At 41.2% G+C, this 54740-nt stretch carries 53 protein-coding genes; 29 read left to right on the top strand and 24 right to left on the bottom strand.

Going from position 1 to position 54740, the window contains the following annotated elements; genetic code table 11:
- Positions 1 to 203: 203 nt before the first annotated feature.
- The gene (locus tag K9M07_03215; protein MCF7852233.1) at positions 204 to 614 is read left to right on the top strand and encodes an OsmC family protein; all 411 of its coding nucleotides are present in this window, start codon (positions 204 to 206) and stop codon (positions 612 to 614) included.
- Here the strand turns inward: K9M07_03215 and K9M07_03210 are convergent.
- Positions 601 to 1506: a DMT family transporter gene (locus K9M07_03210; protein ID MCF7852232.1), complete on the bottom strand. Its 906-nt coding sequence runs from the start codon at positions 1504 to 1506 to the stop codon at positions 601 to 603. The two genes, K9M07_03215 and K9M07_03210, sit on opposite strands and share 14 nt — an antisense overlap.
- A 204-nt stretch (positions 1507 to 1710) precedes the next feature.
- Between K9M07_03210 and K9M07_03205 the strand changes: the two genes are divergently transcribed.
- Positions 1711 to 2307, top strand: coding sequence for a hypothetical protein (locus K9M07_03205; protein MCF7852231.1), 597 nt, complete (start codon positions 1711 to 1713; stop codon positions 2305 to 2307).
- On the opposite strand, the gene K9M07_03200 is transcribed toward K9M07_03205, so the two are convergent.
- Positions 2297 to 2773 carry a hypothetical protein gene (locus tag K9M07_03200; protein MCF7852230.1) on the bottom strand — a complete coding sequence of 159 codons (477 nt, stop codon included), beginning with the start codon at positions 2771 to 2773 and terminating at the stop codon, positions 2297 to 2299. The two genes, K9M07_03205 and K9M07_03200, sit on opposite strands and share 11 nt — an antisense overlap.
- A 148-nt stretch (positions 2774 to 2921) precedes the next feature.
- Here K9M07_03200 and K9M07_03195 point away from each other — a divergent pair, with 148 nt between their 5' ends.
- The 3 genes from K9M07_03195 (at position 2922) to K9M07_03185 (ending at position 7350) form a co-directional block, all read left to right on the top strand.
- The gene (locus K9M07_03195; GenBank protein MCF7852229.1) at positions 2922 to 3860 is read left to right on the top strand and encodes a hypothetical protein; all 939 of its coding nucleotides are present in this window, start codon (positions 2922 to 2924) and stop codon (positions 3858 to 3860) included.
- A gap of 102 nt (positions 3861 to 3962) precedes the next feature.
- Positions 3963 to 4988 (top strand): hypothetical protein, encoded by a 1026-nt coding sequence (locus K9M07_03190; GenBank protein ID MCF7852228.1) that lies wholly within the window; start codon positions 3963 to 3965, stop codon positions 4986 to 4988.
- A gap of 121 nt (positions 4989 to 5109) precedes the next feature.
- Positions 5110 to 7350, top strand: a complete 2241-nt coding sequence (locus K9M07_03185; protein ID MCF7852227.1) for a hypothetical protein — start codon at positions 5110 to 5112, stop codon at positions 7348 to 7350.
- A gap of 87 nt (positions 7351 to 7437) precedes the next feature.
- Here K9M07_03185 and K9M07_03180 read toward each other — a convergent pair whose 3' ends face one another.
- The 6 genes from K9M07_03180 to K9M07_03155 all read right to left on the bottom strand — a co-directional run bounded on the left by K9M07_03180 (position 7438) and on the right by K9M07_03155 (position 13566).
- A complete protein-coding gene (locus K9M07_03180) occupies positions 7438 to 8847 on the bottom strand; it encodes a DEAD/DEAH box helicase (protein MCF7852226.1) in 1410 nt (469 codons plus the stop codon).
- 174 nt (positions 8848 to 9021) lie between these two features.
- Positions 9022 to 9897 (bottom strand): non-homologous end-joining DNA ligase, encoded by an 876-nt coding sequence (gene ligD / locus K9M07_03175; protein ID MCF7852225.1) that lies wholly within the window; start codon positions 9895 to 9897, stop codon positions 9022 to 9024.
- Between the two features lie 4 nt (positions 9898 to 9901).
- Positions 9902 to 10828 carry a non-homologous end-joining DNA ligase gene (gene ligD, locus K9M07_03170; protein MCF7852224.1) on the bottom strand — a complete coding sequence of 309 codons (927 nt, stop codon included), beginning with the start codon at positions 10826 to 10828 and terminating at the stop codon, positions 9902 to 9904.
- Positions 10821 to 11348, bottom strand: coding sequence for a hypothetical protein (locus tag K9M07_03165; GenBank protein ID MCF7852223.1), 528 nt, complete (start codon positions 11346 to 11348; stop codon positions 10821 to 10823). Before K9M07_03165 ends, ligD (K9M07_03170) begins: the two co-directional genes overlap by 8 nt.
- A 1070-nt stretch (positions 11349 to 12418) precedes the next feature.
- Positions 12419 to 13057 (bottom strand): hypothetical protein, encoded by a 639-nt coding sequence (locus tag K9M07_03160; GenBank protein ID MCF7852222.1) that lies wholly within the window; start codon positions 13055 to 13057, stop codon positions 12419 to 12421.
- Between the two features lie 128 nt (positions 13058 to 13185).
- A complete protein-coding gene (locus K9M07_03155; GenBank protein ID MCF7852221.1) occupies positions 13186 to 13566 on the bottom strand; it encodes an RNA-binding protein in 381 nt (126 codons plus the stop codon).
- Between the two features lie 828 nt (positions 13567 to 14394).
- Here K9M07_03155 and K9M07_03150 point away from each other — a divergent pair.
- From K9M07_03150 to K9M07_03135, 4 genes are all read left to right on the top strand, one after another.
- Complete coding sequence (locus K9M07_03150; protein MCF7852220.1) at positions 14395 to 15549, top strand: PDDEXK nuclease domain-containing protein; 1155 nt, start codon at positions 14395 to 14397, stop codon at positions 15547 to 15549.
- Between the two features lie 235 nt (positions 15550 to 15784).
- A complete protein-coding gene (locus tag K9M07_03145; GenBank protein ID MCF7852219.1) occupies positions 15785 to 18370 on the top strand; it encodes an AAA family ATPase in 2586 nt (861 codons plus the stop codon).
- A 492-nt stretch (positions 18371 to 18862) separates the two neighbouring features.
- Positions 18863 to 19357 carry a hypothetical protein gene (locus K9M07_03140; GenBank protein MCF7852218.1) on the top strand — a complete coding sequence of 165 codons (495 nt, stop codon included), beginning with the start codon at positions 18863 to 18865 and terminating at the stop codon, positions 19355 to 19357.
- The gene (locus K9M07_03135; protein ID MCF7852217.1) at positions 19358 to 19747 is read left to right on the top strand and encodes a Rid family detoxifying hydrolase; all 390 of its coding nucleotides are present in this window, start codon (positions 19358 to 19360) and stop codon (positions 19745 to 19747) included.
- On the opposite strand, the gene K9M07_03130 is transcribed toward K9M07_03135, so the two are convergent.
- Complete coding sequence (locus K9M07_03130; protein ID MCF7852216.1) at positions 19695 to 20228, bottom strand: hypothetical protein; 534 nt, start codon at positions 20226 to 20228, stop codon at positions 19695 to 19697. The genes K9M07_03135 and K9M07_03130 overlap by 53 nt on opposite strands.
- 35 nt (positions 20229 to 20263) lie before the next feature.
- Between K9M07_03130 and K9M07_03125 the strand changes: the two genes are divergently transcribed.
- The 5 genes from K9M07_03125 to K9M07_03105 all read left to right on the top strand — a co-directional run bounded on the left by K9M07_03125 (position 20264) and on the right by K9M07_03105 (position 26951).
- A complete protein-coding gene (locus K9M07_03125; protein ID MCF7852215.1) occupies positions 20264 to 22018 on the top strand; it encodes an ABC-F family ATP-binding cassette domain-containing protein in 1755 nt (584 codons plus the stop codon).
- Between the two features lie 137 nt (positions 22019 to 22155).
- Positions 22156 to 24063, top strand: a complete 1908-nt coding sequence (gene speA, locus K9M07_03120; GenBank protein ID MCF7852214.1) for a biosynthetic arginine decarboxylase — start codon at positions 22156 to 22158, stop codon at positions 24061 to 24063.
- Between the two features lie 2 nt (positions 24064 to 24065).
- Positions 24066 to 24947: an agmatinase gene (gene speB, locus K9M07_03115; protein MCF7852213.1), complete on the top strand. Its 882-nt coding sequence runs from the start codon at positions 24066 to 24068 to the stop codon at positions 24945 to 24947.
- 4 nt (positions 24948 to 24951) lie between these two features.
- Entirely contained in the window at positions 24952 to 25965 is a 1014-nt protein-coding gene (locus K9M07_03110; GenBank protein MCF7852212.1) for a deoxyhypusine synthase family protein, read from the top strand.
- A gap of 14 nt (positions 25966 to 25979) precedes the next feature.
- On the top strand, positions 25980 to 26951 hold the full coding sequence (locus K9M07_03105; protein ID MCF7852211.1) for a class I SAM-dependent methyltransferase: 972 nt from the start codon (positions 25980 to 25982) through the stop codon (positions 26949 to 26951).
- 24 nt (positions 26952 to 26975) lie between these two features.
- Here the strand turns inward: K9M07_03105 and rlmB are convergent, their stop codons facing one another.
- Positions 26976 to 27710, bottom strand: coding sequence for a 23S rRNA (guanosine(2251)-2'-O)-methyltransferase RlmB (gene rlmB, locus K9M07_03100; GenBank protein MCF7852210.1), 735 nt, complete (start codon positions 27708 to 27710; stop codon positions 26976 to 26978).
- Between the two features lie 113 nt (positions 27711 to 27823).
- Between rlmB and K9M07_03095 the strand changes: the two genes are divergently transcribed.
- Positions 27824 to 28159, top strand: coding sequence for a hypothetical protein (locus tag K9M07_03095; protein MCF7852209.1), 336 nt, complete (start codon positions 27824 to 27826; stop codon positions 28157 to 28159).
- On the opposite strand, the gene K9M07_03090 is transcribed toward K9M07_03095, so the two are convergent.
- The 3 genes from K9M07_03090 to K9M07_03080 are packed head-to-tail and all read right to left on the bottom strand — an operon-like array spanning position 28135 to position 32423.
- Positions 28135 to 29682, bottom strand: coding sequence for an MFS transporter (locus tag K9M07_03090; protein ID MCF7852208.1), 1548 nt, complete (start codon positions 29680 to 29682; stop codon positions 28135 to 28137). The two genes, K9M07_03095 and K9M07_03090, sit on opposite strands and share 25 nt — an antisense overlap.
- Positions 29675 to 30973, bottom strand: a complete 1299-nt coding sequence (locus tag K9M07_03085) for an HlyD family efflux transporter periplasmic adaptor subunit (protein MCF7852207.1) — start codon at positions 30971 to 30973, stop codon at positions 29675 to 29677. The genes K9M07_03090 and K9M07_03085 overlap by 8 nt, the downstream gene beginning before the upstream one ends.
- Positions 30966 to 32423 (bottom strand): efflux transporter outer membrane subunit, encoded by a 1458-nt coding sequence (locus K9M07_03080; GenBank protein ID MCF7852206.1) that lies wholly within the window; start codon positions 32421 to 32423, stop codon positions 30966 to 30968. The genes K9M07_03085 and K9M07_03080 overlap by 8 nt, the downstream gene beginning before the upstream one ends.
- A 350-nt stretch (positions 32424 to 32773) precedes the next feature.
- On the opposite strand from K9M07_03080, the gene can reads away from it, so the two are divergent.
- Positions 32774 to 33409 carry a carbonate dehydratase gene (can, locus tag K9M07_03075; GenBank protein MCF7852205.1) on the top strand — a complete coding sequence of 212 codons (636 nt, stop codon included), beginning with the start codon at positions 32774 to 32776 and terminating at the stop codon, positions 33407 to 33409.
- 10 nt (positions 33410 to 33419) lie between these two features.
- The gene (locus tag K9M07_03070) at positions 33420 to 33899 is read left to right on the top strand and encodes a nucleoside deaminase (GenBank protein ID MCF7852204.1); all 480 of its coding nucleotides are present in this window, start codon (positions 33420 to 33422) and stop codon (positions 33897 to 33899) included.
- Between the two features lie 161 nt (positions 33900 to 34060).
- On the opposite strand, the gene K9M07_03065 is transcribed toward K9M07_03070, so the two are convergent.
- Entirely contained in the window at positions 34061 to 35140 is a 1080-nt protein-coding gene (locus K9M07_03065) for a choloylglycine hydrolase family protein (protein ID MCF7852203.1), read from the bottom strand.
- Positions 35141 to 35388: 248 nt separating this feature from the next.
- Here K9M07_03065 and K9M07_03060 point away from each other — a divergent pair, with 248 nt between their 5' ends.
- Complete coding sequence (locus tag K9M07_03060) at positions 35389 to 35775, top strand: methylated-DNA--[protein]-cysteine S-methyltransferase (protein ID MCF7852202.1); 387 nt, start codon at positions 35389 to 35391, stop codon at positions 35773 to 35775.
- Positions 35776 to 35779: 4 nt separating this feature from the next.
- On the opposite strand, the gene K9M07_03055 is transcribed toward K9M07_03060, so the two are convergent.
- The 4 genes from K9M07_03055 to K9M07_03040 all read right to left on the bottom strand — a co-directional run bounded on the left by K9M07_03055 (position 35780) and on the right by K9M07_03040 (position 39767).
- Positions 35780 to 37087, bottom strand: a complete 1308-nt coding sequence (locus K9M07_03055; GenBank protein ID MCF7852201.1) for a ferric reductase-like transmembrane domain-containing protein — start codon at positions 37085 to 37087, stop codon at positions 35780 to 35782.
- 4 nt (positions 37088 to 37091) lie between these two features.
- On the bottom strand, positions 37092 to 38090 hold the full coding sequence (locus K9M07_03050; GenBank protein MCF7852200.1) for an aldo/keto reductase: 999 nt from the start codon (positions 38088 to 38090) through the stop codon (positions 37092 to 37094).
- Positions 38091 to 38168: 78 nt separating this feature from the next.
- The gene (locus K9M07_03045; GenBank protein ID MCF7852199.1) at positions 38169 to 39152 is read right to left on the bottom strand and encodes a CPBP family intramembrane metalloprotease; all 984 of its coding nucleotides are present in this window, start codon (positions 39150 to 39152) and stop codon (positions 38169 to 38171) included.
- 30 nt (positions 39153 to 39182) lie between these two features.
- On the bottom strand, positions 39183 to 39767 hold the full coding sequence (locus K9M07_03040; protein MCF7852198.1) for a hypothetical protein: 585 nt from the start codon (positions 39765 to 39767) through the stop codon (positions 39183 to 39185).
- Between the two features lie 202 nt (positions 39768 to 39969).
- On the opposite strand from K9M07_03040, the gene K9M07_03035 reads away from it, so the two are divergent.
- Complete coding sequence (locus K9M07_03035; GenBank protein MCF7852197.1) at positions 39970 to 40320, top strand: alkylphosphonate utilization protein; 351 nt, start codon at positions 39970 to 39972, stop codon at positions 40318 to 40320.
- 30 nt (positions 40321 to 40350) lie between these two features.
- The gene (locus K9M07_03030) at positions 40351 to 40950 is read left to right on the top strand and encodes a hypothetical protein (GenBank protein MCF7852196.1); all 600 of its coding nucleotides are present in this window, start codon (positions 40351 to 40353) and stop codon (positions 40948 to 40950) included.
- 99 nt (positions 40951 to 41049) lie between these two features.
- Here K9M07_03030 and K9M07_03025 read toward each other — a convergent pair whose 3' ends face one another.
- The 4 genes from K9M07_03025 to K9M07_03010 form a co-directional block, all read right to left on the bottom strand.
- Positions 41050 to 41463 (bottom strand): hypothetical protein, encoded by a 414-nt coding sequence (locus K9M07_03025; GenBank protein ID MCF7852195.1) that lies wholly within the window; start codon positions 41461 to 41463, stop codon positions 41050 to 41052.
- A 74-nt stretch (positions 41464 to 41537) separates the two neighbouring features.
- Complete coding sequence (locus K9M07_03020; protein MCF7852194.1) at positions 41538 to 41927, bottom strand: hypothetical protein; 390 nt, start codon at positions 41925 to 41927, stop codon at positions 41538 to 41540.
- Positions 41928 to 41954: 27 nt separating this feature from the next.
- Entirely contained in the window at positions 41955 to 42836 is an 882-nt protein-coding gene (locus K9M07_03015) for an alpha/beta hydrolase (GenBank protein ID MCF7852193.1), read from the bottom strand.
- Between the two features lie 341 nt (positions 42837 to 43177).
- Entirely contained in the window at positions 43178 to 44632 is a 1455-nt protein-coding gene (locus tag K9M07_03010) for an ATP-binding protein (GenBank protein ID MCF7852192.1), read from the bottom strand.
- A gap of 142 nt (positions 44633 to 44774) precedes the next feature.
- On the opposite strand from K9M07_03010, the gene K9M07_03005 reads away from it, so the two are divergent.
- Both K9M07_03005 and K9M07_03000 read left to right on the top strand, forming a co-directional pair.
- Positions 44775 to 45335: a DNA-3-methyladenine glycosylase I gene (locus tag K9M07_03005; protein MCF7852191.1), complete on the top strand. Its 561-nt coding sequence runs from the start codon at positions 44775 to 44777 to the stop codon at positions 45333 to 45335.
- A gap of 79 nt (positions 45336 to 45414) precedes the next feature.
- Positions 45415 to 45576, top strand: coding sequence for a DUF1328 domain-containing protein (locus K9M07_03000; protein MCF7852190.1), 162 nt, complete (start codon positions 45415 to 45417; stop codon positions 45574 to 45576).
- Between the two features lie 96 nt (positions 45577 to 45672).
- Here K9M07_03000 and K9M07_02995 read toward each other — a convergent pair whose 3' ends face one another.
- Positions 45673 to 46959, bottom strand: a complete 1287-nt coding sequence (locus K9M07_02995; protein ID MCF7852189.1) for a DEAD/DEAH box helicase — start codon at positions 46957 to 46959, stop codon at positions 45673 to 45675.
- A gap of 321 nt (positions 46960 to 47280) precedes the next feature.
- The gene (locus K9M07_02990) at positions 47281 to 47736 is read right to left on the bottom strand and encodes an NUDIX domain-containing protein (GenBank protein MCF7852188.1); all 456 of its coding nucleotides are present in this window, start codon (positions 47734 to 47736) and stop codon (positions 47281 to 47283) included.
- Between the two features lie 268 nt (positions 47737 to 48004).
- Between K9M07_02990 and K9M07_02985 the strand changes: the two genes are divergently transcribed.
- From K9M07_02985 to alsS, 7 genes are all read left to right on the top strand, one after another.
- The gene (locus tag K9M07_02985; GenBank protein MCF7852187.1) at positions 48005 to 48451 is read left to right on the top strand and encodes a hypothetical protein; all 447 of its coding nucleotides are present in this window, start codon (positions 48005 to 48007) and stop codon (positions 48449 to 48451) included.
- A gap of 168 nt (positions 48452 to 48619) precedes the next feature.
- Complete coding sequence (locus K9M07_02980; GenBank protein MCF7852186.1) at positions 48620 to 49354, top strand: FkbM family methyltransferase; 735 nt, start codon at positions 48620 to 48622, stop codon at positions 49352 to 49354.
- A gap of 9 nt (positions 49355 to 49363) precedes the next feature.
- The gene (locus K9M07_02975; protein MCF7852185.1) at positions 49364 to 50155 is read left to right on the top strand and encodes an alpha/beta hydrolase; all 792 of its coding nucleotides are present in this window, start codon (positions 49364 to 49366) and stop codon (positions 50153 to 50155) included.
- A gap of 192 nt (positions 50156 to 50347) precedes the next feature.
- Positions 50348 to 51349, top strand: a complete 1002-nt coding sequence (locus K9M07_02970; GenBank protein MCF7852184.1) for a C45 family peptidase — start codon at positions 50348 to 50350, stop codon at positions 51347 to 51349.
- Between the two features lie 132 nt (positions 51350 to 51481).
- Positions 51482 to 51916, top strand: coding sequence for a hypothetical protein (locus K9M07_02965; protein ID MCF7852183.1), 435 nt, complete (start codon positions 51482 to 51484; stop codon positions 51914 to 51916).
- A gap of 276 nt (positions 51917 to 52192) precedes the next feature.
- Complete coding sequence (locus K9M07_02960; GenBank protein MCF7852182.1) at positions 52193 to 52993, top strand: hypothetical protein; 801 nt, start codon at positions 52193 to 52195, stop codon at positions 52991 to 52993.
- Between the two features lie 18 nt (positions 52994 to 53011).
- On the top strand, positions 53012 to 54661 hold the full coding sequence (gene alsS, locus K9M07_02955) for an acetolactate synthase AlsS (GenBank protein ID MCF7852181.1): 1650 nt from the start codon (positions 53012 to 53014) through the stop codon (positions 54659 to 54661).
- The last annotated feature ends 79 nt before the right edge of the window (positions 54662 to 54740 follow it).

The raw sequence follows: 54740 nt of genomic DNA, 5'->3' as shown, positions 1-54740 counted from the left end.
CGAATCCTTTCTATTAATTGATCCTCTTCATCTTGACTCAGTTTCATAACATCCTCTTGTTAAACAGAAGAATAGAATGCCATCACTTGCTACATTCAGTCGAGAGCAAATTCGACAAGTACAATTTTTAGTTACACCCGGTATAAAAAAGATACTTGAATATCAATGCACTCTAGTATTTAATTGCAATTTTGATTGGTGGTATGAATATGTCTAAAATGACAATTGTATATGAGAATGAATTAAGAACGCATTGCTCACAAGAGAATGGAACGTTTCTTATTACAGATGGTCCTAAAGAATTAAAGGGGAAAGGGGAGTTTTTTTCTCCAACAGATCTATTTGCTCATTCTTTGGGAGCTTGTATTTTAACGATGATGGGATTAGCTGCTAATAAGCTGGGGTTAGATCTCACAGGAACGACGGCCGAAGTCGATAAGCAGATGGCAACAGCTCCTCATCGCCGTGTAGGTAAAATCAGCGTGCATATCAAATCGCCATTAAAACCCACTGATGAGCAAAAAGCAAAATTAGAGCAAATGGGACTCACATGTCCCGTACATTCATCACTGCATCCCGATATCGAACAAGATATTACATTCACTTGGGGATAAGTTTTTTCAAAGCTTTATGCCTTAAGTAGATTTTTGCAATTCCACCTGAAATAACAAGAAAAGTCCCAATGCTTGTCAATAGATTGGGGACCGTATGAAAGATCGCCCAATCATAAAAGGCTGCAAGCAAAACGCTCGAATAAAGAAAGGGAGAGAGTCTTGATGGCGTACTTGTTTTATATGCTTGCGCTCTAAAAAGTTGATTCACAACGGAAAATAGGCCAATGCCAAGTAATAAGAGGCTGAGGTTTCCCATTCTGACCTGCTCGGTATCGTGAAATGTCGCTTCGGAAAAGAGGTAAGGAATAAGGCTAAAGACGCTGCAGAGGAAAAATAAGTAGAGAATACCGATATCCGATTTTTCCGTTTGGGAGTTGATTCCAAAGACAACTTGGGATGCGCCTTGGCACAGTCCCGATGAAAGACCGACTAAACTCATGAGAGAAAAAATCTCGCGATTGGGCTGTAAAACTAGGATGACACCAATAAATGAAACGATCACACCGATCCAAGAAGAGCGCCCTACACGATTCTTTAAGATCAGTTTTTCAATCATGGGAATAAAAAGGGGGCCCGTATTGATCAAAACAAGAGCATTTAAGAGGGTATTGCTCTTTAAATAATAGAGAAATCCATATTGAGCCCCCAAGACAAAGAAAGCCCTTAAAAAGTGAAGTTTAAGGTTTCTGAAATGAATATCTCTTCTAAAGTGGCCAATCAGTGTCATCCAAGTCAGGCAGATCAAAAATCCGATGAAATAGCGCCAAAAAATCAGGCTCGGGACGTGAAGTGAGTCTTCTGCAAACTTGGCCATGAGAGCCGTCAATGAATACCCAATTCCCGAGGTCAGGGTCAAGAGAACGCCGAGTGAAAAGGAACCTTTTTTTTCCATTGAGTCTCTTTAAATGAGCTTTTTTTGCACCATATCTAAAAAGTGAATCAATTGCATTAATAAAAAATATAGCCATAAAACTCAAAATAATATCATATGTATATTATTTTTAAATAAAGCGGTTTAGAATCAAAACAATTTTTTTGTAGCATTTTAATCAAAAAATATTTAAAATTTTCTTGATTTTCATTTTGTGAGGACATCATGGGATTAGGAAATGTGCACCATCAAGGTCATTGGGTGATTCCACCGGCTTGGACAGCGTTATTTGTTTTTGAAATTCTCAGATTAAATTCTAGAGCGCGTGAATGGAGTATTGAACCCGGGGAAAGGGTCGTAGAAATCGATCCACCTTCTGCTATAGAGCGCAATTTTAGGATTGTTTATTCGATTATCTATTCGACAATTATTTATTCAAGTACAGCCAGTCAATCTATCATTTTTTCATTACAGCCCATCATTTCAAAATTTGATAGGCTCATTGTTGAAAAGGCGATGTTAATTTTGAAAATGAAAACACCTCCGGATTTGGATCGGAACGTGCAAAAAATCGCTTCTGAAATTTTCCGATTAGACAAAAAAATCACTTCTCTTGAGAACTCGAGAAAAATCTATGATTCTGTGATTATGTTTTCTTGTTCAGTCGGTATGGTGACTCATTTAATCGATGGAATAGTCTTTCAAAGAAAAAGAGTTATAGAGGTTATTAAAAATCCACGGATTTGGTTTTTGGCTGTGACTCTTTTTTTTATATATTGTAATCAAGGTCCACAAAATCCTACTCATTTTTCTAGTGTCTAATTACAAATTCACTACTCCATCTATCGCTTGGTAATAAAGGTAATATAGATCTTGATAAGTATAAAATATAGGAGTTTCCACTATGTTGGCCTGCTCTATATAAGTTATAGATTACGGTGTCTTTAAACAAATGAATGAGGGCAAGATTAGTTAGAAAAAGTGAGGAATAAGAAATAAACATGTTTGGATTATTGCTGCCGTTAATAATCAAAATAAAATGACATGTAAGTCCAATTGAAAGACCGAAGTTATCAGCAACACAAACATTCATAAATTTTCGAAAATCACGGCCAAAAATGCCGATGACACTTTCATAAACATCTCTAGTTCTAGTCAGAATAGTTCTTTGAAAATGATTTTGCGCAGTCGTTGGAAATAGACTCTGTAGTTGCCACATCGCAGTTTGTATACATATGCCAAGATCCCATAAGTCACTAGCATCAGGACCGGCTCTGGTCGTATCCATGAGATCACCTTATTTAAAGAATAGAATAAGATTATAGCGACCTTCAAGAAATAAGTCTAATAATTTGCTCCCGGTATAAAAAATATTGTAATGATTTACAAAATATTGTAATTTTTTTTATCAAAACTTAACAAAATGGCGGTGATTAATGGCGAGTTCTGTTGGGATTTCCTACTATATTGAATCGATGGGATGGCTTTCTGCAGGTATAGCTTCGTATAATGCGTATGACTCCGGAAGAGCATTATTAGAAAAGATTCATAGTACTGGGGCTTGGAATCCAAGAAAATATTCTGAAGTAGCTTTGTATGGGATAGATGCATTTGGAAATGCAATTGCAGCTTATTCAAGTGCAAGTTATGCGTATTGTGAACATCAAATTCGAACATTTAAATCTGGATTTTCAAAGGCCGATTCTGCTGAAGAATTAAAACAAACCATCAAAGATACATTAGAGGAGCAGGAAGAACATGCTAGAGTTGCAATCATAGGAGGAACTATTGCTGCCGGTGCTAAGTTATTTGATAAAATTGCTATTAGAGATACCTCAGTACTTCATGCCATTTCTTCTCCTGGTTTTTTAATTAGAGTAGGGCTCACCCTTTCTGCACTCGAATGTCGGTTATCAGTTCTAAGAGAGTTACAAAGAAGGACAGCCGGTGATATTGGACTCAGTGTCATAGCCAATTTAGGTGCATTGGCGAGTGCAAACTCCGGAGCAAGTAGATTAAATCGATTGGATGTGATTTCAGATCATAGTCGAGATACTGTCAGATTAAATCAATCAAATGGAGAGAGCCGGCTCTTTCCACTTGAATATGAAATGATCCCGGAAGAGCATGAATATAATCCTATATTTCAAGAATCAATTGGGGTTATTACTTTATGTTCTATTCGTTTCCCCGTATTCATCCGAGGAGAAAAAGATCTTGAAAGAAGATACGAATTAACTACCTTGGTTGTTTGGATTCTTTCTAGAGAAACAAATCCTTTTACTAGAGAGTTTGTAGGCTTAGATGATGTAGTGGTAGATATAGAGCAATTATGCCGTATCGAAAGTGAAATGGGGTGTTTAGGAATCATATAGAATACGGGCGTAAAAATGCGTCATAGACCGAAATGAGTCGAAGATGCCGGCGAAGATAAAAACCAATTCTTCAATTTGTTTCGGTATACAAGAGGATAAAAAATGGCTGGATCTTTAAGTACCCTTATAAGTGGTGTAAACTGGGTTTGGAGTAACGGGGATAGAATTGTTAACTATTTAGATTTTTTTTCTTCGAGCATAAATGCTTGTTGGTCATTTGGAAAGTTAATTTCAAGAGTGCGCGATAGTGAGGGGATCACTGCAAGAAAAGTGAGCGATATTGCAATGACTAGCCTGAATTGTTTTAATTCTGTTTTGTTAGCAAAAGGGGCAGCTTATTGTATTATGACTCAATATCAAATCGATATGTTATCACAGGATGTTAAGGCTTATAATATGGATTTGGGATTGGCACAAACAGTGGTTAATTTGAAAAAAAATAGAGAAAATTTGGCTCGACTTATTGAGAAACGCAATGCAGAAGAAGCATCAAGAGCTCGGGAATTTGAGCAAGGAAAAGGATTTAGAATTTTCAATTATATGTCATTGTTTGCTTCAAAAACTGCAGAATCTATTATAGAATATCAGAGCGGAAAAAAAGTAACTGATATCATTTTGAATTCATCTTTTTTAATTCCAATGGGAATCACAATTGGTCAATTAAGTCTAACCATCACGGATTTTAAACATGAGCGAATCATTTGTAACGCAAAAAAAAGTGTTGAGGCCGGTAGCAGAATATTATTTCTGATTAGGAGTCTGTTTGAATCAAGTACAATTAGAATAAAAACAACTAGAGGGGATGATATATCCTTTCCTCTTGAGTATCAAATACTTGATGATACTCCGGAGGTGTTTTCTCATCCGATATTGGGAGCAAGGCTGTGTGGCATTTCGGGGAAAGCCATAAGAATTCCTATTTTGATTGAGGGAGAAGATGGGGTCTACGAGCTCTCTATTTTAATTGCATGGATCGATTATCATAAAAGTAGCCCACTCACCGGCCTAAAAAAAAGTTTAGATGATATTATGTTAGATATTGATGCTTATGAAGAAATTGAATCAGTTCTCGAATCTACGAGAACTGACTGCAAGAGTCGCCTAGGTGCGTGTTGTACCGTGAGTTAAAAAAAAAGCAAAGTCGAGTTAAATTTTAATAAAAATGAATCATTTAATTATGACTTAATAAAACTGATTCAGTTTTATGGCGCAACATGATATAACTTCCGCCTTAATTAAGGAGACTAAGATGGCGGTATCAGCGATATCAACTACAGCGCACCCGGTTTTTAGCGGAACGGATGGGGAATGGGCGCATCGGCCATTTCTTTTCGAAAAAGATTCTTTTATCTGCGAAAACAATATATACGTCACCCGCGAAACCATTGATGCTCTTCCTACTTTTCTCAAAAATGACCTATTCAAAAAGGTGCATGAGCTCTCAGGCACTTCAAGCGCTTATAGTCTTAGTTGGGGAGAGAATCACTTCATGGATAACGAAAGGCTGTTGCGTCAGGCCTTTTATGAATTGATTATTGAACCTTTTCCTGAAATCTTTATCGGCCGACCATCCGAAGAATACCGACGGCTTTTTGATTCCGTGAAAGAAGGAGCTACTCTCATAAGAGATGATCCCGACTATGGGATGCACCACCTCTTTGACAGCTTTGAAAAACTTGCTCGGCTAACCTCTCTCTATATGGTTATCGAAGAAGAAACCGGCAAAGGAATGCTTCTTAATCCACACCAAATGCACAACTCTGAATACTTCAGGGTGCTATGTTCAACAGAGATGAGAGCCGGTGATCAAAGGATTGTGCTTCCTTTAGGGATTTCAATGGAAAACTTTCAGATCTATATTGAATTGAAAAAAATAAAGGGAGAAGATCTAGACTTGGAAATGGGCGCTCCGCGTGATATTATTCCTCTTTTTATCACTGCTCAATACTTTCAGGACAAATCGATTATCTTGAAGCTTCGTGTGATGATGATCATGCAGAGGCATAACGATATTGCAACAAGCTATACCGTAACAGAGGAAGATCTATTAGCGCTCTCGGTAAACAGCGGCTCTTTTGAAAAAGACTCATTATCGGTCCTCACTGAGTTCGTTGTCAATGCCTACCTCAAACAATACCCCGAAGATATCGAATCCCTTGAAGCACTTTGTCCGGAATGTAGAGAAGTTCCGTTCGAGCTTCATCTACCCGGTAAGCATTCTTTTTGGTCTACTGAACCGGCATATATATTTACTAATGAATCGCTTGAGCGTCTCTCAATAGTATTTCCTAATATTGATGCCCTTTACCTTCCTTATAATGCACGAGTGACCTCTATTCCGCCCCAATGGAATGCATCACTCAGAGTTCTTGACTCAATATCCCCCACTCTTCAGGACCTCAGTGCATTAAATGATGCGCCACGGTTAATGCATATCGGTATGACAGGTGCTCTTGTTGAAGTAGTCCCTACAGGGTGCACTGCTCTTCGAAGACTTGACGCTTTGAGAACAACTAAATTACGTGATATCAGCGGACTAAATGGTCTGCCGGATTTAGAAGAAATTCATATCACTAATGGGGTTAGCAATTTTATTGAAGCAGCTCCTAGGGGATGCACAGCTCTTAAAAAATTCACTTGCGAAGGCAGTAGGTTGCGCGATATCAGCGGACTAAACGGATTGCGCTATCTGAAGGAAATTAATGTTTCAGGTACTCTTGTTGAAGCAGCTCCCACGGGATGCATCGCTCTTCAAAAATTTACTGCCGATTATTCGAGATATCGTGATTCAAGCTTTCGCGATATCAGCGGGCTGAATGATCTTCTATATCTGGAAGAAATTAATATCACAGATACTTATGTTGAGGCAGCTCCTACGGGATGCATTGCTCTTCGAAAATTTATTGCCTATGGAGCAGGCTCTCTACGCGACATTAGCGGGTTGAATGATCTTCCATATCTGGAAGAAATTGATATCTCAAGAACTTTTATTGAATCAGCTCCTATTGGATGCACTGCTCTTCGAAGATTTGCAGCCTATGGGGCATATTATTTGCACAATATTAGCGGGCTGAATGGCTTACAGCATCTAAAAGCAATTGATATCACTTACACATTAGTTGAAGCAGCCCCTATAGGGTGCACAGCTCTTCAAGTCTTTATTGCTAATTCCGGGTACGATGCCAGATCTATCCATTCCACCGTAACACTAAATGATAGCGCGAATGAGCTGCCGATGAATCGATTTTTGACTGTTCGAAAATTGCGCGATATCAGCGGGCTGAATGGCTTGCAGCATCTGGAAAGAATTGATATAGATAGGACGTGGGTTGAAGCAGCCCCTACGGGGTGCACTGCTCTTCGAAGGTTTAGTGCTTATGGAGCAGAAAATTTACGCGACATCCGTGGATTAAAGCATCTGCGACATCTGGAAGAAATTGAAATTGGCCGGACTCCGGCCGGAACCTCTTCTTGTTGCGTTGTCTCTTAGAATTTATATACCGAAAAAGACTGAAGAATCGGGAAATAAGGTGGTTATTTACGATTTTTCAGTCATTTCGGTATAAAATGAGATAAGTTATCTCTTAGAGTTAGAGAAGCGGCGTCTTTTTGTGCGCTCATTTTTGAAGGAGCGGTTGTCTCTTCTTTTGTTGGGTTTTGCATCCTGAGAGGCGTATTTCGGGTCGATGAGCTCATCTTGGCCGGATAGGTCTTTGCCTTGAATATGTTTTGAAATCAGGCGTAGGGAGAGTTCTTCAAGAGGCATGAGATCATTAAGTGTATTAAAGAGGTTTTTAGCTTCATGGTGGATTTCAATCTCTTGGATTGTAGCTAAAATCTGATGTTGTTGTTTGGCTTTGATTTGATCGAGTTGGGGAAGTTGCGCGAATTCAAGGTGGCGATCTTGTGCGTTAACTGTTTTCTTGAGAAATCCGATTTCGCGGTTTGTAATCAGGGTAATGGCCATTCCTTTGTTGCCGGCGCGCCCTGTGCGGCCGATCCGGTGGGTATAGCTTTCACGAGAAAAAGGGAGCTCAAAATTGAAAACGTGTGTCACATCAGGGACGTTGATTCCTCTTCCGGCGACATCCGTTGCAATGAGACAGCCCTGAGGATTTTCTCGAAAGGCTTTGATAACGCTTTGGCGCTCTTTTTGTTGCATGTCTCCATGAAGGCGAAGTGTAGGCATCCCTAGATCGATAAGTTTTGCAGAAAGTTCATCCACTTGTTTCTTTGTATTGCAAAAAACAATGGATTTAGTGGGCATCAAAAATTGCATGATGCGGATGAGAGCAAGCGTGCGCTGTTCGGGTTTAATCAAATAGTATTCCTGCTCAATATCAGTATGTGTATTTTCTTTTGATTGATGATCAAATGAAAGAGGATCATTTAAGAGCTTTTTAGAAAGCTTTCTAATTTCAGGGGGCATTGTAGCAGAAAATAAAAGTGTTTGTCTCTCTTCGGGAATATAGGAAAAAATATCTTGGATATCTTCTAAAAAACCCATGTTGAGCATTTCATCCGCTTCGTCAAGAATGACAATCGACGGATTAAATGTCTTTAAGTGATTGGATCGATATAGATCGAGAAGTCGTCCCGGTGTTGCCACGATAACGCGGTTGTCTTGCTTGAGGCGTTTGAGTTGGTGCGTTAGAGATTCTCCTCCAAAGACAGCCGTTGGTAAAAGTCTGAGATTTTTAGCAAAGAAGGCGATTTCTTCCTTTACTTGAAGGGCAAGTTCTCTTGTTGGGGTGATCACTAGAATTTTCACATCCGGGTTTTCAATGAGTCGGTTTAAAGAGGGGAGGGCAAAAGCAGCCGTTTTTCCCGATCCGGTTTGGGATTTTGCAATGAGGTCTCGTCCATCGATGATGGGGCCCATCACATCTCTTTGAATTGGGGTGGGTGCAGTAAATCCGGCATCGGTAATCCGCTCTAAAATAGACGGGTGCAAGTTAAAACTTTCAAAAGAAGAGGGTGTATCCATGAATTTGCCTTTTAAATAAATGTTTTGAATTTCAAAGACAAACCACGTTTTTTATAGATGTGATACTGTCTAGGACAGGTTTTATGCGTCAAGTATATGCGATTGGGGCAAATAAAGCTATTCAAATCAGAGTTATACCGGAGTTGTACCGCTCGAGTTCAAGAGTAACTTTTTTCATAAAGACATTTTTTTAATCGCTCGGGTGATATTGCGATGGCTGGATTTAAAAGAGGCCCAAGGGTTAGAGCGTTGGCTTAGGTGACGTTTAATGTTCTTGAGATGGAAGCTTTGTGCGTGGACGTGGCCGAGTTCATTCCAGCTGACCGGCATAGCGATAGGGGCCCCATCGATAGGGCGAATGGAGTAGGGGGCTGCGGCATGTTGGGCGTAAGCGTTGCGCAAATAGTCAATAAATAGGCGTCCTCGACGCCGGTTTTTGCGGGGTTGGATTGTGAACTCTTTTGGATGCTCTTCGGCAATGTGGGCGGCAATGGCCTTGGCAAAGGCTCTCACCTCATCAAAAGGGTGAGTTGGCTTAATGGGGATGACGACGTGGAGTCCTCGCGAGCCTGTTGTCATGACAAAGGCTTTGAGTTTGAGGTTTTTTTCTAAAAAATCTTTTAATGCCCGAGCTGCCTTGATAGCCAGATCAAATTTTCCTTTAGGAGGGTCAAGATCAAAAATCATCCGATCGGGACAGTCTATTTTGGTAGATGAGCTCAGCCATAAATGGGGGGTGAGGCAAGCGAGGTTGGCAATATAGAGAAGCGTATTTTTATTCTGACAAAGAATGAGATGCCCTTGTCCTTTGGCTTCTCTTTTAACGCCGATAGAGGCAATCCATGAAGGGAAATAATCGGAGATATTTTTTTGATAAAATCCCGCATGTTTAATGCCGTCCGGAAAACGCTGCATTACAAGGGGGTGATCTTTCAAAAGAGGGAGCATCCATTGGCTCACGGCACGGTAATAATCGATGAGCATGTCTTTTGTGATATTATCTTTGGGAAAGAGGATTTTATCGGGATGTGAAATCTTAACTTGGGCCATGGGATTAACCTTTTTTGTAGGAGAGTCCGCTAAAGCGAGGGTGTCTTAATCTTTTATTATTCGTCCATTCCGTGAAGGTGATGTTGCATTTGATTTTCGGTTGAACAAAATGAACGCCTTTAAGGGCAATTTTTTGTTCTTTGAATGGCGCTGTGCGCCGCTCTATCGTCTGAAGGCGTTTTGACAAACTGGTTAAAAGTTTTGTGTCATATCCCGTTCCAACACGTCCGGCATAGTGGAGAATATTATTTTTATAATAGCCTATGAGTAGAGATCCAAAACCTATGCGCTTTCCCTGTGGAGCCGTATAGCCGCAAATGATGAATTCGCCCTGTTGAGTGCATTTGAATTTTAGCCAGTTGCGCGAGCGCTTGGAGAGATAGGGGCTATCTGCTTTTTTTGCAATAATGCCTTCCCAGCCATTCTTACATGCCTTTTTAGAACTCTCTATACCTTTTGTTTTGACATGCGTTGTGTAGCGGATGCGATGAGTAAAATGAAGGGCTTTTTTGAGTAGCGCTTTGCGTTGGATTTGGGGGAGTTGCCGCGTATCGCTTTCGTGATAATAGAGGATATCAAAGGCATAAAAATAGATGGGAACCGGGCTCTTTTGGTTTTTTAAATGAATGCGCGATTGCAATTTGGTAAAACTTATTTTTTTCCCTTCAAAAGTGACAATTTCACCATCAATGATCATATTCTTCATAGGTTGTTTAGCAAAAGCGATTACGAGTTCGGGGTAAATGGCATTGAGCTTTTTGTGATTGCGAGAATAGATGGAAATTTTTTTCCCCTTTTTGAAAATAAGGCAGCGTTCACCATCTAATTTTCTCTCAAAAATCCAATCCTTATCAGAGAAGGGTTCATTGACAAGAGTGGCGAGCATCGGTTTGATCCAATGTGGCTGAGGGCCTTTTTCGAGTTCAATCATTGGACTTGTCTTTCTTCTTTTTCATTTTGATCAGCAGCCAATTTTTTTCCTTAAAATGGATAAGAGCGTAGGGGCCATGTAGCTTTTCCCCATGTAAAAAAATCTCAATGTGTCCTTTGCGAAAACTGCCGCGCATCGTCTGATTCTTAAGATTTTCATACTGACCTTTATCCCAGATTTCGACTTTGCCGGCACCATATTGCCCCTCGGGAATGATCCCTTCAAACTTGGCATAAGAGAGGGGGTGATCTTCTGTTAAAATGGCGAGGCGTTTAATTTTAGTTGAGCGAGGTGGGATTTTAGGGACTGCCCACGATTTCAAAACACCGTTTACTTCCAGTCTAAAATCATAATGTAGATGCGAGGCGTGGTGTTTTTGAATGACAAAAATAGCTTTTTTGCTTTTTTGCTTTTTTTTAGCACTCCCGGCCGGTTCGGGAGTTTTCTTTAAATTGCGCTTTTTGCGGTAAGTCGTGAGCATGGTAATTGACAAAGTATGAGATGATGATATTTTTGCCATAACCGATTTTGAGATTTGAAAACAACCCCTCTATACCATAATGCACAGAGGCCAAGCTGCAATTTTCCCGCTTGGATCCAGGAAAATGAGAGCTTGGCCTCCGTTTCACAAGCGGTATAAATTGATCGTTGACTACAGCTCCTCGATTCTTAATTCGCTTTCGGGTCGGCGTGTACGAAATAGGTGGGCTGTAGGTTCCGGTGAAAGTCTCCTTGCAGCACGGTCTAGGTGGTCATCTCGCCGTAACTCATTCCCGTCTGAAGTGAAGGTGTGAGTCTGCGGTTCGCGAGTAAAGGTCTCACCGGTGCGTAATCTATCGTTGAAAAGAGCTTGGGCTTCACGATTTGTGGCTTCTGCCACCGCATATGCCCGTGTGCCCGGAACCAGAGTCGTTATTGAATCCCTTCCACGGTCCCCTGCTTGTCTCAAGGTTCCACCATAGATGACTGCCCCTCCAAGGACTTCTGTGGCTGTTCCTGTCTGAGTGGGTGATATTGCCATTTTTTACTCCTTATTATGTTTATAATATTAATTATATCAAAAAAAACTAATTAATAAATTAACTTTTATTGCTTTATTAGTATTTAATTGCTGTTTTTTTTCGTAATACACTTACAGCTTGATTCTTACTCTCAAGTCATTCATTTTAAATTTGTTATAACTTTACAACTCACCTTACGCAAAAATGAGGGCTAGAGGGGGCAAGCGAGACAAAGCCGGATCAAAACGAAGTGGTCCGAATGAGGAGAGCATAGCGAAAGTGTTATGTCCGACGAGGGAGGGTTGATATGGCAAGGCCGCAGCCGCTCTATAACCCTTCATTTTTGCGTAAAGTGAGTTTATAAGGTGTAAAAAGGTCGGTATATCTTGAGCGAGAAAGCTAGGTGAGCCATTGGTTTGACCGGTGGACTCCCAAGGGTTAGATTCAGTGAAAAAAGAGATGGTGTTGTAAATTCTTTGTTGGCTTGACGGCCCAAAAAGTTGCAAAGTCGAGCTTAAATAAAAAAGAGGGAATCGATTCCCTCTTAGACTATTGACGGACGTCCCTTCTTTAGGAATGAAAGATGGATTTAAAGCGTCTTAAAGCTTTCAAATGCGTCTAGTTCTTCTTTTGCACAAGAAAAACTTTCATGGCATTTTTTGCTTACGTTAAGAATAAATATGGGGTGGTTTTCGCTGGATCCAAGAGAAAGGCTGCGTCTCGATCCAAAAGTGACAATATCACCGACTTCCCATTTTTCTAATGCAATCACTTCGTCATCGTCTTTATGCATTGTCTTAAAGTGGAGTTTATCCCCTCGTGCATTTTCAACTTCGATGATATCGCGCTGTTGATTGATGACAGATAGTTTAAATGCCACTTGATCATTATTTTTTTGAATAGGAGGACTAACGAATACCCAGCGGTTAGTGCGTGGGTTATAAAACCAATAATATTTAAATAGGGAAAAAGAGCGATAAAGGACAAGTTGATCTTGGGGTGTCCATTGCTCTTTTGCAATCGCTGAACTCTGTCCGGATTCGACACTCCATTCCAGGCCATCTGTTGTAATGATATGGATGCGGTCAGACATCTCATTAAGATGAGCAATGACGTGAGTCGGCTCATCATAGAGTTTTTGAATATTAACATTTTTTTGCGGTTGTTCGCAAATGATAGGAACGAGTGCTGTTAAGAATAAGCTAGTAAAGATTAATTTAGATCTCATATAATATCTCCATTAATGTTGAAGAGATATGAACGTATCATTAATAACTATTTATTCATATAGCGAAATTTAAAAAAAAAGCACAACTCTGAATGAGTTGTGCTCTTATATTTAAGTTGGGAAAATTGTTAGAACTTTTTTCCGCCGCCATGGCCGCCGCGATGTCCGTTTCCACGACCACCACGAAATCCTCCGCGCTCTGCTCCACGAGGAGCTTGACTGCCGCGATCTGTTTGAGGACGTGCCTCATTAACAGTTAAAGCTCTGCCATTGATTTCAGTTCCGTTAAGGGCGTGAATCGCAGCATTTGCTTCTTCTGTTGAGCTCATTTCAACAAAGCCAAATCCTTTTGATCGACCTGTGTCTCTATCCATAACGATGCGAGCTGAAATTACAGTTCCGTGGGTTTGAAATAGATTTTGTAGGTCATCATTATTAAGATCGTAAGAGATGTTTCCCACATATAATTTGTTAGCCAAAGTAAATTCTCCTAAAAAAATATCAATCATTTTTATCGCGAACATAGGACTTTGCCCTTTGTTCCGATTTGTTTTCTTCATGGGACATTTAAGTCATTTTAAAGTGGCTATCAACTTATTAGAGGAACTGACTCAGTAAATTCAAACGAAATTTTTGAGACATCCTGTAACGGATCCAGAATAAAACATGAAGCACTAACCATTTTACCCAAAGTGAAAATTTGCAAGCAAGTGGCTTTTGACGATTCAGTCATTGATCAAGGCGGATATATGAGGAAATATTGCCTTAAGGCTCTGAAAATGATGGATGTATAATTATTTTGGCGTATAAAAAAAAGGCTGAAATTTTATGGTATAAAAATTTTTTTAAACCACTATTTTTAATATTAACTCGACTTTGTAACTTTTTGGACCCGAAGGCCTCAAGATATTTGTTCTCTAGGGAGTTAAAGCGATGTGCGAGTTTTCCTAACGGAAAACTCGCACATGATTAATGGCGGATAAGCTGCTCAAATTGTAAAGGCTCATTCTTTATGCTCAAGTTGAGTTTAATACTGGCCGTATGCACCGGTATTTTTCTCCAAAACCTGGAACATTGATGCCACAGATCTCGAGCCCTCACTTTTTCAATGTGCCCTCGAAAACTGTAATAACGTTCTTTTAAGGATTTTTTTTAACTCATCATCTATTAGACAAAAGACCGTTATGATAAAATCATCGATTGACATGCCTTACACTCCTGTTTCGGTTAAGCACAAAACAGTGTGCCGACAGGCATGTCATTTTTTCAATTATTTCATGTGCGGTTTTCCGTTAGGAAAACTGCACATCGCGTGAAACAAGTATTGAGAGCCTCTAATGCCTAAAGAAAAAAAGACAAAAAACCTCCCAAAGAAAGTGAAAGAAGGTGGGCTTTTCTCAAATAAAGATTACGGCTCAACTCTGACTGAACTAAAGCGGCAGATAAAGGAAAGCCAAGTCAGGGCTATAACAGCGGCCAATAAGGAGCTTATCCACCTCTATTGGAAGATAGGTAAAACTATTGTTGAAAAACAGGAAAAGAGCGGCTGGGGAACCAAAATCATAGAAAAGCTCGCTAAAGACATTCAAAACTCATTTCCCGGCATAGAAGGATTTTCTCGCACAAACATCTTCAGAATGAGAGCTTTTTATATAGCGTATCAAACTAATCCCCCAGCTGGGGGACAATTCCAAAATGATCCCCTTGAAATCCTCGCAAGTATCCCTTGGAGGCACAACTCTGTATTGGTAGAAAAACTTAAGAAACATGAAGAAAGAATGTGGTACGCACAGAAAACCATTGAACATGGGTGGAGTCGTAGTGTTTTGGAAATCATGATAGGGAACTCTCTCCACTCAAGGCAGGGGAAAGCCATCACTAACTTTAAAGCTGTTATGCCATCTCCGCAGTCTGACTTAGCACAACAAGCGACAAAAGACCCCTATCTTTTCGATTTCATTGCCTTAAGTGACGATGTCATGGAGAAAGACATAGAAAATCAGCTAACAGAGCACATTCAAAAGTTCTTGATGGAACTTGGACAGGGCTTTGCATTTGTTGGAAGGCAATACCCGATTAAGGCTGGGAAAAAAGACTTATACATCGACCTTCTTTTCTACCACCTCACTCTTCGCTGTTACATAATCGTGGAGCTGAAAGCAAAAGAATTCGATAGCCGGGATGCAGGGCAAATGAGTGTATACCTGTCCGCTGTGGATGATCTCTTGAGACATGAGGGCGATAACCCTAGCATTGGGATTATTCTATGCAGAACCAAGGACAATGTGTTTGTAGAGTATGCATTAAGAAACTTCAATCGCCCAATAGGTGTAGCGGAGTATGAAACGAAGCTTGTTGAAACACTACCTAAAGAACTAAAGTCAAGCCTGCCTACAGTAAAAGAGATCGAAGCTGAGCTAGAGCAAGACATACCCAATAATGAGAGCCCAGATAAAAAGAAAAAAGGCCGCAAGAAGAGTAAGGAGAAATAAATGAGCGCAACCGACTATCTGATTGTATTTGTCCTAAGCTCGACCGTAGGTCGAACGTCCGAGAGCAAAGACCAAGGCAGATGGGCCCAAAAAGTTGCAAAGTCGAGCTAAGGGAAAAGCTCTAAACCACTACGAGATAGCTTTAGCCAACTCGAAGGGTTTTACAATGGAATAGGGCACGCGTTCCCTACAAAAATCGAGTTAAAATGGTAAACTTGAAGGAAGTGAGATCAATATGCAAAACTTTTCAGATTCAATTGCCCATGCTTTGCAAGGGGCCATTCAAGTTGCAAAAGAGAGCAATCATACCGAAATGACCGAGAGTCATTTTTTAGCAGCGCTTCTAGATGAAAAAGAGGGGTATTTTAATACGATTCTTGAGGAGTTGGGGCTGGATTTGACGTCTCTATCTAGAGAGGTGAATCAAGTTCTTAATCGATGCCCAACTTTTGTTGAAAAAGCCGAACCGCAAATTTCCCGGGGGCTTCACTCTATTTTATTTGAAGCGGAGCGTTTTGCTAAAGAGTGGAAAGATACCTATATCAGTAGTGATCATATCCTTGCAGCGCTTTGGAAGGTGGGCTCATCCCCTTTTAAGGAGTGGAGAGAAAAGAGCAAAATATCATTAAATCAATTGATTGAAGCGATTCGAAAATTGAGAGGAGATCGTCATATGGATTCACCAACAGCCGAATCAAACTTGAAAACACTTGAGAAATTTTGTAAAAATCTTACGGCACTGGCGAGTGCGGGAAAAATCGATCCGGTCATTGGGCGCGATGATGAGATTCGCCGTGTGGTCCAAGTCTTACTGCGTCGGACCAAAAACAACCCGATGTTGATTGGAGAGCCCGGTGTGGGGAAAACGGCTATTGCAGAAGGGATTGCGCAGCGCATTGTACAGGGTGATATTCCCGATGCTCTGAAAAACAAGCAGCTAATGGTTCTCGACATGGGAAGCCTGATTGCAGGGACAAAGTTCCGGGGGGAATTTGAAGAGCGATTGAAGGGCATTTTGCAAGAAATTGAAAAGAGCGAAGGCAATGTCATTTTATTTATTGATGAAATCCATACGCTTGTTGGGGCCGGAGCAACAGAAGGATCGATGGATGCGGCCAATCTGTTAAAACCGGCACTGGCTCGAGGAACACTGCATTGTATTGGCGCGACAACCTTAGCTGAATTCCAAAAATATATTGAAAAAGATGCGGCTCTTGAGCGCCGTTTTCAACCCGTTTTTGTGGCTGAGCCGACACAAGAAGATACGATGGCAATTTTGCGCGGGCTGCGCGAGCGCTATGAAATTTATCATGGCGTGCGCATTAAAGAAGATGCAATCCATGCTGCCGTTCTTTTATCGAGCCGATATATTACCGATCGGTTTTTGCCCGATAAGGCGATTGATTTAATTGATGAAGCGGCAAGTTTAATTCGCATGCAGCTCGGAAGTCGGCCTTTGCCTATCGATATTAAGGAGCGCGAACTCTCATCTCTCATTGTTGAATATGAGGGATTAAAACGAGAAAAAACGCCTAGTGCTAAACAGGGGATGGCTCGCTTAGAAAAAGAAATTGCAGGGCAAAAAGAAGAGCTCTCTAAACTCAGCGCGCGTTGGGAAAATGAGAAAAAGATTTTACAATCTGTTAAAGAGAAAAAAGATCTTTTAGAAAAGTTGCGTTTTCAAGAAGAAGAGGCAGAGCGGATAGCCGACTTTAAGGAGGTCGCCGAATTGCGCTACAGCCGGATACCAAAGCTCTTAGAGGAGCTCAATGAAGAGCAAAAAGCCCTTAGTAGCAAAGAAAACCGGCTGCTCCAAGAAGAAGTCGATGAAAATCTCATTGCACAAATTGTTTCGAAATGGACGGGCATTCCCGTACAAAAGATGGTGCAATCCGACGCGGTGAAACTGCTCCATTTAGAAAAAGAGATCGAAAAGCGCGTGGTAGGGCAGCCACTTGCCGTAAGCGCTGTTTGTGATGCCATTCGCGCATCAAGAGCAGGTCTCAATGATCCAATGCGTCCCATTGGAGTCTTTCTGTTTTTGGGGCCTACGGGGGTGGGTAAAACAGAGCTTGCAAAAGCTCTAGCCGAGCAACTCTTTGATCAAGAAGATGCAATGCTGCGCTTTGATATGTCGGAGTATATGGAAAAGCATGCCGTTTCAAAATTGATTGGATCTCCACCGGGATATGTCGGTTATGAAGAGGGGGGACAAATAACAGAGGCCCTTCGACGACGGCCTTACGCGGTGGTGCTTCTCGATGAAATTGAAAAGGCGCATCACGATGTTTTTAATATCCTTCTTCAAATTTTTGACGAAGGGCGTTTAACAGATAGCAAAGGGCGCAAAGTTAATTGCAAAAATGCCATCTTTATTATGACATCGAATTTAGGTTCTCAGCAGCTTCAGCAACTGATGCATGAGAAACGCGACCAACTCACTAAAGAGATGGTATTGACGACGATCGATCCCATTTTAAAACAGCATTTTCGTCCGGAGTTTCTCAATCGCCTCGATGAAATTCTCCCATTCTTGCCGCTGCAAGAGGAGATGATTGTCCATATTGTAGAAATCCAGCTCAAACTGCTTGCAAAGCGGTTATTACAAAGACAAATAAAGCTCTCATGGTCTGATCAAGTGATGCAATGGCTCTCTAAGGAGGGGTATGATCCCTTGTTTGGAGCGCGGCCATTAAAAAGACTGATCCAACAATCGGTTGTGACGATGCTCTCAAGGGAGATTCTCAGCGGAACAATCCCGGGGTCTTGTGGTGTGGAATTATTTGTAGAGGGGAATGAAATTCGCTATAAAATTTTGTAACAACCTGGTTTACAGTGGTTTAAAAATGAGAAAAAATAGTGAATAAGCTTTGCATTTGATGCCGGATATGCTATGAATAAGGTATAGCCTAATGAAGTATATTGGGGAAAAAATTAACCACTTTTGGCCGGCCTTTCTCTTTTCCAAATGGGGACGAGGATCGCCGGCTTTTTTTCTAACTCTATAAATTCTATTTTATTAGAATACACATTTATTTTTTTTGGTTCCAAATAGAGTTGTTGCATAATTTATTTTTATCTAACATGCTCATTATTAGTTTTTACCACAGAGAGCACAGAGCTCACGGAGGCACCGGAATGTGCATTTTCTTGACTTTTCTCTGTGCTTGTTAAAGTCCTTATGGTCAATGGCTTGATAGTTTATTAAATTATGCAACAAGATAGTTCCAAATAGGCAGAATTACAGTAAGTTGGCAATTGTCTTTAATGTGTTTTTTTGTTATAATTTTCTCAAATTTATTATGGAGAATATATGGCAGCTGTTACTACTACTGTGCCTTTTATTGAGGTTTTCAGAGAGGTAATCATTAACCCAAATGAAAAAGCCGAGAGAGTTCGAGAGAACGAAAGAATATTTCTTCCATTAGCTGCGCTTATTAATCGTATTATAAGTGTGGTTATCCCGATATGGGCTTTTCAGTCCCTCATCTCTGATGAGAGGCTTTATCGTTCAGGGTTTTTTATGGGAGTAGGAGCGATAGTAGTTACGGGAGTCGCCTGTATGCCTGGATCAATTCTCGGCTGGGAAATAGCTATGGTTTGTGATCGTCTTTATCAACTTATTCAAATGGATCCGGTTAGAACCCTCAAAGATCCTCGAGGGGAAAAGTTAGTTGAGGAAATGACTCCAAGAACGTTGGTTTCACATCTTTTTAGGAATACTATCATACTTTCTAGGTGTTTTTCATCATTCGCTACTAGCTTACTCGAATTAAAAATTGAAATGCCAATGAATTTTAGAGAGTAGATGAGACAAAAAATAGAAACAGAGAAGGCTCCAAAAGCCATTGGTCCGTATTCTCAGGCAATTTTAGCTGAGGCTCATTCATTTCTTTTTGTTTCAGGGCAATTGCCAATTGATCCGGTCACAGGAGAGTTGATTGCCGATATTCAAAAAGCCACAGCACGGGTTTTTGATAACATTGAGGCAATTTTATCCGAGGTTCAACTCGGTTTAGATGCTATTATTCGTTTAGAAATCTTCATGACCGATCTCAAAGATTTTGCCGTTGTGAATGCAGAGTGCGAAAAACGCTTTTTTGCAGCATATCCGGCGCGTCAGACCATTGAGGTTTCGGCTCTTCCTAAAGGGGCATTGATTGAAATTTCATGTATTGCACAAGTTCCTCTAAAATAACCGGGGGGCTTTGGTCTTTAATATCCAAAGTCATATGAGCCATTTGTTCATAGATAGGGGCTCTTTTTAAGAACATCTGTTCAAAAGAAGCATCAAAATCAAGTGGATTGAGAAAAGAGGGAACCCCTCTTTTATGAAGTCGTTCTTTAAGCTGTTGTTTGGCGCATTTGAGATAGATCAGTGTGCCTAATTTTGAGAGATAAATTCGGTTTTCATATTGCAGAATGCCGCCGCCACCAAGAGAGATAATAGAGGGGGGGTATGTGTGAAGTGAAAAGAGAATGTCTTGTTCTGCCTTGCGGAAAAGTGTTTCTCCAAATGTTTGATGGAGGGCTCGCGCAGGGAGATGATGTCTTTTTTCGAGGAGATGATCGGTGTCAATCCAAGGCATTTTAAGCGCTTTTGCGAGCAATTGGCCGAGTGTGCTTTTTCCACAAGTAGGGAAACCAAAAAGAATCCAATGAGAAGTTGAAGTTTTCACTCTGAAAAAACGCTCTAAATAGATATCATCATTCTATGACTTTATTTCTAAATTGCCAATCGATTTCAAAAGCGTATGGCTCTCAAATTTTATTTGAAGGGTTATCGCTCAGTATTTTTTCTAAAGACCGTATCGGTTTAATCGGACCCAATGGAGCCGGAAAATCAACGCTCATGAAAATCCTTGCGGGGATTGAGACACCTGATGAAGGGGTTGTTTCAGTTAAAAAGGAATTAAGGATTGGCTATGTTCCCCAGATGAGTCACTTCAAAGATGAGTCACCGGTGAATGTTCTTCTTGAGGCTTTGCGAAGTAGCTCTCATTTATCGGAACATGAAAAGCTCATTAAGGTTGAGACGTGGCTGACAAAAGTGGGGTTTACGGGGCATGAAACATCGGCAGAGAAGCTTTCCGGTGGGTGGAAAAAGAGATTATCTATTGCCCAAGCTATGCTGCAGGATCCCGATGTTTTGATGCTTGACGAGCCGACGAACCACCTCGATCTCGATTCGATTTGTTGGCTTGAGGGCTTTGTGCAAAGAGAAGTGTCGACGTTTATTTTAGTCAGTCATGATCGGACGTTTTTAAAGAATATCACCAATCGCATGGTGGAAATTAATCCGCTGTATCCTCAGGGGCTGTTTTCCGTTGAGGGCTCATATGATTTTTTCTTAGAAAAAAAAGACATGTTCATTGAGGGGCAAATCCAGCAGGAAAGATCGATTGCAACTAAGGTGAGACGCGAGACGGATTGGCTTCGCCAATCACCAAAAGCAAGAACAACGAAATCAAATGCGAGGATTGATCAGGCGCATGAAATTTTTAGCGCGTACGATGCGTTAAAAAAACGCAATCGCGAAAGAAATACGCAAATTGGTTTCGAAGGAAGTGAGAGGCAAACGCAAAAACTCCTCGTATGCAATAACCTGAAAAAGGAGATGGATCAGCGCATCCTTTTTCAAAACCTCGATATTACATTAACGGCAGGGATGAAGCTTGGTCTTATGGGATCAAACGGCTCGGGGAAAACGACGTTGATGCGCATTTTTGCAGGAGAATTAAAACCCGATCAAGGGACGATGAAACCCGCAGATGATTTGAAAATCGTCTATTTTGATCAGCATCGAGCACAACTTCCTTCTCATATGACTCTAAAAGAAGCGCTCTCTCCCGGTGGGGATTTTGTCTATTTTCAAGGGAAAAGTGTTCATGTGAATGGCTGGTGCAAGCGCTTCTTATTCCGTCCGGAAGACTTGGAAATGCCCATTGAGCTATTATCGGGGGGGGAACGGGCAAGGCTTTCCATTGCAAGGCTGATGCTGACACCTGCGGATATTTTACTCCTTGATGAACCGACAAATGATCTCGATATTCCAACGCTTGAAACGCTTGAAGAAAATTTAATGCAATTCCCCGGGGCCGTTGTTTTAATTAGCCATGATCGATCGATGCTAGATCACATCTGTAACCTCTTTTTATCTCTTGGCGATCCGGGGGGAAGTGCCTTTTATGCGGAGTATACTCAATGGGAAGCCGCTTTGCAAAGAAGTGAAGTGAAAAAAGAGGCCCCAATAAAGAAACCCCACAATGATCGAGAAGAGCGCAAAGAGAAAGGGCGCATCGAAAAATTAATTGAAAAAAAGGAAAAAGAACTCGTCATTCTCGAGTCTCAACTATCCGAAGAGGATCCGGTTAAATTGCAAGAGTTCTGTGAAAAAATTGCTCATCTGAAAAATGAAATTAATCAGCTTTTTGAGCGCTGGGCTGAGCTGGAAACCAAGCTGTACTAGAACCGGAATATAAGCCGATTGTTTTAAATTCTTCTTATTCCCTATACTAATCTCACGCTTGTACAGGTGGATTCAGGTTTAATGATTGGTGTAAAAAAAGAGGTTGATTGATGGCTGATTTATGTGATGCGCCCGTGATGGAAACGGGATCGGCACAATGGGATCTAAATGAGAATAAGAGCCTCTATTGGTTTGATAAGTGGGGCGAAGGATATTTCGGCGTCAATGAAAAGGGAAATGTCGAGGTCAGCCCGAATAAAGATAATACAAGTATCGATCTCTATCATATTGTCCGCACCTTGGTTGAAAGGGGAATCGAAGCACCTATTTTAATCCGTTTTGATGGGATCATTCGCAATCGCATTAACCGCATTTCCAACGCATTTGAGCAGGCTATTGAGCAGTATGGCTATCAAAAAAATTACCGGCTTGTTTATCCCATTAAAGTAAATCAACAGAAACACGTTATTGATTCGATTCGCGATACGAGGGGTAATAATCAACCCGGCCTTGAAGTGGGAAGTAAGCCTGAACTTCTGGCTATTCTGGCCATGCCGAATACAAAAGACTCCATTTATCTTTGCAATGGCTACAAAGACAAAGAATATATCGAGCTCGCACTTCTTTCTCGCAAACTCGGGAAAAGGACAATCATTATTATTGAGCAGATTTATGAGTGCCAAATGATTCTCGAAGTGGCTCAGGGACTCGGAATTGAGGCCGAAGTGGGGCTTCGCATGAAACCATCCGGGCAAGGAAGTGGTAAATGGGCCTCGTCAGGGGGAGATTTCGCCAAATTCGGTTTAAACACACATGAACTTCTCGCCGCTATTGAAGAGTTTACAAAGGCCGGCAAAGCGCATTGGCTTAAACTGCTTCACTTCCATATTGGAAGCCAAGTGACATCTATTCTTCCCTTTAAAAAAGCGCTTTTAGAGGCGGCTCATTTTTATACGGAGCTTGCTAAAGTGTGTCCTTCCATCGAATTTTTTGATATTGGAGGGGGCCTTGCCGTCGATTATGACGGGTCTAAAACGGCGAATGACTCTTCAATGAATTATACGGTTGAGGAATATGCGCGCGATGTTGTTTATGCGATCGGCAATACGTGCCGAGAAAAAAGTATTCCGGAACCGACAATTATTAGTGAATCGGGCCGGGCGCTTGTTGCTCATCACTCGGTTCTCATCACAGAAGTGATTGATGTCTCTCAGTATGCTGCTCCCGTCGATTCTCTAGGGAAGCCCCCGACAAAAAATCGTGTTTTGAAACAGCTCTATGATATTTATAATAGTGTCATCCCCTCGAATTGCTTAGAAGCAATGCACGATGCTCATTTTATTAAGCAGCAGATTTTAGAGACATTCATTCAGGGAGGAATGACCCTGCAAGAGAGGGCCTATGGAGAACTTATTTATCGCCACTTGATGACAAAAATCCAAGAACTATCTGATCAAAATATCCATATGTCTGAAGATTCCCACAGGCTATCTGAGACGCTGGTCGACACGTATTTTTGCAATTTTTCCGTCTTTCAATCTCTTCCCGATTCTTGGGCAATTCAACAACTCTTTCCCGTCATGCCGATTCATAGACTCGATACAAAACCGACGAAGAAGGCAAAAGTTGCCGATTTGAGTTGTGATAGTGATGGGGTGATCGATCGGTTTATTTATCCCAAGGGGTCTAAACCATATCTCATGCTCCATGAATTTAATATGAAAACCCCTTACTATCTCGGTATTTTTTTAGTCGGCGCCTATCAAGAGGCCCTAGGTGGGCTTCATAACTTATTTGGAGATACGAATGCGATTCATGTCGATTTACATGAAGATGGGACATGGCGCTTTAAGAATCTCATTGAAGGGGATATGGTGAGTGAGGTCCTTCAGTATATGCAATATGATGCGCAGCAACTCAATGATCAACTCCACGACTCGATTGAGAATGCCCTTAGACAAGGGAGCATTTCCAATGAAGAAGCTCTCAATATTAAAAAGAAATACAAAGAATCATTAAAAAATTATACCTACTTGGTGATCTAATTATGCAAGGACATGGAGAAGAGGGGCATTTTTTAGGAATTAAATGCCCACTAGATGAAGCAAAAATTGTGATTCTTCCGGTTGCTTTTGATAAGACAACGACATATGGCCATGGATCTGATCAGGGGCCTGCTGCCATGATCGAAGCATCGCGCAATCTCGAGACATATGATATTGAAACTGATAGTGAAGTGTATCGAGAGGGGATTTATACGGCTGAGACTGTTGCCTTTGATACAAGTGAAGAGATGATTGCATCGACGTATTGCGCTGTTTCAGACTATATTTCGGATGGCAAATTTGTCATTACACTCGGTGGAGAGCACGCGATCTCTCAAGCACCCATTCGCGCTAATGCACAAAAATACGGATCGATCTCAGTGCTTCAAATCGATGCGCATGCAGATCTTGCTTTTGCCTATGAGGGGAATCCACTCAGCCATGCTTCCGTTATGGCCAGAGTGAAAGAAATTCCCGAGGTAAGCAGTGTCGTCTCTGTAGGGATACGGAGCATGTCAATTGAAGAATCGACTCAAGTTGTACCTGAAAAAATGTTTTTTTCTCATCAACTCTTTGAAAATGACGAGTGGATGGATCGCGTTGTTGAGCAATTGAGCGATCAAGTCTATATCACTTTTGATCTCGATGCGTTTGATGCCTCGATTATGCCTTCGACGGGCACGCCGGAACCGGGGGGAATGACATGGCACATGGCGACACAACTTCTCAAAAAAGTGGCTGAGAAACGGCAAATTATCGGCTTTGATGTGGTCGAGCTCGCCCCAATTGCGATGCTTCCGGCTCCCAACTTTTTAGCAGCCAAGCTCATCTATAAGATGTTGAGTTATACGTTTGCAATAAATACAGTCAATATAGCGAGGTAATCAGATGCATATTTCTCAATTTATGAAGCGCCACTATAAACATTTCAATGCAGCAGTTTGCGTCGATGCTGCTGAAGAATGGATCCGGCTTTCCGAGAGAAAAGGAAAGATGTTTCTCACATTAGCCGGTGCAATGAGCACAGCTGAGCTTGGGATTTCACTTGCAGAACTCATTCGCCAAGATAAAGTGCATGCGATTTCATGCACAGGGGCTAATCTTGAGGAAGATATCTTCAATCTCGTTGCGCATACTCACTATGCCCGTATCCCTCATTATCGTTCTTTGACCAAAGCTGATGAGCAGGAGCTTTATGATGCCGGGATGAATCGAGTCACCGATACATGTATTCCCGAAGAAGAGGCTATTCGCCGCATTGAACAGCAGCTTTTATTTCTTTGGCAAAAAGCCGAAAAGGAAAATAAGCGCTATTTCCCCCATGAATTCATCTATCAACTTTTTGAGCATCGTCTTTTAGAAGAGTTTTATGAAATCGATCTTAAAAACTCTTGGCTTTATGCTGCTTATGAAAAACGGCTCCCCATTTTTGTGCCGGGTTGGGAAGATTCGACAACGGCTAATATTTTTGTTTCTAATGTGATCAAAAAGAATGTCTCTCGCTTTGATACGGTGAAAGCAGGGACAGAACAAATGGCATCGCTCATCGATTGGTATATGCAGGTCTCTGAGAAATACGAGATTGGTTTTTTCCAAATTGGCGGAGGGATCGCAGGGGACTTTCCCATTTGTGTTGTTCCCCTCATTCGTCAAGATATGGAGAAAAAAGATTGTCCTCTCTGGAGTTATTTCTGCCAAATTAGCGATAGCACCACATCTTACGGTTCCTATAGTGGCGCCACACCGAGCGAAAAAATCACATGGGGAAAACTCTCAGAATCGACGCCATCCTTTATCATTGAATCAGATGCAACGATTGTGGCCCCCCTCATTTTTCAATATGTACTTGAAAAAACAAGTGCTCATATTGAGGCGCAAGACTTCGTTGAGGCAACTGTTTGAGTGATATTGAGTTAATGCTCCCAACGATATCAGATGGGGAAGATAAAACTTCCCCATTCAAGAATCGTCTCCGCAAAAACTATCGCCATTTGCGCAAATGGGCCAAGCGTACCCGGTCGGATTGTTTTCGACTTTATGACCGGGATATTAAAGAATATCCCCTTGCCATTGACCTTTACGCCAATCGCTTTGCCATTCACTATTTTGCTTCTGCACAGGATGAAGGTGAGGTGCCTAGCGAGATGCTCGATGAAGTCAATGAGGCGCTCATTTCAATTTTCAATGTGGATAAATCGCTCATTTTTTGGCGAACTCGTCTCCGCCGAGCTAAAATGCAGCAATATGAGAAAAAAGCTGAGCAAAAAGATTTTTTCATTGTCTACGAATATGGCGTTAAGTTTTTAATCAATCTCGTCGATTATCTCGATACGGGGCTTTTTCTCGATCATAAAGAGACGCGCCAACGGTGTGCAAAAGCATCGTATCAGAAAAGACTTCTCAACCTCTTTGCTTATACCTGTTCGTTTAGTGTGCATGCAGCCGTTCATGGGGCGGCATCGACGACAAGCGTTGATCTTTCCAATACCTATACGGAATGGGGAAAGCAAAACTTTCAAATCAATCACCTCTCTCTCAAAACTAACGAGATCATCAAGGCGGATTGTCTCACTTATTTAGATGAAGAGATCAAAACATCAAACCAATACGATGTGATCATCATCGATCCGCCCACGATTTCGCGCTCCAAGATGATGGAGCAGTTCTTTGATATTCAAATCGATTATATCCCTCTTTTGAAAAAGGCGCTGCAGCTCCTCTCTCCTCAAGGAGAGATCTACTTTAGCACCAACTCGCGCCGCTTCAAATTCGATGAATCTCAATTTCCAAAGTGCACAATCAGGGAAATTTCAGAAAAAACGCGTCCTATCGATTTTCGCGATCCCAAGATCCACCGCTGCTGGAAACTCCAAAAATTGACAAAATAAACAACTCCTCTTTTGAGGAGTTGTTTATTTTGTTGGTTGGCGATAGCTGTTGAGAAGGATAGCTGTGGCTTGAGAGACATTGAGTGAGTCGATTTGTCCCAGCATCGGAATCATGAGATGGAAGTCGCATTTTTTACTTAAGAGCGGTTGGACCCCTTCGCCTTCAGATCCGACGATGATGATCGCTTTTTCAGGGAATTCAAAATGGTAAAGGGATTCTGTTTTTTCACTAATTTCTGCAGCGACAGCCCAATAGCCCGCTTTTTGCAGAGCTTGCATTGTTTCAACTAGATTAGAGACTCTAGCGAGGGGAACGAGTTCGCTTGCGCCGGCACTTGTTTTGGAGACAACGGGAGTGATATCGGTGCCCCGATTTTTAGAATAGATGACAAGATCGGCTCCGAAGCATTCACACGACCTTAGAATGGCACCGACATTTTGAGGATCAAAAATCGAATCAAGCATGACAACAAGGCTCTTTTGTTCATCGCGCTTTGAGTTGATAAAGTCCTTGATATGGATCAAAGGGCGCTCTTTGACTGCGGCAACATAAGACTGGTGTGAGTCGGAATTGACAAGTTGAGAGAGTCGCGCTTTGGGCGTATCGATGATTCTAATCCCATTTTTTTGCAGCTCTTGATACAGGGGGTCATTTCCGGGTTTTTGCGATGTATAGACTTGTAAGATGCGCTCGGGAGTCGCCTTAAGCACCTCCATAATACAGTTGCGTCCCATAACGAGTTGTTGATGACGGGTCATAAATGCTTCCTATTTGAGGATAAATATCATACATGATTGCGTGTTTCTGCTCGATTTATTTATGATGGATGAAGTATATAAAATTTACTTTAAAGAATGCATATAGGAAGACCATGGATTTAAAAAAAATTATTGGAATCATTCTCGCCGTTTTGGGAATTAGTTTGATCTTTATTTCAGGCTATATTCGAGGGCGTGTAGAAGAAGGTAAGCAAGAAATCTCAAGTGGGCAACAAACAGTGGATCAGACAAATAAGCTCTTTTCGATAACAGGGCCAACAAAAGTGGTTGGAGATGAGCTGACCGGTTCTGCTCAGCAAGAAATTGATGAAGGGCGCAGTCAAGTTGCACATTATGAAAGAATGGCAAGCCAGCTCCAAATTGGGGGAATTATTCTGATCATAGCCGGAGCCGGCCTTTTTGTTTACGGTTTCATGAAACGGCGTTGAACGACAATTTTCTCGATAACAAAAGTGAGAATGAGAAGAATCAAAAGAGCCATTAAGAGATAGCCCATGAATCCGAAGACATCATTGAGGGCTAGTGAAGTGGCATGTTTTGTTAAAAGGTTATTCAGTTCTTCATTGGATTGATCTTTTGATAGAGAGAAGATTTGTTTCGCTCTTTGAAAATAATTCAGAGTCAATTGCGAGTTAATCGTGAGTCCTTCACCTAAGCGTTCATGAAAAAAGACTTGGCGCCTTTGCCATAAAATCACGTAAAGACCGGCACCTAAACTACTAAATGTAGAGCGAGTGGTTTGAAAGAGCTTAAAAATTTCTGAGCTTTGTTCAGGGCCATAGCTTGCCATGGACATGCGAAAAACCGGAAATAAAAAAAGAATCAATCCAAATCCCGCAAGAGCTCTTGCGACTGAGAGATGGAAAAAATCGACATCAACATCAAAGAACGTCGAGTAATAACACGATGTAGCAAAAAACAGAATCGAAAGGGCCAGCGTAAAACGAGGATCAAACTTTTCTAAAAATGTTTTCATAATAAAAAAGGCAAATAATCCTGCTAAGGCCATCGTTCCAATAAGCACTGAGACCCATAGGGGGGTATAATTGGCGTAGATGTTGAGCCAGAGGGCAATTAAAATGATCATGCCAAAGTAAGAGGCAAAGAGAACTCCTAAGTTGAGGAGAGAATAAGATAGAAGAGGGCTCTTCAATAGCCTCAAGTTTAAAAGAGGCTCGGGATGAATTAGCTCCCATAAAATGAAAAAGAGGAGCGAAGGGACTCCAATCACGACGAGCACGTTAAAAAGCGTTGATCGGGTCCAATCCAGTTCTTGGGATAGAGTTGCGGCCATAATCAAAGATCCCAATCCGATAAAGAAAAAGAAATAGCCTATGCGATCAAACGGTTTCAAAGCTGACTCTTTGGTATCCGTTTTGCGATAAACAATCCAGAAATAGCCTGCTAGAAAAAGTGCTATGGGTTCATTTGTATGGAAAATCCATCGCCAGTGGTTTTCATAGCCAAGCCAAGCCCCAAAACAAGCGCCAAACACGGGAACAATAGCAAATAGAAGAACCATCACAAAAGCATAAGCCGGATGTTGCTTTTCAGGCGTAAATCGAAGGATAAGCTCTCGAACAAGAATATAAAAAGGACCCGAAGTCAGTCCAAGCATGAAGCGAAAAAGGTTAAATAGAGGGAAAGTCGGTGCCATTGCACAGAGAATCGAAGAGAGTGTGTAGAGTAGCAGGCAATAAACGAGGGTGTGAATCGGACCCCATCGCTGAGAAAGGCTCGGGGAGAGGGGAATAGCGAGGGCGTTGCCGAGTCCAAAAAAGACCATGGGATAGACGGAAATTTCATTACTGCCTCCCATTTCCGACACAATATAGACGCCGGCCATATTTGTGACGGTATTATAAAAAATAGCTAAGAAAAGGGTGACTAATAGGCAGAAACGAAAAAAAAAGGAGCTTTGAGATGGTTCATTCGAAAGGAGTCTATTCATAGATCAAGCCAATGTCTTCAAAACAAGAAGGGAGATCATGATCGATTTGTTGATCGATTTTATTGTGGATCGCATTGTCTTCACTGATAGCTTCTTCAAGGAGAGGCGGTAAGCTCAGGATGAGGGAGGGAAGCTCAAGAGGTGCTTTGGCATATTCAGATAAAAGAGGATCAAGGTTGGATGCAATGATCTGATCAATGAACTCCCGATCACCCACTTCTTCTCGATTAAATATGGAGGTTTCATAAAGTGGAGATCCCTTTGTTGAATCGGGAACCATGCGTCCCGATTGATTGCGCACATCAACGCGAGCAGAGCATGTGAGCCCCAGTCTTAAAGGGTGCGACTGAAATTCTTGAGGATCGAGAGCGACGCGTACCGGAAGCCTTTGAACAATTTTAATCCAATTCCCCGATAAATTTTGTGGGGGTAAGAGGGAAAAGGCATTGCCTGCGCCTCCGGGTAGACCGACAATGGTTCCGCGGTATACTTGCTCCCCACCCCAAAAATCAGTTGTGATATCAACCCTTTGTCCGATACGCATCTTTTTGATTTGGGTTTCTTTATAGTTGGCGTTGATCCAAATTTGATTGAGGGGGATCACACTCATTAAGGGCTGTCCTTCAGGGACCCACATTCCCACTTGAATTGTTCTCTGGGCAACAAGACCTTCTACGGGAGAGTAAATTTTACAGCGGTAAAGGCGAACCCAGCTATCGCGTACACGATCCGATGCTGCAATGACTAAGGGATGGGTATAAATGGAAGTGTTTTGGATCATCGATCGCGTTCTGTGATAAGCCGCAACAGACATATTTAGCGAAGCATATTGAGAGCGAAGCGCTGCAATTGAGTGTTCATAATCTTCGATAGAAACGCCTTGCACGCGATAGATGCGGTAGCGATGCAAAAAGTCTTGCGCATTTTGAATGAGAGTCGCTCGCTTGAGATCGATTTCTGCTCGATAGACGAAGACTTGGTGAAAAAGTTCACAGACTTCTCGGACCACTTGAGCTAAATTTTCTTTGGCTTGTTCAAGGGCAATTTTTGCATCCGTTTCATCGAGAGTTACCAGCAATTCCCCTTTTTTAACGAGGAAGGAATCATCGGTATGAATTGAAGTGACAAACCCATCGTGAAGCGGTGTAATATAAACTTGATTGCCTTGTACATAGGCATCATCAGTATATTTGATAAATCGATAGTGAAAAAGCCAGGCGGTGAGTCCGGCAAGGAATAGAAGAGAGCAGATGCCCCAAAATGATAGGATGAGTCTATGTTGTCTATTCATCGACATACCCCCCACCTAGGGATTTTGTCAGTTGAATGCTCACAAGATATTGTTGGTAGAGGAGATGTGTGTTAGCGAGTTTTTTCTGAAGCCACTCCTCTAAGATGCGATACGTCGTCAGCGCGTTATCAATGCCGCAATTGAGGCGATCATACGTCAACGTATAGCGCTGATTTGCATTTGATAGGATCTCTTCTTGTTTTTTCTTTTCAAGATAAACGGCCTGTCCCATCGCGAGAAGATCGCTGACTTGTTGAAAGCTTTTTAAAATAAGATCGTTATATTCATAAACGGCCTCATAAAAAAGAGCCTTTTTAGCATCGATATTGGCTCCGATGGCTCCGGAGGTATAAAGCGGGAGACTCAGAGCGGGGAGAGCGCTGATTGTTCGGCTCATCCAATCAAAAAGGTTTGACCATGAACCACTTTGAAAACCGGCCAGTGCAATGAGATTGATATTGGGCCAAAAATCAGCGCGTGCAGCGCCGACTTCATGACTGAGTGCATCAACACGCCAAATTTGCGCCTTCAAATCGGGGCGCCTTGAAAGGAGCTCGGCTGAGATGTGATCGGGAACGATCAATTGAGGTGAACAAGCCATGAGAGGCTCATCGAGCTTAAGTGGGGTATCGGGGCCATGGCCCGCTAATATATTGACGAGATGGCTATTTTGAGCAATTTCTTGCTGAATCTGATCTAACCATTGTGCTGCTTCCAAGAGCGACTCTTCTGAGAGTAGAGGGGTAAGAGCGGAGTCAAGAGAGTTATCCAGTCGATCGATTTGAAGAACATAGATGTTTTGTCTGGCTCGGTAGATTTCTTCATAGATTTCTTTAAGCATGAGATTGGTTCTCAATGCGAAGTAAGCTTGACAAAGAGCTGCGGATATAACGAGTTTGATTTGCTCCGTTTCCGCTAGGCTTGCCCTTTCTCGACCTAAAGCAGCGCGATATAAATTCCGATACTTTCCCCAAAAATCAAATTCATAGGAAAAGGATAAACTAAAATCGATCTGTTGATTATTAATTTTAATATTGGGATTGAGGGCGCGATAAAGTCCGTTATGGCTTAAATACTCCCACTGATCGCTCGCATTAAAAAAAAGGAGGGGAAAGAGCTTAGATCGGGCGATAACCGCTTCGCCTTTAGCGTAATCGATTTTTTCTTTAATGGCCTGAAGAGAGGGGTTGTTACATAAGGCACTCTCAACGAGAAAATTAAGTTCGTTGATTTGATATTGTTCCCACCAGTTTGATGAGGGCCAGCGGTGTTTTTCGATATCGAGATGTTCATTGATGGATACAAGGCTTGAATCGAGATTGGGAGGAGAAATAATCTTTTGTAGCTTTTCCTCTTTGGACATGGAAAGGGAACAAGACGTTAACAGCAGGGAAGCAAATCCCATTGCTATTAATACATAAGATCTTAATTTTAAAAAAGATAGACGCATTGGTGATTGATCCCAACCCTTAAAAAATCAAATTTTTCTTTTAATCTTAGCCCCTCTCAACTCTTTAATGAAAAAAGGATTAACTAATCAAGTCTCTCATTTTCCTTGGTTTCACCTTCAGTTTTAAGGTATAATCTCGACTTTGCAGCTTTTTGAACCCGCCTGCCTCGGTCTTTGCTCTCGGACGTTCGACCTATGGTCGAACTGGGAGATTATTAAAACCGGGAAGGGGTAAAAAACCCCTTCCCGGTTTTAATAACTCCCCCGAAAACAAATATCTTGAGGCCTTCGGGTCCAAAAAGTTACAAAGTCGAGATAATCTCAACTTTCTTATATATAAGGTGATCATCATGAGAGAGCTCCAACATCTTTTTAAAAATAATCGCCTCTGGGCTGAAAATATGCAGAAAAAGGATGATAAGGCATTTCAAAGACTTTCTGAGAAGCAAACGCCCAAATACTTATGGATAGGGTGTTCGGATAGCCGCATTCCCGCCAATGAAATTTTAGGCCTAGAGCCTGGAGAGTTGTTTGTCCATCGCAATGTAGCTAATTTATTTCCCCATACCGATTTTAATTGCCTATCTGTCCTTCAATATGGGATCGATTATCTCAATATTGAACACGTCATTGTTTGTGGTCATTATCAATGTGGCGGAGTGGCTGCTGCCATGGAAAATGAACAATTTGGCCTTGTTGATAATTGGCTTCGCAATATTCGCGATGTTTATGCGCGTGAGAAAGAGCTCCTCGATGCGATTACCGACAAGACTCAGAAATATGATCGCCTTGTTGAACTCAACGTTCTCAATCAGGTAATGAATGTGTGCCATACGACGATTGTCCAAAATGCTTGGGCGCAAAAGAAAAGACTTTTCGTGCATGGTTGGGTCTACGATTTATCGACAGGTTTACTTAAAGACCTCGATTGCTGTATTTCATCACTCGATCAAATTGACGGTCTATATATGACTTTAAAACCATAGGTTGCATTGGATGGAACAACATGAAAAATTTATGCAAAGAGCGATCGAGCTGAGCTATAGGGCCGGTATCGAATTAAAAACGGGAGGCGTCTTTGGCGCTGTTGTTGTCAAAGATAATGAAATCATTGGTGAGGGCTATAATAAAGTCATGCTCACAAATGATCCCACATGCCATGCCGAAATCGATGCGATTCGCAATGCAGGCAAAGCGCTAGGAACACCCCATTTGGAAGGGTGTATTTTGTATACGAGCGCTTTTTGTTGTCCAATGTGTCTTTGTGCCGCCTACTGGGCACATATTACAGAGATCTATTATGCTGCAACTGTTGATGATGCGGCTAAATACGGCAACTTTAAAGATGTCGATTACTATGAGGAAATCCAAAAGGAAATCCACCAACGCCAAATTAAATGCACAAATATTATGCGCGAAGAAGCCGTCAAAGTTTGGGAAGAATTCGCCCTGATGCCCGATCGAGCTTATTACTAGTGTTTAATTGCAAAAGTCCCCGAGCTTATTTTGATCAGATTTTTCTGTCTGATGGTCTGTAAAAGTTCAGGGTAGACTTGAGTGAGTCACTCTGAATTTTTACAGACCATCAGGCGGAAAAAGATGATCAAAATAAGCCGGCGGATTTTTGCAATTAGACACTAGTGCAACATAGCTGAAACGTCTATTGCTATTTCTTGCCCTACAGTTCCCATTTTCTTAATCTGCCGCGCATTCATATCTTGTGGCTTGAGCTCGACGTAGCGAATAAGCTGATCGGTATAAGATTTAAAATAATAACGCATGGACTGAGGGTCTTTAACGGATGTGAGCATGGTATAATCGGTATGGATCATATCACCGCTTTTTTGTCTTGCAATGCCTACGGGGATATCGAATTGATTGAGAAGATGGAATGTTTGATTGACGGTATCGGATGCATTGGTCGAGGGAATAGCCGTTGAAGAAAAGATGGCAGCACGGACAAAACGTGATGGAGGGGTAAAATCACCCGGGAGGCCAACCATTCCGGAGCCTTGTCCAAAGGGAAAGAGTTCGACCCCACGCATCTCAACCGGTTTGACATTGAAAGGTGTTAGGTTAATAAAGTTGCGCAAATTGGTTATTTGCCAATCAAATGAGGGGGAATTCGTAATGGTTCCAATCGGATTGTCGTAGACGATGAGTTGTCCTTCAATGGGTTCAATGACGATGCTATTGCCATGTTTGTCATAGACAATGTAGTGAAAGGGAGGGGCTTCATTTCCCCAGTGATTTAAGACAGTGGGAGCAATGATGATGGAAGGCAGAGCTCTTTTGACTTCATCGATGCTTGCAAATTGCGTTAAGAGCCATTGAGTAAAATCAATGGGAGAGAGGGCGAGCGATTGATTGGACTTTGTCACTTCAGTATAGCTTGCATATCCGGGAAAATAAAAAGCGGCGGCAACGAGGCCCATTTCATTCATTCCATCCATTAAAATTGGCGCATCAAAACAATAGATTCCAACAGCAGCATATTTTGATTTGTAAATCAGTCCTTTTCCAAGAGGTGTGTCTCCTGTAAAAGTGAGATTACGGGGAATAATAGCTGCAGACATATCGAGTTGTGTTCCAAATTCGACTGTGCGGCCCGTAATGACAGAGCCGTCAGTAGCAGTCAAACGAAGTCCCGTGCATGCCATTAACTCGCTTGAAAGGCAGAGTGTGGCAATCAGTGTTTTGAAAATATTTTTTTTCATTTGAACGCCCTATTAATTAGAAGTCCAGCTTATGTCTATATATAAATTATTTGATCATTAATGTCTTGATGTCTATGGACACAATTTAAACATCGCGTTATGATATTTAAATGAAAATATTAAAACGCAATCAAATTGAGACACCGCTGGGACCGATGCTTGCCATCGGCGATGAGCGCGCTCTTTATTTACTTGAATTCACCGATCGAAAAGATCTGACTAAAGAGCTATATCGCTTTCAATTGAAGATGGACATCTCATTAGAAACGGGATGGTCGGATTCTTTAAGGTCTATTGAGCAAGAACTCAATCAATATTTTCAAGGAACACTCTCGCACTTTAAAACACCGCTCATCTTCTGTGGAACCCGATTTCAAGAGTGCGTGTGGAAGGCTCTACAAGAGATTCCCATTGGAACAACGCGCTCTTATTTAGAAATGGCAAAAGCCATTGAACATCCTAAAGCTGCCAGAGCCGTTGCACGCGCTAATAGTACAAACCAACTTGCGATTATTGTGCCATGTCATCGCGTGATTCAATCTAACGGCGATCCGGGAGGTTATGCCGCTAATCCAAAACGCAAGAAGTGGCTTCTCGATCATGAACGGGCCCAAAAAGTTGCAAAATCGAGTTAATCGTTTACAGAAACTCAAAATCTTCAAACTCGATTTGATTTCGATTGATACCAACCTTTGCGAATTGCGCGGTGAAATCACGTGTTAGGCGCTTGGGTCCACACATGATAATGCTACTCTTTTTTAAATGAGGAGATTGGGCTTCAATTTTTTTGATACTCAGCCGATTGTGTTGATCCGTACAGAAAAGAAAAAATTTAAATTGAGGACAATGTTTGGCAATGCGATTGAACTCGTCTAAGAAAAGAGCGTCTTCTTCTTTATGGACGCAATAAAACAATTGAATTGATTTCAATGGAACCGTCTTTTTCAATGCAAATAAATGCCGAGCCCAAACCAGAAATAAAACAATCCCGATCCCACCTGCAATCCAAATTTGAAAAGGTTTTGCTTTAAGATAATTCAACTGACCAAATGGCCCTTCAACCGTAACTTGGTTTCCTATTTTAAGATCCGTATATAATTTGCGCGTGAAATCACCTCTGGCTTTGACAATAAGTGAGAGTTCAGACCCATTCGGATGACCACATAAAGTAAACGGGTGAGATTCTTTTGAAAGAGATGCACTATGAAAACTAAAAAATGCATATTGACCGGGAAAAAAAGGAGTGCCTTTTGAAAGGGACTTTAAAAAAATTTCAATGGTTTGATGATCGAGATAATTCAATTGTACGACTTGATATAGAGGAAATCGAATAAAATAGGCATAAATGATCTGTTTATATGCGATACTGATTAATCCAATAATGAGAGGGATAGCCAGTAATGGTTTAGAGGAACTAAAGAGGTCTCGTGCAAAAAAGATATGCATCGATGCTAAAATAAAAACAACCCCCATCAATTTATGAATCATTTTCCATTGGTGATAGGGGAGAATCTTAAAAAAAGTGATCGCAAGAATGATGACCATCAGCCAGAAAGCATAAGATCCCAAATTAATTGTCACGTTCTGATGGAAGGGTAAAAAAGTATAGAAAAAATGGCCGATTCGATTAGGCAACCATTTAAGGGCGAAAAAGACCGGATGAAAGAGTATCAAGTAAAAGCCCCAAGTCCCGATGTATCGGTGCGTGTCATAGATGCAATCAAGTCCGCCAAATATCCCCTCTAACCATTTAAATCGAGATGAAAGAAGTAGAGAGAGTGACAGTAAAAAATAGCCGCCGATTCCAAAGATTGATCCAATGCCTTTGAGCCGATGAGCAACACCAATATGAGACCACTCCTTAAGTGAAGAAAAAAAACAAATGCCTACAAAGAGAAAAGTGATGCTTAGACAAAGATAGAGGTTTATTTTATGCCGATGGAACATGATTTTATTTTAAAACTTTATCGCTACTCGGCGGATTCATAAATTCCGGTCCGATAGGTGAGGGAATTGTTTCTTGCAAGATTTCATCGATTTCAATGAAATCGTTCTCAGTGAGTTCCCATCCCCAGATGCTATCCAATGTATTGAGTTGATCCGGATGGCGTGCACCCCAAAGAGCAACGCTAATGCCCATATCCAGTGCCCAACGAATGGCAAGGGCAAGAAGAGGTTTATCGTATTTATTTTTTGCCCATTCTTTGAGTTTATGGGTAGCTTTCAAATAGGATGCAAAGCGGGGAAGTTGAAATTTGGGATCGATTTTACGCAAGTCATCGCCTTCAAAATGATGGTTTTGATCCATTGAGCCGCTTAAAAGTCCGCGGCATAAAGATCCATAACCGAGTGTTGCAATCCCCGATTGAATACAATAGGCGAGTTCTTCATGCTCAATCTTCCTCTCAAAGAGGTTGAAAGGCGATTGCAGGGAATGTAGAGGAGCGTATTTTTGAAATTCTTCCATTTGATGCGTTGAGAAATTGCTCACACCAATAGCGCGAATTTTCCCTTGATCGAGAAGTTTTTTTAAAGCTTCTGCCGTTTCAGAAATGGGCACTAGAGGATCAGGCCAATGGAGTTGGTAAAGATCGATATAATCGCTACCAAGTCGTTTGAGTGAGTCTTCAAGTTCTTTAATGATGATTTCTTTACGGGCATCGCGATAAATTTTTCGATCCTTCCAGCTCAAACCGACTTTAGTAGCTAAAATGATCCTGTCGCGCTGACCATAACTTTTAAGCGCTTTACCAATAACTTCTTCTGCTATGCCAAAGCCATATACGGGAGCTGTGTCAATAAGATTAAGACCGAGATCAAGTGCATGACAAATCGTTGCAATGGATTCTTTTTCTTCGGCGCCGCCCCACATCCAGCCACCAATAGCCCATGTTCCTAAACCAATGCGCGATACGTTATGCTTTAAGTGAGGGATTTCAATATATTCCATTATTATACCGTGGTTTACACCAAAAACAACCTCATAAGATGAAATGCGATTTTAGGTAAACTGCAAAGTCGAGATGATTTAAAATGGAATTGTAATAGCAAAGCGAGCAGGTGGAGTATTAATGTTTGCCTGAGATGCTAAGTAGCTTCCCAAAAAAAGCCAAAAGTCGTACCAGACGTGGACGGCAACGCTTTCTTTAAGTGAGTTATTTTTGTAAGCAAGCCAACCAAAATAAGATCCGAAAAGAGAAATAAAAGGGACTGAAAAGGCGTGATAGCGCCAACGATATTCCTTCGGAAGGGCTTTAGCATTGTCCCAGTGGGCTAAGCCAAATAAGATTGAAGAAGAGGCAATCCCCATCGCCGGATTGGAATGCTCAATCAAAGCGGATTGCACATAGCCTCTAAAAAAGGCTTCTTCTCCGATTCCAACGGGAAATGCTGATAAGGGATATGTTGCGCTGAGACTACAACTAACATGTGCGTCATCGGGATAAGCAAGCTTGTGCAGGAGAATTCCGGCAGCAAGAGCACCCAAAACACCACCCCATACTTCAGGTTTATTTAAAATAACCGGACTAAGTGGGGCAAAACACAAATCGGTAAAGCTATCTGTTGGCATCTGATAGCGGTAGTTTTTTTCTCCATTATAGAGGTGTGTATCGCGATAGGAGGCATAGATTCCATAGAACCACGTGTCCATCGCAACAGTTATATCTAGACTCTGATCTCCCAAATGGCTGAGATTGAGTCCTAATCCCAGACTAAATGTTCCTGCAAGCCCCGCTGCTGTTTTATAATCATCTAAATAGACATGTCCAAGGCCGGGGAAAAGCGAAAGACCAACGGCTATATAAGCATTCTTCTCCTTTTTTCCTAAAGAAGAATAGTCAGAGGGTTGATTAAGGGGGTTTTGATATTGTTCTGAAAATAAAACAGGATCTTGGATTGAAAGAGTGTCTTTTAAGTTGCCGGGAACCATAGAAGGGGGTTCATCTGCAAAAAATGGCACTAAATTCGAGAACAATAATGCAAAAAAAACGAGTATGGATTTTATCTTCATTCTGATTTCCGATTATTTAAGCTAAGCAGTTTAGAATGCAACGGTATATGTTACAAAGGCTGCCGTTGCAATTAAGCCGCCGCCTAAATAGTACAAAGGATTATTTGAGTAATGTGAGTGATGCCCTTCATCGAAAAGCAATATAATTGGAGTAGCAATAAGGGGAAGCAGGTTTAGTTCAAATTGTCCGTATTTCACCTTTTCGTATTCTTTCCCCCAAATCAATTGAATGTTAGGAATATAAAAACTCAGTGCTTCTATTCCAAGTCCAAAATATCTAGATTCATGTTCAGTAGAATGATAAAATAATCGGGTGTATTTAAAAGAGGGGATAATGTTTGACAATAGAGGAAACTGAATATTGAGTGAATAATCATTCCCGCGTAATGACTCAATATCTCTTTGCCGATAGCCGACTCCTATCGTTGGAGAAATAGCTGAAGTGCCTCCTTTAAAATATCCGTAAGAGTTTTCCGGTAAGACGAGAGATTTAGAGGGGGCAGAGTTAATTACTACAGAGGGGAGGGGCTTTTCCGGAGCACATGAAAAATCTTCAGCAAAGAATTGAAGCGATACGCCCATTAAAAGAAAAGTTAGCAGGCATTTAATATTCATTTAATTTCCATACACCAATGAATTGAATCTAATTATTTTCAATTTAATGTGTGTTTTTGTCAATTGATTATTCTTGTGCTGAAGTAGTATGCCGGGATATTCTTACGCTTTTAAATGCATTTCCGTATATGATCTCGACTTTGCAACTTATTTCGGGATAAGTTGCAAGACCGAGTTTAAAAGCTTAAGTGAATGGAGTCTTATGAAAGGTATTCCCCCCTGTATCAAGTGTGGATCTGATTTTACGTATGAAGATGGTAATCTATATATCTGTCCTGAATGCGGATATGAATGGATTCCCGATTCTGAAATTGAGAAGACAAGCGATGAGAAAGTCGTTAAGGATGCTGTCGGGAATATTCTCCAAGATGGGGATAGCGTGACTATTATCAAAGATATCAAAGTCAAAGGATCCTCTTCTGTAATCAAAGTTGGAGTTAAAGTGAAAAGCATCCGTATTGTGGATGAAGTGGATGGGCACAATATTGAAGCTAAAGTTCCCGGATTCGGTCCAATGATGCTAAAATCAGAAGTTGTTAAAAAATCCGGTTAAAAGATTCTCTACAACCGTTAGGGATGAGAAATGAATTTACTACAAAAAATGATTTGCGGGTTGTTTTTATCAAATTCATTTTGTTTTCAGTGTTTTACGAGTGGTTCAACTGATATTTTTTGTCAGTTTCCTAATCAGTATTTTATTGAAACCGGGACTTACTGTGGTGAGGGTATCAGGCAAGCTTTAAGTACGGGAAAATTTGAATATGTCTACTCTATTGAGATTAATAAGCGACGATATTATGCAGCAAAAAAAGCATTTAACCGCTTTTCAAAAGTAAGGTTGTTTTTAGGGGATTCGGCATCACAGCTATCTGTCATCTTAGATGAGGTAGATGCTCCGGCAACGTTTTGGTTAGATGCTCATAGTGCGGAATTAGTGAATAGAAAAACCCAAGACCAGTTTGCTCCCATATTAAGGGAAATCAGGGAAATCGGGAAGCATCATATCAAAAACCATTCTATTTTGATCGATGATGTAAGACAATTTAATGCCGGCGCCTATAGTCACATCTCGATCGAGAATCTCAAGAGCGCGCTTCTTGAGATTAATCCAAATTATGAATTCAGATTTATAGATTCTCCTTTTGCTCCCAAAGATATTTTAGTGGCAATTGTAAAACGATGATTCTTTCATCTTTCAAGAGATAAATCATTCATAAATATAAAATTTTTTATATTCAATTGCGTTTTAAACACGCCTCTTTTCATTAATGTCAAAATCAAATTAGCTTTTGACATCTACGGATAAGGCAGCCCCAAATCTTGCATAGCCGGTCCCAAAGGCTATGAATGCACATAATTCTGCAATTTCCTTTTCAGAGAAAGAGTTCTTTAGCTTTTCTATATCTTCTTCAGAAATAGGTAGAGTGGTTTGGGCCATTTTTCTTGCAAAATCAACTGCAACTCTTGTCTTAGGATCTTGGATGTTCTGCGTAGGACAGCCAAATGACATACATTGGGCGCACTCGATCTGATATGCAATAGTGCGCCTTACTTCTTCTTGAAGTTGAGGATCAAAGCTAGAAAATTGATAAAATGTATCTAATAGTAGATCCCATTTATTTAGGATTTCTAGATTATGGCCTAAAAGCCTTTGAAGTGGGCTATTTCCATTTTCAGAATATTCAATACGGGCCATAAATAGTTCTCCTTTAATGATTATTTAATCTTTGAAACTGATGTTTTTTGTCAGTTTCCTAATTTGTCACCATATTAAGGGAAATCAGAGGAATCACAGTATTGGCGAATGCAAGCATCAAGCCGAATGATAGGTACGCATAGAATCGCTATGATTACGAGGGTTGATTCAACGAGACCCGCATATCTTGCAGCAACATCATACCATTCTAAGGGTCGAGAACTTAAGTTAGTGTAGTTTACAACCTTCCAATTGCCTTGGTTGTATTTGACTTGAAGATCGATAGCACTTATGGCTAGCGAGGTTAGAAGAAATCCTGCTATTACTGTGGCAGCTATAGAGATAACCGTAAGTATAATGACATCGGATAGGGATGGTCGAGTACACCGTTGTTTAGGCTTGGGAAGGGGGATTTGATCATTAAATGTGTAATAAGGGGGAGGAGGGAAAGATACAGTGTGCATAAGCACCTATTGGATAATAAGGTTGATCTATTTTGAACAATTGCCTCTATTTATGGAAGGGGATTTTTTTAATGTTTTGCGGATTTGCGCTACTGCAACATTCAATGATTCACGTGCGTAACCGAAAGCCTTCGCTCCATGGCCTGCCAAATGATTGACTCCTTGTTGGCAATAAACATAGGTGGGTATACCTGCTGCTTGCAATCGATCTGCATATTTTTGGCCGGCGTCTCGGAGAGCGTCTTGTTCTGCTAAGATGATGACAGCCGGCGGTAGGTTGCTTAAATCGCTTGCTATTAAAGGGGATGCATAGGGGTTATTTGCATCATTTGGGTCTGATAAATATTGAGTGGCTTGCCATCGGAGCATATCCAATGAGTCCTTTTGTCTTAGGATTGTTCCATGACAAGTTAAATCGGGAGCCGGATTAATGAGTACTTGTAAGTCTATGTTTGGTCCGCCTCGATCTCGATTCATAAGGCAAAGGGCCGCCGCCATATTCCCTCCGGCGCTGTCTCCTACGATTGCAAGTTTGCTCGTGTCGGCAAAAATCTCAGGGCCATGTTTGGTCATCCATATTAAAGTGTCATAACATTGTTCAAGGGGTAATGGGAATTTTCCTTCAGGGGCATTTAGATATCCAACTGAAACAACAACTGCTTTTGCTTCGGAAGATAGGTATCGAGCTAGGTTGTCATGCGTATCAAGATTTCCCGCTACCCAAGCACCTCCATGAATCAGTAGGATAATCGGAAAGCGATCCCCTTCAGTTGGAGTATAAATGCGAATGGGTGTATTTCGGCCCTCTCGAGTCAAGGTATGGTCTGCAACGGAAAAAACAGTAGGTATTGGAGCTTCGATGCTCATGATGCGCTGATTGATTCCATTGCGCACTTCTTGTGGATCCATGTCCCACCATGACAAAGTTGAAGCGTGGTTAGATTGCATACAAATTAAGGCTCCAAAAAAGGCAACACGCCTAATCTATACCGCTCGTCATTCAAGAGCTGTTTTTTTTGTCGCCGGCATCCCCGCTTGGTCGATTTACCTCACCTCTGCCTATTGTCAATAGCGCGTCGGTTCGGTAAAGGGCCTTCGACCCAATCGACCATCGGTGCGCCGGCTTCTAAAAATTCCAACTCTTGAATCACTCCCGGTATATTAAAGATGACACTAAGAATAGCAGTTTTTTTTGCTATAAGTCACATCTTAAATTTTGAGTGTGACAGAGCGCTACCTTTCCTATCGATTCAACCATTCAAGATATTTCTTTGGTGAAATTCAGCTTGTCCCAGGTAGAAACAAAGCAGACACGCCGGGATTTTCATGATGGGTTTATTTTCTTGAAAATCTACCGGTATAAGGCCGAGATCACTCGGTGTTTTGGTGGCTATGTAGCCTCGAGTGATTAGTTCTTTTTTCCTAACTAATTCAATAAGTCCCGGGACATCCCTAGCTTGAACACTCTGTGCTTGGTACTTAATTTCTAATGGCAATATGGCGCCATCTAATTCTATAACCAAGTCTACCTCTTTCGCCTCCTTTGGACTGCGCCAATAGCTAAAGCGTGCTTGATTGATTCGACAATGGGACCATAGATGGCCAATCACCGCTGTTTCTACACATTGACTCAGTGCAATGGGGTTTTCGAGGATTGTCTTGCCTTTGATTAATACAGCGGGCGCTATGGCAGGATCACTTAGATAAAGTTTATTTTTCCCTCGAAGAACTTCTTTGCCATAGCCAAATGGGAGGAGTCTATAAACGAGGTGTGTTGACTCGAAAAGATCGACAAAGTTTTGAACTGTTTGCTTTGCAATGCCAAGATCTTTAGAGATTGTTTGCGTATCCTGCATCCCCCCATCCTGCATACAAAGAAAGATGAACATCTGTTCAAGTTCAAGAATTCTACGAACGCCAAAGAGAGCGGTCATGTCTCGCTTAAGGACTTTGTCAACAATGTCTTCCCTTAGTAGTCTTTGGGCTTGTGTGACGCTGTTAACAAGTGCTGCCTGAGGAAATCCTCCACGGATAAGATATTCATGAAAATGTCCTATTAAATACGAACAGCTTTGGACAATCTTATAGTGTTCACTAGGACTAAGATTGAGTAGCGAGGCTAGTGATTCAATTTCGTGAATTTGAGGAAGTTCTACGTTTTTAATCTGTAGGTACTCGTAGAAAGAGAGGGTTGAGATCTGAATACTATGCCATCGGCCCACCCCCGATTCTTGATCCTTCTGTATTAGCGGAGTAGCAGAGCCTGTAAATACAATTCGTTGTGATTTAGTAAAGTCCACTCGATGTTTGACCCATATACCAATGTCTTTAATAAATTGAGCTTCATCTAAAAATAGATATTCCGGGCCACTACCTTTGGGTTCCAGCTCTCGCCAAGCTTCCAGCACGGCATCAAGTCCCGCTAACCTACAAATTGGGTGATCGAATGTGGCGTAAAGAATACTACCTGCCGGAACCCCGGAGTCAAGAAGACTCTGGATAGCTTGTAGTAATAGAGTGGTTTTCCCTACCTGACGAGCTCCAGAAAGCAGTACGGCTCTCTGTGCCGGTGGCTTTTTGATCCATCGCATGAGCTCGGAAAAAGCGCCGCGATTCCATCGGGGAAGATCCGGTATTTTCTCCCCCCGCCACCAAGGGTTAAATTGCGCAATAATTGAGATGAGTTCTTCCTTAGTGATTTTCATAGCTACTTGCCTTATTTTACCTATTTAAGTAAAGTATACTTTAACTAAAAAGTAATTTCAAGTAAAATAGCATTGTAAACTATCTAAATATATCGATTCCGGATATGATTCCGGAGGTGGCTATTTGAACATGAGGGTAAATATGGAAAATAATGGTCAAAGATGTTTCGGGACAGGGAAAGAATTCTACGAAAAATATCATGATCAAGAATGGGGCGTTCCTGTTCACGATGATCGACATCTGTTTGAAATGCTTTGTTTAGAAGGGGCGCAAGCAGGCCTCAGCTGGGAGACGGTTCTCAAGAGGAGAGAGGGATATCGACGTTTATTTCATCAATTTAAACTAGAAATTGTAGCGAGGATGACCGATAGCGAGCTTGAAGAAGTGCTCAAGGATCCTGCAGTGATCAGAAATCGTCGAAAAGTATTTAGCGTACGAGAAAATGCTAGGGTAGCGCTGAAAATTCAAGAGGAATTTGGCTCATTCGATACCTATCTCTGGGGCTTTGTAAATCATAAACCCATTGTCAATCACTTTAAAACAATGGGGGAGGTTCCTTCACACTCTGAAGGAAGCGATCAGCTTTCAAGGGATTTAAAAAGACGAGGCATGGTATTTGTGGGGGCAACAATCATTTACGCATTTATGCAAGCCGTTGGAATGGTCAATGATCACTTGATCACATGCCGATGCCGCTCGTGATTAAAAATTTTTATTAGTATATTAGAAGGGAGTGTGTGTATAGAAATAATTTTTAGTCAAAGAAAGAAAAGGGGGATATATGTTGATTTGGGCAGCTATTTTCTTGCTTATTGCAATTATCGCAGGTATTTTTGGTTTTAGAGGCGTAGAGGGTGTAGCAATTCAAATTGCTAAAGTTCTATTTTTTATATTTGTTGTACTATTTCTTGTATCTCTAATTTTTGGACTGATAAGACACTGATTCTATACCGGGAGTGATTCAAGAGTTGGAATTTTTAGAAAGTCAAGACCATATGAATCACTCACCCAATAAAAAGACCTCAAAGAGGAATGGTTTTTATTTGGAGCGGCGATGTGTGCTTCGAGGGGGAAATTTCCCTCTGTTTTTTTTGAAGGGACCCGAGGGCCGGCTAGGAGTTTTTTGATCTTTTCTTTGAAAACGAGGGGAGGAGAAGCTTCTTTTTTGAATGGGCTGCTCTTTAATAGAGGGATCGGGTGCATAGCCGGGGACAATGACTTTGGGTAGTTCACATTTGATCAGCTGCTCAATATTTTTAAGCAGTTGGTGTTCATCAATACAGACAAGAGAGAGAGCTTTCCCTTCGTTGCCGGCGCGCCCTGTGCGTCCAATGCGGTGAACATAATCTTCAGCGACTGTGGGGAGTTCAAAATTGACAACATGGGGGAGTTGATCGATGTCGAGTCCTCGCGCAGCAATATCAGTCGCTACAAGGATGCGCAAGGTGCCGTTTTTAAAACTCGATAGAGCTTTAACCCGTGCCGTTTGGCTTTTATTGCCATGGATAGCAGCTGCATTGATTCCATTTTTTTCGAGTTGTTCCGTCAGGCGGTTAGCTCCGTGCTTTGTCCGTGTGAAGACAAGCGCTTGGCCCCAGTTTTGTGAATTGATAAGATGAGTCAGTAGCGCTGTCTTAGAAGTGCGGTCAACGGGGTGAATGATCTGCTTAATTTGCTCTGAGGTGCTGTTAACACGTGATGTTTCAATGAGGGCAGGCGAGTTTAGGAGTTTATCGGCGAGTTTTTTGATTTCTTTGGAAAAAGTTGCTGAAAAGAGCAAATTCTGTCGTTTTTGAGGCAGGTGGGTTATGATTTTTTTGATGTCGTGGACAAAACCCATGTCGAGCATGCGATCGGCTTCATCAAGGACAAGGATGCCGACATCACGGAGATCAACTGCTTTTTGATTGATGAGATCAAGGAGGCGGCCGGGTGTGGCGATGATGACGTCTACACCTTGACGCAGCTTTGAAATCTGTGATCCAATGCGGACTCCGCCGAAAATAACCGTCGATTTTAAAAAAAGATGCTTGCCGTAGGTTTTAACGCTATTGCCGACTTGAGCAGCCAGTTCTCTAGTGGGAGTTAGGATCAGGGCGCGGACGCGGCAATCTCCGTGCTTTTCGGCACGCTCGCTGACAAGCTGGAGGAGGGGGAGGGTAAAAGAGGCTGTTTTTCCGGTGCCTGTCTGAGCGGCTCCCATGATATCGCGCCCTTCGAGAATTAGAGGGATGGCTTTTGCTTGAATAGGCGTAGGCGTTTCATAACCTTGCTCGGAAACGGCATCAACTAGGGGGCTCGATAGCCCAAGGGAATCAAATGACATAAAAATCCATCGATTTAAAAGTTTTATTGAATGAACATCAGATTCATATGTCAAACGAATCCAAAAAAGGATAATTCTAGCGAATTGCCGGATAAATATCGAGGCTTATCGGTTTTTTGTTCAGAATTGACGCATTAAAATTTTAATAATCTCCCAGTTCGACCATAGGTCGAGCGTCCGAGAGCAAAGACCGCGGCAGGCGGGCCCAAAAAGTTACAAAGTCGAGATTATGGCAGATGCCGCTTATGCGCTGTCCCTTTTCCCTTACAATGCTTGACGGGATACTTTGGCTTCATATTCTCAAACTTTTGGTGCGCCGCTTCAATGGGTATGAGGGGCTTTAAGTCGAGAAGATTTGTATTCTGAAAAAAAAGCATTTGCTGGGAGAAACAGTGGACTCGGCAACGCGTCCATAGAAAACCATTGCCATTCTTCACATTTCTGAGGTTCGAGCAATTCGGGCTCTCCTTCAAATTGATCGACTACAGCAAAAAGGGTAATGTAGTGTTTACTCCCATCAATGACATCATTGCTCCAAGAGCCAGTCTGAACTGAGAGTGCATGAAGACCTGTTTCTTCACTCAGCTCTCGTTTTGCACAATCTTCAACAGATTCTCCAAATTCAAGATGTCCACCGGGAGGAGCCCAATCACCTACGCCATGGGCACCTTTTCGTTTGCCAAGGAGAACTTTGCCTTCTTTAAATACAAACACTCCGACACCAACCCTCGGTTTTGTCTTTTCAGGTTGAATTTCCAATGCAATTCCATTCGACATAAAAACACCCCAAGTAAAAATGAGAAAAACTAATCCTCTTTTCATTTCCAAAAATCCTCGTAAATCAGTGTACCATCCGCGTTGTTAACATTGAGGATAGACATCTTTTTAATTCCTAATCCCTTCATAAAACCAAAAGCCAGTATTGTATTTGAACCTTTGCAAAAAGCAAAATCTCCACCCAAAATCTGCATCAGTTTTACCCGCGAATCCCCGGACAACAGCAGCTATACCATGTCCGAACACACTTCCTGTTCCAATAATTTTTGTGGTAGGGTCTTTAAGTTTATCGCTGAAAGAAATTTCATTAAATGATTTATTTCCGCAACCCAGTCAAAAGGAATTTCTTCGGAGCTATTGCGAAAACTTTTTCAAGCATCATGGCGATTGTAGCTACTTCAGGGGATCTGATCCATTATGTAATCACCTAGATCAAGAACTGATTAAGACATTTGTGGTGGATCACGAATTTCTCATTTTAGTTTTTCAACCTTACTCTGTAGGTGAATGTGCTGATATCCCATTTACGGTTAAAATCCCATTCACTAAGCTAATAGGAAAATGGCAAGCAGGTAGTCCCTTGGAAAAGCAATTACCCATCAATAAAAATTTCCTTTCTTCTTGGGATAAGGACAATTGGATCAGTGATGTCCAAGAAGATCATTTAGAACGCCTACTTGAGAGGGGAGAAAGGGGTAAGGATTCAAGCATCTGAAAAATTCCTTCTATAAAAAGGCCGGGATCTTACCCGGCCGGAATGGAGGTGGAGAGACGCGTTCAGAACTTTGCTGGCATCTTTGACTTTTTACTCATATTTTTTTTTTGACTTAATCATTCACTTACTCTACCATCCCGAATTTTTGATATGAAAGGTGGTATTTTTATGAGGATTTTTAGTTTCTGTTTCTTTGTTTTGATCAATATATGTGTTCATGCTACCCCTATAAAATTTATATCACAAAAAGATCAAGATAGGTGGATCATTGAAGAAGTTTTCAATTATAAAAAAAACGGTTTTTTTGTTGATCTTGCGGCGGCTGATGGAATCAGCTTAAATAACACCTATAATTTAGAAAAACATTTAAACTGGAAAGGGATATGTATTGAGCCCAATCCAAAATTTTTTGCTAAGTTAAAAAAAATACGCTCCGTTATTCTTGATTCTTCTGTAGTAGATGGGGTGAATCATAGCGTTGAATTCCGCTATGACAATATGATGCTAGGGGGAATTGTTGATGATGATACGGATAATTGCGTAGCTATTCGTAAAAAACAAATTGTTCAAGCGCGTAAAAATAGACGTATTATGAAATGCAATACATTAACATTGGAACAAATTCTCGATAAGTACAATGCTCCTCACGTAATCGACTACCTGAGTTTGGATGTCGAAGGCTCTGAAACGAGGATCTTGAGGAATTTCCCCTTTGATAAGTATATTTTTTTAGCTATGACTATTGAAAGACCCACTCCGGAACTTAATGCTCTTTTATTTGCAAATGGCTATATCTTCGTAAAGAATTTTGCTTATGATTCTTTTTATGTCCATGAGAGTATAGAAAATTTGCGTACCATTAAAAAAGAAAATTTTGAACAAATCCCTAAAAAAGATTGGTGATTTCATTTTATGGATAAATGGACAACTGGGCTTTGTGAAGCAAATGAAATTAACATACATTATCTCAGAACCGGTGGCAACAAACCTTCTATTATTTTGCTACACGGGCTTATAGGAAATGGATCTTGCTGGCTTCCGCTAGCAAAAGCATTAGAAGAAGATTATGATGTCATTATGCCGGATGCTCGGGGGCATGGTCGTTCCAGTATCCCTGAACAAGGCTATAGTTATGACAGTCTTGCTGCTGATGTTTTAGGTCTTATTGAAGCCCTTAGTATCTCTAATCCAATCGTACTTGGGCACTCTATGGGGGGCATGACGGCGGCAGTTGTAGCGAACCAAAATTCTAAGCAATTGAAAGGACTTATTTTAGTCGATCCAACTTTTTTGACGCCAAAGCGCCAAAGAGAAGTTTATGAGAGCGATGTTGCGGCTCAGCATTGCCAAATTCTCAATCAACCAAGAGAAGATTTTTTGGCTGAAATGCGCATGAAGCGCCCTCACCGTTCAAGTGAGCTCGTTGAGCTCTTAGTGCAAGCAAGATATCAAACTAGCCCAAAAGCCTTTGGAATTTTGATGCCACCGAATCCTGATTACAGGCAATTAATCAAAGCCCTTGATATTCCTAGTTTGCTCGTCCTAGGCGGTGTTGGTGCAGCAATCTCTGTTGAAGCAGCTGCAGAACTTGCTAGACTCAATCAGTATTTGAAGGTCACGCAGATTGCTGAAGCAGGTCATGGGATTCCCTATGATCAACCAGAGCGCCTCGCAGTTGTCGTTAAAGATTTTTTTTGTATGTGAATTTCGTGTTGTATCTCACTAAAAACAAAAGGCTTCAGTTGTGAAACTGAAGCCTTAATTTTGATTGGAGGCGGAGAGATGCTATTTTAGAACTTTTGATTGGACAGCTTTATCTTATTGCGTTAGCTTTCCTTTTAAAAAATTGACTCTAATAAACCCTTTGGTATTTTTTTGATCAAAAATGGATAGGATATGGGATGTTTTTTAATTGGTGTAACGGGAAATGCCTATACGGTGAATGGAGAAGCTTTACTTGGGAGCGTAAGTGATGATCCTTATGATGTTCGCACTTTTGTTCGTATTATGCGTCCTCGGGTAGGTTTTACTCATGTAGGTACTGAGCTTGCGGTTACAAGGCCACCTTCTTTTGCTGACAGGGGATATTTCTGCCAAGAGGGAGATACTTCAAGGGGAGTGAATGCTGCTGGGTTATCCTTTACATGCGCAATACTTTTTGAAACTCATTCACTGACTAAAAGATCTCACCCTATTTCTTTCTCATTATTGACAAAGCAATTAATGGATCGGTGTAGGAATGTAGAAGAAGCAATCAGGCTATTTCTGAGCGTAGATGCTGTTACCCCCCCTTTTTCAGTATTTCTGGCAGATAGTGAAGGTGCGATAGCTCACCTTGAAGCGGGGAGCTTTGGTATTGAAGTAGTCAGCCAATATTCGAAAGAAAAACCTGGGGCAATATTTGCTGTTAATTGTTATCAGTCAAAGAATTTCGTAAAATATAATGATCCCAAAGCAATTGCGAATAATCCCGACAATAACAATGGGTGGCGCTTAGAGCGTGGGCAAGAACTTTGTAAAAAGTGGCAAGGAAAGATTGATATAAGAGTGATTTCTCAAATACTTTCTGATCATGCTAATAGAGGGCGTGATCCGGAATCAAATCCATTGCTTGAAGCTTGGGGTTTTTCTATATGTAATCACGGCACTAAACATAAGAATAGTCCCGACTACCCATTACCATGGGGCACCGTTAGCGCCGAGATATTGCAACCCTCTTCTCATAATTTACATTATTGTTATGGTTGGCCATGTGGTCAAAAGCCCGAATTTGGAGATCAACTTTATCAAGAAAACTCATGGGGTTCATTCCAGCCCTTCACGATAGAAGGTGAAATGCAGGAAGAAACGATTAAGATTCTGACAAATGTAGAGGGGAAAATACTCTCAAAAAGATAAGAGTTTGAGATAGGCTTTAATCCTTAAGATGATCAATGTACCCATTATGGGTCATACCTGCTATTTCAGAACTTTCTCCTTTACACAGGCAAAACAAAGCCTTAGCATTTGTTGCTTCAACAGGAGTTTTTAATGAAATGGTTAGTCCTTTTTTCTATTCTTACAACAACTGCATTCTCGCACAACATATACCAGAAACATCTACCATCGAATATCTATGAGCAGATTGTTCAGAGAAAATTAGTCGATGAAAACGATATGAGAACTATTAGAGATGTAAAATATGGTGAAGTGGCGGATACGATTGCCATCAGTGTGGAGAGAAATCAAGGAGAGTATGTTCTTGTCGATTACTGGTGTGGGCAGGTTACTGATGACTTCAGAGGGATGCAAGTGGCCTATCAAAAAGGGAAAATAATCGCCTATGTGATTTTTGATGGAATGGGACGAGATTATATTGCTTATCCTCCTTTTTCTAAGAAAGATGAGAAAAATATAACATCGTGTATTCTGGATTTAATTGAAGGAGGATACATGGAACTGGTGAGAAATAGAAAGAGGGAATGAATTTTTTTCTGGCCTCCATGGGTTTAGGTGGAGGGAATTTGAGGGGATTGCACTTTTGGCCTAGCCTTGGGGCCGCGCGAAAATGCAAAGGGAGAAGCTAAAGGCTTCTCCCAATCCATCTCAAAATGCCTCGCCTAAAACTATGGAGGTGGTTGGGCGCTATTTCAGAACTTTTGACTGGATTAAATTAAAAATTAATTGTAGATATCTAATGAAGTGATATAAAGAAAAAATTGGCAAAGGGCGATTTGCAGCCTTTTTATTTAAGAGAGGTAAATGGGTATATATATTCATAAAACAGGTGATGGTCCATCTGAGCTAGGACATATAGGAACTGTTGTTGATGTAATTCGTGCAGTTCTTCCGGAAGAAGTGACCTCAAAACGCTATAATGCAAATGATTTTAAAATGGCATTTGAGATGGCTACTCCTAAATCTATCCCATCTCTTGGAGAGTCGGTAATTGTAAACGGTTATTGTTACGCAACATCAGCAGACGCAACTTCTTTAGAGTATGGACAGACAATTAGCGGGCAAGAATTTACTACAGGCGGGATTTTTATAGTCCCTTTAGATGCTCTTCCGGCCTATCAAGTGGAAATTCACGAAAAAAAAGCCATGATTGACTTTTACAATGAGTTATATGGAAAGGTATTATATCCATTGGCATTTGGGGGTATTTTCCACTTTTCAACTTTCCATGGAGTTGCAATTGGCAAAGCGCCTATTGATGGGAAAGATATATTTCTTCATAAAAGCAGTTACTACCCCTTTCCAGAAGTAAGGGCCAAAGATGTCTATGGATTCGTAATGGGTGCAATGACGAATTTTCAGGGTCATGAAAAAGTTAATGAAGAGTTAAAAACAGTTCTATATAAAAATCCTATGGATACAAGCTCACTCCTTGTACATCATGCTCATGTACTACTTCTAAAAAAGAAGGTGGAGAAAATTGAAGAGATTGTTCCGTCAATTGTTGATCAAACACTCCATCTCTTCATTGAAGGGACTGAAATCCTTTCTGGGAAAGTAGAAATATATACGGTATCTGGAGTGAAAAATTGCATTCAGAAATAAAAAAAAAAGGGTGGAAAGATGAATGGAGCTAAACTATTTACTGAATGTCTCGTGCAGCAGGGTGTAGAGTATATCTTTGCAATACCGGGAGCGAAAATCGACGCACTTTTCGATGCTCTGATTGACACACCCATTAAAATGATTCTTTGTCACCATGAGCAAAATGCCGCATTTATGGCTGCCTCCTATGGAAGACTGACAGGAAAGCCGGGGGTTGTTTTAGTCACATCGGGACCGGGCGTTTCGAATTTGATCACAGGGCTTTTAACAGCAAACACAGAAGGCGATCCAATAGTTGCAATTGGTGGTAGTGTACCTCGATCAATGAAACTCAAAGAATCTCATCAAAGCGTTAACAATGTGCAATTGACTGAAGTTGCCACAAAAAAAAGCTTTGAAATTACAATGGTTGAAAATATCCCTGAAGTTGTGGAAAACGCATTTCGTATTGCGACTTCCCCGCGTTCCGGAGCTACTTTTATCAGTATTCCCCAAGATGTCTTGATAGAAAAGACTCAACAAACCCTCTTGAACAAGGTGCCTTGTATTGAAATTGGAGCTGCACCAAATCATTTGATTGAACAAGCATCTAAATGGCTTCAAGATGCCAAGAATCCCGTATTTCTTTTTGGATTAGAAGCTAGTCGACCTCAAAATACAAAAGCCATTAATTCTTTTCTGTCCAAAACGCGTTTTGCTGCGGTCAATACCTTTCAAGGAGCAGGAGTGATTTCGAAAGAGCTTCTCGACTGTTTTGTTGGAAGAGTGGGATTGTTTGAAAATCAACCTGGAGACCAGCTGCTAGAAACTGCTGATTTGATTGTAGCTGTGGGTTTTGACCCTGTTGAATACGATCCGGAGATTTGGAGCACAAAGAATGTATCCAAAAAACTCATTCATATAGATTATCATTCTGCTAATGTGCGTATGGGATACGTCCCTTCGCTTGAGCTGCTTGGTGATATTGCAGAAAATCTTTATCGTATTTCATCAAATTTGACCGAAAGATCTGCCTTGATTAATCAAAAAGAAGTCAAGCCTTTGCAAGAGAAGTTAATAGAAGTGCAAAATATGGAAGCGGAAATCTCAGGTGTGAAGGTGCATCCTCTGAGATTCATTTCTGACTTACATAAAGCTATTGATGAGGAGACTATCGTAATCGGTGATGTGGGGACTCATTATATGTGGCTAGCTCGATATTTTTATACCTATCGCCCGCATCATCTCCTTTTTAGCAATGGACAGCAAACTCTCGGAGTTTCTTTGCCCTGGGCAATTGCTGCAAAATTGGCAAAACCGAAACAAAAGGTCATTTCTATATCAGGAGATGGAGGGTTTTGTTTCTCGGCAATGGAATTAGAAACAGCTGTAAGAGAGAAAATTCATTTTGTCCATTGTATTTGGGTTGATCATGCATATGATATGGTCAAGCAGCAGCAGCTTATGAAATATAATAGGGAAACTGTTGTTGAATTTGGAAAAATTGACTTTGTTAAATTCGCGGAAAGTTTCGGAGCTTATGGATTTAGAGTTAATGATTCAGAAGAACTGCTGCCTATTTTACAAAAAGCAATCCATCTCGATGGGCCTGTCATTATTGAAGTGCCTATCAACTATTCTGAGAATGCGGAACTCTTTAAAAAGATGGGCTCAAATTTCTTGCATTGATGCACCGGGATTTTTACTTTCAACTCACCCTCGCTACATACTTTTACGCCAGAAGCATCTAGCACGACCGCCTCGCAAA

This window comes from Simkaniaceae bacterium, assembly GCA_021734805.1.
Taxonomy (GTDB): domain Bacteria; phylum Chlamydiota; class Chlamydiia; order Chlamydiales; family JACRBE01; genus Amphritriteisimkania.
Note: the sequence above shows the minus strand (reverse complement) of the source record. Positions and strands in the feature narration are given on the sequence as shown.

Coding starts and splice junctions, on each gene's coding strand:
- K9M07_03145 (MCF7852219.1), top strand. CDS start 15,785: ATGCAAAACTTTTCAGATTCAATTGCCCATGCTTTGCAAGGGGCCATT.
- speA (MCF7852214.1), top strand. CDS start 22,156: ATGGAAACGGGATCGGCACAATGGGATCTAAATGAGAATAAGAGCCTC.
- speB (MCF7852213.1), top strand. CDS start 24,066: ATGCAAGGACATGGAGAAGAGGGGCATTTTTTAGGAATTAAATGCCCA.
- K9M07_03085 (MCF7852207.1), bottom strand. CDS start 30,973: ATGAATAGACAACATAGACTCATCCTATCATTTTGGGGCATCTGCTCT.
- K9M07_03065 (MCF7852203.1), bottom strand. CDS start 35,140: ATGAAAAAAAATATTTTCAAAACACTGATTGCCACACTCTGCCTTTCA.
- K9M07_03190 (MCF7852228.1), top strand. CDS start 3,963: ATGGCTGGATCTTTAAGTACCCTTATAAGTGGTGTAAACTGGGTTTGG.
- alsS (MCF7852181.1), top strand. CDS start 53,012: ATGAATGGAGCTAAACTATTTACTGAATGTCTCGTGCAGCAGGGTGTA.
- K9M07_03050 (MCF7852200.1), bottom strand. CDS start 38,090: ATGGAATATATTGAAATCCCTCACTTAAAGCATAACGTATCGCGCATT.
- K9M07_03000 (MCF7852190.1), top strand. CDS start 45,415: ATGTTGATTTGGGCAGCTATTTTCTTGCTTATTGCAATTATCGCAGGT.
- K9M07_03210 (MCF7852232.1), bottom strand. CDS start 1,506: ATGGAAAAAAAAGGTTCCTTTTCACTCGGCGTTCTCTTGACCCTGACC.
- K9M07_03090 (MCF7852208.1), bottom strand. CDS start 29,682: ATGAATAGACTCCTTTCGAATGAACCATCTCAAAGCTCCTTTTTTTTT.
- K9M07_02980 (MCF7852186.1), top strand. CDS start 48,620: ATGAGGATTTTTAGTTTCTGTTTCTTTGTTTTGATCAATATATGTGTT.
- K9M07_03150 (MCF7852220.1), top strand. CDS start 14,395: ATGCCTAAAGAAAAAAAGACAAAAAACCTCCCAAAGAAAGTGAAAGAA.
- K9M07_03080 (MCF7852206.1), bottom strand. CDS start 32,423: ATGCGTCTATCTTTTTTAAAATTAAGATCTTATGTATTAATAGCAATG.
- ligD (MCF7852225.1), bottom strand. CDS start 9,897: ATGGCCCAAGTTAAGATTTCACATCCCGATAAAATCCTCTTTCCCAAA.
- K9M07_02960 (MCF7852182.1), top strand. CDS start 52,193: ATGGGTATATATATTCATAAAACAGGTGATGGTCCATCTGAGCTAGGA.
- K9M07_03110 (MCF7852212.1), top strand. CDS start 24,952: ATGCATATTTCTCAATTTATGAAGCGCCACTATAAACATTTCAATGCA.
- K9M07_03060 (MCF7852202.1), top strand. CDS start 35,389: ATGGACATCTCATTAGAAACGGGATGGTCGGATTCTTTAAGGTCTATT.
- K9M07_03125 (MCF7852215.1), top strand. CDS start 20,264: ATGACTTTATTTCTAAATTGCCAATCGATTTCAAAAGCGTATGGCTCT.
- K9M07_02995 (MCF7852189.1), bottom strand. CDS start 46,959: ATGTCATTTGATTCCCTTGGGCTATCGAGCCCCCTAGTTGATGCCGTT.
- K9M07_03035 (MCF7852197.1), top strand. CDS start 39,970: ATGAAAGGTATTCCCCCCTGTATCAAGTGTGGATCTGATTTTACGTAT.
- K9M07_03180 (MCF7852226.1), bottom strand. CDS start 8,847: ATGGATACACCCTCTTCTTTTGAAAGTTTTAACTTGCACCCGTCTATT.
- K9M07_03040 (MCF7852198.1), bottom strand. CDS start 39,767: ATGAATATTAAATGCCTGCTAACTTTTCTTTTAATGGGCGTATCGCTT.
- K9M07_03030 (MCF7852196.1), top strand. CDS start 40,351: ATGAATTTACTACAAAAAATGATTTGCGGGTTGTTTTTATCAAATTCA.
- K9M07_03135 (MCF7852217.1), top strand. CDS start 19,358: ATGAGACAAAAAATAGAAACAGAGAAGGCTCCAAAAGCCATTGGTCCG.
- K9M07_03215 (MCF7852233.1), top strand. CDS start 204: ATGAATATGTCTAAAATGACAATTGTATATGAGAATGAATTAAGAACG.
- K9M07_03015 (MCF7852193.1), bottom strand. CDS start 42,836: ATGGATCCACAAGAAGTGCGCAATGGAATCAATCAGCGCATCATGAGC.
- K9M07_03140 (MCF7852218.1), top strand. CDS start 18,863: ATGGCAGCTGTTACTACTACTGTGCCTTTTATTGAGGTTTTCAGAGAG.
- K9M07_03020 (MCF7852194.1), bottom strand. CDS start 41,927: ATGCACACTGTATCTTTCCCTCCTCCCCCTTATTACACATTTAATGAT.
- K9M07_03045 (MCF7852199.1), bottom strand. CDS start 39,152: ATGAAGATAAAATCCATACTCGTTTTTTTTGCATTATTGTTCTCGAAT.
- ligD (MCF7852224.1), bottom strand. CDS start 10,828: ATGATTGAACTCGAAAAAGGCCCTCAGCCACATTGGATCAAACCGATG.
- K9M07_03195 (MCF7852229.1), top strand. CDS start 2,922: ATGGCGAGTTCTGTTGGGATTTCCTACTATATTGAATCGATGGGATGG.
- K9M07_02975 (MCF7852185.1), top strand. CDS start 49,364: ATGGATAAATGGACAACTGGGCTTTGTGAAGCAAATGAAATTAACATA.
- K9M07_02965 (MCF7852183.1), top strand. CDS start 51,482: ATGAAATGGTTAGTCCTTTTTTCTATTCTTACAACAACTGCATTCTCG.
- K9M07_03055 (MCF7852201.1), bottom strand. CDS start 37,087: ATGTTCCATCGGCATAAAATAAACCTCTATCTTTGTCTAAGCATCACT.
- rlmB (MCF7852210.1), bottom strand. CDS start 27,710: ATGACCCGTCATCAACAACTCGTTATGGGACGCAACTGTATTATGGAG.
- K9M07_03095 (MCF7852209.1), top strand. CDS start 27,824: ATGGATTTAAAAAAAATTATTGGAATCATTCTCGCCGTTTTGGGAATT.
- K9M07_03200 (MCF7852230.1), bottom strand. CDS start 2,773: ATGGATACGACCAGAGCCGGTCCTGATGCTAGTGACTTATGGGATCTT.
- K9M07_03105 (MCF7852211.1), top strand. CDS start 25,980: ATGCTCCCAACGATATCAGATGGGGAAGATAAAACTTCCCCATTCAAG.
- K9M07_03070 (MCF7852204.1), top strand. CDS start 33,420: ATGGAACAACATGAAAAATTTATGCAAAGAGCGATCGAGCTGAGCTAT.
- K9M07_03155 (MCF7852221.1), bottom strand. CDS start 13,566: ATGATTGATATTTTTTTAGGAGAATTTACTTTGGCTAACAAATTATAT.
- K9M07_03025 (MCF7852195.1), bottom strand. CDS start 41,463: ATGGCCCGTATTGAATATTCTGAAAATGGAAATAGCCCACTTCAAAGG.
- K9M07_03185 (MCF7852227.1), top strand. CDS start 5,110: ATGGCGGTATCAGCGATATCAACTACAGCGCACCCGGTTTTTAGCGGA.
- K9M07_03160 (MCF7852222.1), bottom strand. CDS start 13,057: ATGAGATCTAAATTAATCTTTACTAGCTTATTCTTAACAGCACTCGTT.
- can (MCF7852205.1), top strand. CDS start 32,774: ATGAGAGAGCTCCAACATCTTTTTAAAAATAATCGCCTCTGGGCTGAA.
- K9M07_02990 (MCF7852188.1), bottom strand. CDS start 47,736: ATGTCGAATGGAATTGCATTGGAAATTCAACCTGAAAAGACAAAACCG.
- K9M07_03165 (MCF7852223.1), bottom strand. CDS start 11,348: ATGGCAAAAATATCATCATCTCATACTTTGTCAATTACCATGCTCACG.
- K9M07_02970 (MCF7852184.1), top strand. CDS start 50,348: ATGGGATGTTTTTTAATTGGTGTAACGGGAAATGCCTATACGGTGAAT.
- K9M07_03010 (MCF7852192.1), bottom strand. CDS start 44,632: ATGAAAATCACTAAGGAAGAACTCATCTCAATTATTGCGCAATTTAAC.
- K9M07_03005 (MCF7852191.1), top strand. CDS start 44,775: ATGGAAAATAATGGTCAAAGATGTTTCGGGACAGGGAAAGAATTCTAC.
- K9M07_03205 (MCF7852231.1), top strand. CDS start 1,711: ATGGGATTAGGAAATGTGCACCATCAAGGTCATTGGGTGATTCCACCG.